The sequence below is a fragment of the Streptomyces sp. NPDC012466 genome (assembly GCF_042955215.1).
Lineage (GTDB): Bacteria > Actinomycetota > Actinomycetes > Streptomycetales > Streptomycetaceae > Streptomyces.
In genome coordinates this window covers 40,341-95,816 of record NZ_JBIBEQ010000004.1, presented here as the reverse complement: position 1 = coordinate 95,816, position 55,476 = coordinate 40,341, and the positions used below count along the sequence as shown (strand labels likewise).

Genomic DNA, 55,476 nt, shown 5'->3' with positions numbered 1-55,476 from the left:
CGAACTGCTCAGCGGCCCGGACGTCCCCCTGCTGAAGGAGTGCGGCAACCCGGAGTGCACGCGCATCTACATCGATCGCTCCCGCGGCATGCGGCGACAGTGGTGCGGCATGGAGTCGTGCGGCAACAAGATCAAGGCAGCGGCGTATCGCGCGCGGAAGAAGACCTCACCCGCCACGCCCTCGAACTGATCCGTCGCTCGGGCTCGCGCGTCGGCCGCTGCCCGGCGAGCCTGCTCCCCTGGTCGCCGAGGGACGCATCCAGCGCCACAAGCGGGAACGGTCCGTCATGTACACCCTTGTAGGGCCCTGAACGCCGGAAGTGAGACCGCCCACCACCCCGGGTCCGGGATTCCCGCCCTGCCGAGCGGCCCCTCAGAGAAGGCTCGACACCGGCGGGCCGTAGCCCGAAAGCACCGCGCCCTGCGCCCCGTTCCACACCTGCGCGCCGGCGGGCCGGTCCTGGCCGGCGGAGTTGTTCGCGCTGTGGGGCAGTCGCTCGACAGGGGCGGCAGCGACAACCCCATGGGCGGCACCTCGGGACCTGACGTCCTGCCCACGTGTGTGCGCCAGAGAAGTCATGTCGACCCTCGCCCTTCGCTCGGAAATGAGGGTCGGGCGCGGGTCTACAGCCCCAGGTCGAGCGCGAGGCACGAGTAGTACTTCCACGAGCCCTCGGGGTTGTAGGTGCGCACCCCGCCGGCCGGTGCGGGCTCCACCTCTTCGGCCATGTCCTCGAAGCGAATGCGCTCGGGGAGCTTGCCGAACCGCGCGTGCCGTGCGGCTGCGGCGGTGTCCGTCGAGAGTTTCTCGTCCATGACCGGTCTCCACTTCGGAATCGCGCTGCTGCCTTGGACGACCATCAGCATGCCCCCTCTCGCGTCACCTGTCAAACCGGTGACGCATATCTGAAGGACCGGCACGTCAGACGGTGACGGTCTTGTACTCGGTGTAGGACCCCAGGCCCACCGCGCCGTACTCGCGACCGATGCCGCTGGCCTTGAAGCCGCCGAACGGGCCGTCGAAGGCGATGGAGGCCCCGTTGACCGTGACGGTGCCGGTACGGACGCGGCGGGCGACCGCGAGGGCGTGGGCTTCGTCCGCGGACCAGACGCCGCCGGACAGGCCGTATTCGGAGTCGTTGGCGATGCGAACGGCGTCGTCCTCGTCGTCGTAGGCGATGACGACCAGGACCGGGCCGAAGATCTCCTCCTGCGCGATGCGCATGGAGTTGTCGACGTCGGCGAAGACGGTGGGCGTGACGTAGTTGCCCTTCTCCAGACCGTCGGGGATCTGTGGGCCGCCGGTGACCAGACGGGCACCCTCCTCGATGCCGAACCGGATGTAGCCGCGCACCCGCTCCTGCTGGTCCGGGCGGATCATCGGGCCGATGAAGGTGTCCGGGTCGCCCGGGTCGCCCACCTTCAGCGACTCGACCAGCTCTTTCAGCGCGGTCACGACCTCCTCGTACCGGCCGCGCGGGGCGAGTACGCGGGTCTGGGCGATGCAGGACTCGCCGTTGTTGAGCAGGGAACCGAACTTCAGGCCCGCGACCGCCTTCTCGATGTCTGCGTCCGGCAGGATGATGGCGGCCGACTTGCCGCCCAGCTCCAGGCTGACGCGCTTGAGTTGCTCACCCGCGATCGAGGCGATGCGACGGCCGGCCCGCGTCGAGCCGGTGAAGGCGATCTTGTCGACCTCCGGGTGCGAGACGAGGTACTCACTGGTCTCCCGGTCCGCCGGCAGGACGCTGATCACACCCTCGGGCAGACCCGTTCGCTCCAGCAGCTCGGCGAGGAAGCCCATGCTCAGCGAGTTCTCCGGGGAGACCTTGAGAACCACGGAGTTGCCGGTGAGCAGGGCCGGGATGATCTTCGCGGTGGCCGAGGAGAACGGCGAGTTCCACGGGATCACCGCGGCCACGACGCCGACCGCCTCACGGCGCACCACGCCGCGCACCGGGGACGCCGGGTCGGAGGGCACCAGGGTCTCCTCCCAGCCGAACTCCTCCGCCGCCTTCAGGTAGGCATCCGCCTGGCGGGTCAGACCCGACTGACCCGCCCGGGTGAACCACCCGGCCGAGCCGTTCTCCAGCGAGATCAGGTGCGCGACCTTCTCCGCGTTCTCCTCGCGCAGCGCGTTGAACCGCCGCAGGACGGCGATCCGCTCCCCCGGCGGGGCCGTACGCCACACCCCCTCTTCGAACGTGGCCCGCGCCGCCGCGACCGCGCGATCCACGTCGGCCGGCCGCGCTTGGGCCGCCCGCCCGATCACCGACCGGTCGTGCGGTGAGGTGATGTCGAGGAGCTCCGGGTCGGCGGGCTCCACCCAGGAGCCTCCGATGTAGAGCCGTTCATAGATGATCATGCTCTGCCTCTCCTCCGGAAGAGTCCGGACACCGCCACTACCTGTCACTTCAATGTAGCACTTCTGAAGCTTAGTACCACATCAGTGTGCTCATCAGGCGGAGGGCGCCCCGGCGGGACGCACGGGTGCGGTTCCGAAGGGGGCGGAAAACGACGCGTGGCCGGGAAGGGTGTTCACCCTTCCCGGCCACGTCGGCGCTCCGGACTAGCCGCGCCTGGGCAACCGCCAGTTCGGGCGCGGGAAGTGGCAGGTGTAGCCCTCCGGGTACCGCTGGAGGTAGTCCTGGTGCTCCGGCTCGGCCTCCCAGAACGCGCCGGCCGGCACGACCTCGGTCACCACGGGGCCCGGCCACAGCCCGGACGCCTCGACATCGGCGATGGTGTCCTGCGCGACGCGCCGCTGCTCGTCGTCGAGGTAGAAGATGGCGGAGCGGTAGCTCAGGCCGATGTCGTTGCCCTGCCGGTCCCTCGTGGTCGGGTCGTGGATCTGGAAGAAGTACTCCAGGATCGCGCGATAGTCGGTGGCGGTCGGATCGAACACGATCTCGATCGACTCCGCATGCTTTCCGTGGTCACGGTAGGTGGGGTGGGGCTTGCCGTCGTCACCGCTGTAGCCGACCCGGGTGCGGATCACGCCGGGAAGCGACCTGATCAGCTCCTGCATGCCCCAGAAGCAGCCGCCGGCCAGCAGCGCCCTCTCCTCGACATCGCTCATGGCGCTCACCTTTCTTGTCCGTATTCGTCCACGCGGAACCAGCCTCGCACATCACCGGCCCCCGTAATCACCATCTTGACAGGTGACGAACGGACCTGACAATGTCGTCACCTGCCAGGACGGTGACGCCGGGAGCGTCGGCGCCGCGCGGAATCCCACCTCGTCGCCGATGTGATCGAGCGGGCCGCCCGCGCCACGGTCCGCTGACGTTCCCGGAGAGCCCGCTCACCGTCCGGAAAACGACCGCCGGCCGGTGCCCATGAGGACGCCGGCCGGACCGAGGCTCGCTGTTCGGCGGATCAGGCAGCCGGTGCGGTCTCCTCTACGGTGGCGGAGGGGGCGCCGGCCGTGCCCTTCGAGCCCTGGAACGGCTTCAGGAAGAGAGCGATACGGGGCAGCGCCGTCGAGACGATCGTCTGGTCCAGTGCCGCGAGGAGGACCGCCAGGATCAGCGCGCTCATCGCCGCGACGACACCGTCTATTCCGGACGCCCCGAATGAGGGGGACTGCTGGGTGCTCGACACCGACGGGACCTCCCGGGAGGACGGAGTTCGGTATACAGGACACTCGAATCTAACTGTCACATCAATGTAGCTGTTAGGATCAAATTCTTCACGTGAACGAGGCGATAGGTTCCGCAGGTTCCACAGGGCACGGCTAAACTCGGTGCGGTGAGAGCCGACGCAGCACGCAATCTCGAAGCCGTCCTGACCACCGGAGCGCGCATGCTCGCCGCCGACCCGGGCGCGAGCATCGCGAGCATCGCCGCCGAGGCGGGTGTGGACCGGCGCACCGTCTACCGGCGCTTCGCCTCGCGCGAGGATCTCCTCGCCGCGATCTATGAGTCCCGCCTCGCGGCCATCGAGCACGCCATCGAGGACGCCCGGCTGCGCGAGGCCCCCGTAGCCGTCGCCCTGCACCGCTACGTCGAGAACATCATCGCCGTCAACCGCACCTGGCCCGTCGACCTCGCCCGCATGCTCGCCGACGACACCGTCCGCGACCGCCGGGACGCCTCCGTACGCGAAGTCGCCGCCTTCCTGGAACGCGCCACGGAGGAGGGGCTGTTGCGCTCGGACCTCCCGCAGGGGTGGGCGAACGCGCTGCTGCCCCAGCTCATGCACCTGGTGTCCCGGCAGATGCCGGAACTGAGCCCCGCGCAGGCGGCTGACGTCGTGGTCGACACCTTGCTGCGGGGCCTCGGAACGCCCTGACGGCCGCGCCCGGCCCGCGCGGGCCCGGCCCTCGAAACGGTCGGTCCGCCCGGACGCGTGCGACTCGGCTCCTGCGGAGGCTACCGCCTCCATCGAGGTCGCCTGTCGCTACTCGGGCCGGCGGCTCTGGAGGTGATGGAACCGGCCTGTCGCATCGCCCGGCTAGGGCCCGGCCACCCCGTCGCGGTCTGCCGCCACCTCGCCCCGTGGGGCGCCGCCGGGGCTGTCGGCGAGAGCGATGCGGGCGGTGATGCGCTTGCCCACCGGCTCGCGCTGTATCGCGAAGTCCTCGACCACGGCCTTCACGATCTCCAAGCCGTGCTGGCCGATCCTGCTGGGGTCGGCGGCCCGGGCCGTGGGGACCGTCGGGTCGCTGTCCCACACGATGACATCCACGCTGCGGGCGGTGACGCGCAGTTCCAGCAGGACGGGCCCGGGAGCGTACTTCCGCGTGTTGGTGACCAGCTCGCTGACGACCAGCTGGGTGAGATCCCTCGCTCGGGCGGAGACGGGCAGGTGATGGTCGTCACTCGCCTGGTCGAGGAAGGCGACGGCGTGATGGCGGGCGTCCGCGATGCAGCTGTCGTCTCCCCCCAGCGCGTACGCGGCACGCATGAGGTACTCCTGCGGCGCCCTGCAGCCGTCACCGTCGACATCAGATCCCACTGGCCTCGCCCTCACTCCCCGTTCACGCGCGCCGGTACCCCGTTTCGCCACCCCGCATGCCGCAAAGGTGTTGTTCGGCACAGCCGCTCAGGTGCATCGGGCCGGGGCGGTGGGGCAGAATCATCCGCGCACGTTCTGACCGGGCAAGCCTAAGCACATTTGAGGAGACGGTGACCCACATCGAGGAAGCGGACCGGCCGGGCCGGCTCCACGCCGAACACCGCATGGCGGGAGACATCCGTGTCGTGACGCTGCGGGGCGAGATCGACCACGACGTCCAGGACGTGCTCAGCGCAGCCCTGCTCATCGACGACGGGGCAGCGCCCCCGCGGATCGTCGCGGATCTCAGCGGCGTGACGTTCATGGACTCCAGCGGCATCAACGTCTTCGTCACCGCCCACCAGCAGGTGAGCGGCGCGAACGGGTGGATGCGCATCGCCGGGGCCCAGCACTCCGTCCTGCGCGTGCTGCAGCTGGTCGGCGTCGACACCCTCATCCCCTGCCACGACACCACTGAACAGGCCCTGAGCGCCTGAACCGCGCACCGCTGCCATCGGGGGGAGACGTACGCAGGCCGCCGGGCCGGGATCGCCGCCCGGCTCCCTCGATGAGCTGCCGGGCGGCGGTCGAGCCATGGGGGTAGCCGACGCCCTGCTGTTCGGCCCACCGGCAGGCCCGTGCGACGACGGCTGGACCTCTCCGCGAGGTCCGGGCGTCGACAGAAGAACGCGCATCTCCCTCCGGTCCGACAGGCGTCGTCGAACGGGTCAGTCGCGTTCCACTCGGTCGTCATGCCAACCAGTACTCCGCCAGAAGCCGAGCAGGGCCGTCGCCAGGGCCTCGGGGGCCTCTTCGGCCATGTGATGGCCGGAGTCGATCGGGCCCCCTTCGAGTCGGTCGCCCACCCAGTCACGCCAGACTCCCAGCACGTCGCCGTAGAGATCGATCATGTCGTCGCGGGTGGCCCACAGCACCTGTACGGGACGGGTGATGCGCCGCCCGGCCCGCTGGTCGGCGTCGTCGTGCGCGCGGTCGACACCGAGACCGGCGCGGTAGTCCTCGCACATGGCGTGCACGGTGGCCGGATCGTGGATCGCACGCCGGAAGTCCTCGTACGCTTCGGCGCCCATCTGCTCGCTCGTGGCGCGGTACCAGGCGTCGGGGTCGGCGTTGATGATGCGTTCGGCGGGCTTGTCGGTCTGCCCGAGGAAGAACCAGTGCCACCAGCTCGCAGCGAACGCCGCGTCGCAGCGCCGCAGGGCCTCCCCGATCGGAACGGCGTCCAGCACACTGACGGTGGACACGGCCTGCGGGTGGTCCAGAGCCAGACGAGTGGCCACGTACGCGCCCCGGTCGTGCCCCACCACGGCGAACCGTTCGTGCCCGAGGCGGCGCATGACCGCCAGGCAATCGCCGGCCATGGCGCGCTTGGAGTACGGACGGTGCTCCGCGTCGGAGGCGGGTTTGTCGGACTCGCCGTAGCCGCGCAGATCGGGGCAGACCACGGTGAAACCTGCCGTGGCCAGCAACGGAGCGACGCGGTGCCAGGTCGCATGCGTGCGGGGATGACCATGGAGCAACAGCACCGCTGGGCCACTGCCCCCGTGACGCACCCTCAGGTGGACGCCGTCCCCCTCACACCGCGTCAGCTCAAAGCCGTCGAACACCTGGCGCCTCCCGGTCCTGGACGTCGCAGTCCTGGTGCCCCTGGGCACACCGTCCATGCGAGAGCCGTCCCTCCCGGCCGCCTGCTGAGCTCCGCGCGCTCCTGTCGGTGATCCGGATCACATGAGGTGGACCTCAACTGCGCTTGAGGGAGCAGGCTGTCGGACATCACGGGGCGTGCCGCACAGGAGCGGCCCCACAGTCCTCAGGAGTACGGTCATGGCCACGCTGCTGCACATCGACACCTCCCTCAATGGCGAGAACTCCCACTCCCGCAAGGTGACCGCCGCGTTCCGCCGGGCATGGGAGGACGAGAACCCTCACAGCGCGGTGATCTACCGAGATCTCGACGCCGACCCGATCCCCCACCTGCGGGCCGACGCCTACTACGCCGGTTACACCGCCCCCGCCGACCGATCCCCCGAAGAGCGGGCCGCCTTCGCGCTGCGTGCCCGGCTGATCGAGGAAGCCGAGGCGGCGGACGTGATCCTGCTGAGCGCGCCGATGTACAACTACTCGATCCCGTCCACGCTCAAGGCCTGGATCGACCACGTATTCGCCGTCGGCCGCACCTCGATGACCGAACACCCCTCACTCGCCGGCAAGCCCACGATCGTCGTGACCAGCCGCGGCGGCTCCTACCAGGAGGGCACCCCGCAGCACGGCAACGACTACGTGCAGAGCTATCTGCAACAGGCCCTCGGCACCGGCCTCGGTCTGGACGTCACCTTCATCGTCCCCGAATTGACGTTGGCCCCCACCGTTCCCGCCATGGCCGACCTCATCCCCCTCTTCGAGACCTCCCGCGCCGCGTCCCTGGCGGCCGCCGAATCCCACGCCCGGGAACTGGCCATGCGTCTGGCCGCCTAGCGGCTCGCCTCACGGTGCGGCGGCCATGCCCGGCAACGCACACCGTGACAGGGCGCTGACGGCCGGTGGGGCACAGCACTCAGGATGTCGCTGTGCCCCACACCTCCTCGTCCCGCACGCAAGGAAGGGCTATGGAACGGTCTTCCCTGCGGAGTCGGTCAAGGCAGGATCTCGATGTACCCGTCGGTTCCGTGGACGCGGATCCGCTGGCCGTCCTGGATCAAACGGGTGGCCTGCTCCACGCCCACGACGGCCGGCAAGCCGTACTCCCGGGCGATCACCGCGCCGTGGGTCATCAGGCCGCCCACCTCCGTCACCAAGCCCGCGATGCCGACGAACAGGGGTGACCAACTGGGGTCCGTGTAGGCCGTGACCAGGATGTCACCCGGCTCGAGATCGGCTTGCGCCATGTCCAGGATGACGCGGGCCCGCCCTTCGATGGTCCCGCCGGAAACCGGCAGGCCGGCCAGGGCACCGTCCGGCACGTCGTCGCGTCGGTAGGCGCCGTTGACGGTCTCGCCCTCCGAGGTGAGGACGCGGGGCGGTGTGAGCGCGTGGTACGACCGGAACGCCTCCTTGCGCTGCTGGACGAGCTGGTCGTCCACCCGCTTCGAACGCACGACGTCGTGCAGTTCCTGGAACGTGAGGTAGAAGATGTCCTCCTCGTCGCGGAGCACGCCGGCCTGCACGAGGCGCTCGGCCTCCGCCATCAAGGCCTGCTTGTAGACGAAATAGCGGCTGATGATGCCGTACTTGGGGTACTCCCGGTATCCGATGAAGGTCCGGACCCGGTCGATCATCTTCTTGGTCTCGTCCGCTTTGTTCTCCCCGTCGGGCAGGGCCCGCAGGCGGGTCAGCACGTCCTGTTCCTTCTTCAGCGCCTTCTGCCGGCCTTCCTCGAAACGCCGCTCGGCCGCGCCCGGATCGAAGTTCCTGACGTTGTCGAGGATCGCCGGCACGAGCGTGCTGGGGCGTTCGCGCCAGCGGGGCCTCGTGATGTCGATCTCTCCGACGCAGCGCATGCCGTACCGGTCGAGGTAGGCCTCGATGGCGTCGCGTGCTTCGGGCCCGCCCGCGAACTTCGCCAGCTCGTCGAGGAAGCCGTCGTCCTCGACGGTCTGCAGGAACGCCACCACCTCCGGATGGGGACGGATGACGTCCGCGACGTCGAGCAGCTCCAGTCCCATCTCCGAGGTGATGTTGTCGGGAGCGGACAGCGTGAGAGTGTCAGCCGCGTTCTTCTCGCCCAGCCACTCGTGCAGTTTGTCGTTGAGCCACCACGTCGACTCCATCCCCGCCATGATCGCCTGGAAACTCAGGGGATCGGTGAGGACCCGCTTGTGCTCCTCGAAGGCCTCCAGCAGGAAGTCGAACAGCGCCGGTCCGCTCTTCGCGGCGATGTCGCGCCGCAGGGCGGCGACGGACTTCTCGCTGCGCTCGATCAGCCGGGTGACGACGTCCGGATCGGTCTCGATCGGGGCGGGAGTGCCGCCGGCCGGGCGGCCGCCGGGCTCCGGGTCCGGGAGTGAGGGGACGAAGTCGTCCCGGTCGAGGACCGTCTCCAGGGCGTCCCTGGTCAACGGATCGGACCTCCCCACCAGATCCATGAGGTTGGCGCGGCTCGCGGGCGAGGACAGCGCGCGGGTGGCGTCGACGAAGAGCCTCCCGCCGGCGTCGCGCATCGGCGCCATGGCCGTCATCTTCCACAGGGAGAGCCCCAAGGGCTTCATGGGGTCGGTCATCATCTGCTGATGGCCGACGGAGACGTAGACGTGATTCTCCTGGTCCTCGGCCTCCGGGATGGGGAACAGCGTCGTGATCGGCCGGCTCTGCACGATCTGGAAGCCGCCGTCGGCCAGGCACCATTCGATGTCCTGCGGGCTGCCGAAGTGCGCCTCGATCCGGCGCCCGAGCTGTACCAGCCGCACGACCTGTGCATCCGTCAGCGCCGGCTGCTCCTGCTGCCGCGCGTCGACCGCTCTCGTCTGCGTGCCGCCGTCCGGCAGCGCGTGCACGGCACGCTCCTTGGCGGCGATCGTCCTGGTGACGACCTGGCCGTCTCGCACCGAGAAGACATCCGGGTTCACCAGGCCGGAGACCAGGGCCTCGCCCAGCCCGAAGCCGGCGTCGACCGTGGCGACCTTCCGGTTGCCCGTGACCGGGTCGGCCGTGAACAGGATGCCGGCCGCCTCGGAGAAGACCATCCTCTGCACGACCACGGCCATGTGGACCGTGCGGTGATCGATGCCGTTGCGCTGGCGGTAGGTCACGGCCCGCTCGGTGAACAGCGAGGCCCAGCAGCGGCTGACGTGCCGGAGGACGGCCTCCGGTCCCACGACGTTCAGATAGGTGTCCTGCTGGCCGGCGAAGGACGCCGTCGGCAGGTCCTCCGCCGTCGCGCTGGACCGGACGGCGTAGGCGGCCTGTTCGCCGAGTTGGGCGAGCGCGCCGGTGATCGCCGCCACGAGCTCGCCCGGGACGGTGATCCCTTCGATGGTCCTTCGGATCTGCGCGCTGAGGCTTCGGATCGCCTCCCGGTCGTCCGGGTTCAGGCGCGCTAGCTGATCGAGTCGGTCCGCGATCGACGGCGCTTCCGCCACGATCCGCCGGAAGGCGTCCGTCGTCACACAGAACCCGCCCGGCACGCTGACGCCTTCGATCCGCGACAGCGTGCCCAGGTGTGCGCCCTTGCCGCCGACGACCGCGACCTGTGTCTCGTCGACCTCTCGGAGGTCCCGCACGAGCTGCTCGGTCATCGCGACACCTCCGAGGCGGCCGTGCTCCGTCGTCCTGCACCTGCAGTTCGGATCAGCAGCGCCTCCAGCGCCGCCGAACCGCTGGTCGAGCAGGTCCTCATATCCAACACACGCACCTCGTGTCCCCGTTTCCGCAGGTTGTGGCCTTGGCCGATGATTCTGCGCCCTGACCGGGGCCTTGCCGCAAGCCCCCCGATGCGCTATACCTTGGGAGAGGCAAGGAGATCTCTCTCCTTGCCTTCGGCGTTTTCCGGGGGCCGTCCGGCCAGAGACAGCGCGGGCGCGTCCTCTGCGGCAGCCGCCTGGCCGCGGCGATCCGTACCGCCGCTTCCGCGGCCCGGCTCCATCAGGCGCCCTGCCCTCCTCGGGTCGCACTGACGCCGCGTCACATCGTGGTGAGGTACGCGGGAGCAGCCCATGCGATGTCGTCGACCGCGAGCCACGGTGCACCGGCGACGGCCGTGGGTGTCGCCCCGGCGAAGGACCTGACATCGCGGTGGAGATGCGACTGGTCGGCGTAACCGGCCTCCGCGGCCACCTGTGCGGCGCTGAGCCCCGCGGCCAGACGGTGGGCCGCATCGTCGAAGCGGACGAGCTGAGCGGCACGCTTGGGGTTGAGGCCGATCTGGGAGCGGAACCGGGACCACAGCCGTTTGCGGCTCCATCCGGTCTCGGCGGCCAGCCGCTCGATCCGAATCCGCCCCCGGTGTGCGACGAGCTGTCCCCAGGCGAATGCCACCTCCGGGTCGACCCGGCGCCCCGCTTCGCACCGGCGGGCGAGCACGGCCTCTGCGATCGCGAATCGGTCCTGCCACGAGCCGGCGAGGCGCAGCCGCTCCTGAGTGCGCTCGGCCTCGGGGCCCCACAGGTCGCGCAGCGGAACGACCGTACGGCCCAGTTCCCCGGACCCGCCCAGTACGGCATGCGCGACCAGCGGCGACATGCGCAGTTGCAAGCACTCGATTCCATGGCCGCGGCCGTGGACGCCGTTGGGTGCGAGCCCGACGACGACACTGCCCTCGTGCCGCCCGCCGTCTTCGTCCTCGGCGGCGAGCGGACGGTCGCCGAGGTCTATCGCCACCGTGACGGCCGGGTACGGAACCACGTTCAGGTCGACGAGGTCACCGGTGCGGGCGCGGAATCCGGCCATGCTGATTCCGCGCAGCACAGGGGGCCGCGTCGGGGTGGCGATGTCCCATACCGCAGCAGCGTCAGAAGCCGGCTCGGCGGATCGCATGCGGCCAGGGTACGCGCGGACAGCGCGCGACATTCGTCCAAGACGCCGTCCCGCGGCCGCGGCGACGCTGGCGGCCAAGGCACTGTCCCGGAGCCGAAAGGATCGCTTGTGATGTCCTCGCCGATCGACCCCTTCACCCCGGCCGTCGAACTGGCCGCGGCCATTCGCCACAAGGAGGTGAGCCCGGTCGAGGTGGCCGACTGCTACGTGCGTCGGATGGACGAGCTCGACCCCCGGCTGAACGCCTTCTGCCACCGGGCCGACGACGACGTCCGCAAAGCCGCGGCCGATGCCGCCGATGCCGTGGCACGAGCCGCCTCGCCCGACGATCTCCCGCCGTTCCACGGTGTCCCGCTGCCGGTCAAGGATCTGGTCGACGTCGCGGGTTGGCCCACCACGCACGGCTCCGCCGGTGCCGACCGGACACCGGCCCCGGCGTCGGACCCGGTCGTGCGGCGTTTCGTGGACGCGGGGTTCGTACTGCTCGGCAAGACCACCACCTCCGAGTTCGGCGCGCTGCCCTTCACCGAGAGCGAGGCGCTGGGTGTTTCGCGCAACCCGTGGGACCCGCGGCGCACGCCTGGCGGTTCCTCCAGCGGTGCGGGCGTGGCCGTCGCCGCCGGGATGGCGCCCCTCGCGCACGCCCAGGACGGCGGCGGGTCGATACGGATCCCCGCCTCGTGCAATGGTCTGGTCGGTCTGAAACCGACCCGCGGCCTGGTCCCCCATGCGACCGTCAAGGTGGAGGGTCTCGCCACCAGCGGTGTGCTCACCCGCTGTGTGGCGGACACCGCGGCCGTCCTCGACGTGCTCGCGAGTCACGATCCGGCCGCGTGGTGGTCGCCCCCGGCCCGGCGCGAGTCCTTCACCGACGCGCTGGCGGCGGAAGCGCCCGCCGGACTGCGCGTCGGGGTGCTCACCGACTCGCCCGTCGCGGGCATCGCGGTGGACCCGGCCTGCACGACAGCCGTGGACCTCACCCTCCGCGCCCTCGAAGCGGCAGGCCACCGCATCGTCGACACCCGTCTTCCGCTGCCCTCGACGGACGAGCTGGTCGGGGCGTTCACCACGCTGTGGAACGTCGGCGGCGCGGGGATCCCGCTGGCGGATCCGGCCCGTGTCGAGCCACACAACCGCGCTCTGCGTGACGCGGCACGCTCGGTCGACTCCTGGACCTATGCGGAAGCGGTGCTGAGGACTCAGCAGTTGTCGCGGCGCGTCGTCGAAGGCTTCCTCGCCGGCTTCGACCTCCTGGTCAGTCCCACGATGGCGTGCCTGCCGCCGTCGATCGGCGCCTGGCGGGCGGGCACCGAGGAGGATCCGTCGGCTGCCGTGAGGAACAGCTACCCGATGGGGGTGTTCACGTCGCTGTTCAACGTGACGGGCCAACCGGCGATCTCCGTCCCCGTCCACCACGACCCCGCCACCGGCCTCCCCGTCGGCGTCCAGATCGTCGCCGCGCCCTGGCGCGAGGAACTCCTGCTCCAAGTGGCGCATGTGATCGAGCGGGCACTCCCCTGGGCCGGCCGTCGCCCCTCCATCGGCTGACCGGACACGACAGCACCCGCCCTGCCGGTCGGGCAGGGCGGGCGCCGACAGAGTCCGGTCCGCCGACGACGCCGCGAACGGCCGTATCGGGCATGGACGTTGGCCGTTCGGCGGAGGCTGATCTCCTCGTCCCGGTAGCCTCACGGCATGGACCAACTGCCCGCGAGTGTGGACCACGACATCCTGGCGCACCGGAGCATCGCCGCGATCGCGACGATCCGCGAGACGTGGGGCTGCACGGTTCACCAGGCACTCGACGCCTACGTGCAGCGCTACGAGGAACTCCGTCGCGACCGCCCGGGCGACTTCAAGCCGGGCTCGGAAGAAGAACACCGATCGCGGTCGGCACGCGGGGTGGGCGACGCCAAGAACCCGTAGGTGAGGGCCGGGTGCCCTGCTCAGGCGTTGGCGTGGCGACGCCAGGCCGTCCTCCGCGGAGCGGCATGGTGCACCGGCTCATCCGGGCTGTGAGCCTGCCGACGCCACAGCCAGAGCGACGTCATGGCCAGCAGGGCGGCGAAGACCACCAGCAACACCACCGAGACCCACATCTGGCGACTTCCTGGGCTGTCCCACCCCGCCGAAGCAGCCGTGGCGGCCCACAAGACGGCACCCCCGGCGTAAAAGGTGCGCATCCTGCGCAGCTGCCGCAGGGCTCGTACGGATTCAGCGTGATCATTTTCCGAGGCCATGCCGACGCAGGTACCCCCGATCCACGCCCCCTATCAGCCTCGGGCACGTCCCTTCGCGCAGGGAGGACCCTCGCTTCCGTATTCTTGGCGCCCATGACGGATGAGGGAGAGCCGCGGCTCTTTGTGAACCGCTGGGGCGACACCTCGGGCCAGGCGGTTGACGGGTCCCGCCGGGCGGACGCGTGCTCGTGCTTCGACCAGTCCCGGCCGCGCCCGGGGGCCCGGGTCGGTTTCCATCCCGAACGGCAGGACACCTCCGCGCCGGGCTGGCGGCGCCTGCTGGAGCTCGTGGATGAGGCCGCCGCCGACGGACGCGAGGAATTCCGCCCTCTGACCGAACTCACTCCCGAAGAGCGGCGACAGGTCATCACCCTGCCGCCGGGCATCGCCAAGCTCACCGCGGTCAGGCACCTCGTGCTCTACGGCAGCAACCTCGTCCGGATTCCGCCCGAGATCGGGGCCATGAGCAGCCTGGAGGAGTTCACCCCTTACACCTCCTACCGGCTGCACTGGTTCCCCTACGAGATCACTCGATGCCGGAGGCTGACCCGGAGCACGGTGAGCACGCGCGCGCTGTTCGGCAACTACAAGCTGCGGCCGCCCTTCCCACGGCTGGTGTCGTCGCCGGGCTCCGAGACAGCGCTCGACCTGAGGAATGCGGATCCCCGGCGCTGGGGCGCCACGGCCATCGACAGCTGCAGTGTCTGTGACCGCCCGATCGCGGCCGGTGGACTCCACCAGGTGTGGATCTCGCGGCGCGTGGCCACCGATGTGCTTCCTCTCCTGGTCAACGCCTGTTCGACGCGGTGTGTGACCGCTCTGCCCGATGGCGCCGAGGATCACCTCCCCACCCCGCACCGAGGTGGCCGAGTCGACCAGCCGGCATCTGACGAGGACTGACCGGCCTCGATCTTCACTGTGCGTCGTGATCAGGGTGACTCGGGCAACGCCGTGTGGTCCCGGTGGCGTTCGAGGAGGTAGGGCTCGTCGAGACGTACGTCGTCGGCGCGGTCCCGTACGTCGGTGAGGAGCCAGTCCAGCAGTTCGGGGGTGGCGTGGTACTCATCGTAGAAGCCCATGTGCAGGTCGGTGATCTCGAACTCGACCAGTACGGCGTCGATGAGGTCGGCCAGTCGCGCGTCGGCGGCCGGGGTGCGGGTGGCGGTCCACAGGTCCAGCCAGGGGCGCAGGTTGCCGGTGGCGACGGTGATGAGGCTGAGGACCCTTTTGACGGGGACGGGGCCGGGGTGGGTGTGCAGCGTGGCCTGCCACCATGCGGACCAGACGTCGCGGAGGGCCCTGCTCAGGGGCGCGTCCCAGGTGGTCCAGTCCGCTGCGAGCAGGCGCGAGGCGATGAGGTCTTCGTCGACATGGAGCTGGCCGGTGACGGCGGAACGGATGATGCGTGGCGTGAGACGGCGGTAGAGACGCGGGAAGTCGTCCCAGTGGCTTGGCACTTCGGCTGCGACGGCGGACACCAGATCCTCGGCCATGAGGTCGAGCGGTCCGCCGAGTTCGGTCAGGTCCTGGGCGCCGTAGCAGTACGTGCACCCGGTGACGGAGAAGGGCTCTTCGGAGGCGAAGGCGCGGTCCAGGGCGTCAAGCGCTGTCATGAGCTGCTGCCGGTGGCGAGACATGGCGACCTGCTGGGGGACTCCGTCCGGGCGACCGGCGAAGATCCCAGATTATCAGCCGGGCCCCCGTGGCCCCTGTGGCGGTGCTGCGGGGACGCGCCGGCGCCGGGGGTCGGGTGTCAGGATGTGTCCTCGTCGGTCAGTTCGAAGTCGGCGCGGGCTGACTCGACTCCATTGATCTGCAAGGAGATCGCGTGCCGTCCGGGGTAGTAGCGGCGGGTCGTGATCGGCCGGAAGGAGTGCTCGCGGCCTACTTGGACGCGTTCCCCGGGTGCGAGGGTGCGGGTGGTCAGCTTGAACGTCTTGCCCGTCCGGCCGCCGTTGGCCTTGCGGTGGTGCACGATGTAGTCGATCGTGAGCCGCGCCTGGGCGTCGCCGGTGTTGTGGATCGATACGGTGAAGCGGACACTGCCGCCGAACGGGACGGTTCGGTGGTCCAGATGGGGTCCGTCCACCTCCAGCGTCGCGGGGGCGAAGCCGAGCAGTTCCAGCGCTTCGGGGTGGCCGCGTTTGACGAGGGTGCGCAGTCCGTGGCGCACCAGGCGTTCCGTGGCCGCGTCGGGATCGTCCAGCCAGCGGCGGGCGGTGGTGATGACGAGGTCGGGGTGGTCGCGGCTGAGGTCGTTGAGGTGGTTGGCGACCGAGCGGCGCACGTAGTCGCTCTCGTCCCGGTGGAGGGCGTCCAGGATGGGGACGGTTGCTCCGGGCCGAGCCAGGATGTCCGGCACCCGCACCGACCAGGGCAGGTAGGGACGGGTTCCTTCGGAGGCGAGCCTGCGCACGTCGGCGTCGGCCGAGCCCGTCCAGCCGCTGATGATGCCGAGGGCCCGGTCGAGGTCGTGCCGCAGCAGTGTCCTGATGGCGAACTCCGAGGTGAGACGCCCGGTGAGGTCTGCGAGCAGCGTCATCGCATCGTCGAAGGCGGAGTCGCTGCCGTCCTGGACCGCGCGGGTGGTGAGAGCGCTGGTGACCGGCCAGATCAGCCATCCCGTGAAGTGCGGGGCGTTGTCCCGGGCGGAACGAATGGTGCGGGCCAGCGCCGCGTAGTCGCCGGGCAGGTCGGTCAGCAGAGCGTCTCGCAGCAGGTCGGCTCGTTCCCTGAGGGACAACGGGGCGATCTGTTGCGGGGCGGCGCGCAGTGACGTGAGGCCGGCGTCCGGAGCGGCGCTCTGAACGGCGTGGATGAGGCTCTGGACGGTGTCGTGGCCGATGAGTTCGTCGGCGGATGGCATGCGGTCTCTTCCATACGGTGAGGGTGGTGAGAGTGGTGAGCCGGCCCGATTCCCGGCGGGGGGTGACATCCGCCCGTCGACCCGGTCGCGGCGGTCAGGGGCTGTCCCCGCAGTGGTAGAAGCGGCATGTCACGCCGGGGCCCGGTATGCGCGGCTCGTCAGGGCCGGGACCGTACAGCGCGCGACCGCCGGGGAACTGCCCGAGTTCGGTGGGCAGGGCGGCTCCCGAGTCCAGCTCGTCCGGCGTCCACCCCGTGACGTCCAGCAGCAGTCCGTCCAGCGGCCCGCCGACGAGGTGAGCGTACGTCCGCCCTGGCCGGGGGCCCGGGTCGGGGTCGTCGTGGTCATGGCCGTAGACCCGGCCGCGCAGCAGCTGCTCATCTCCGTTCATGAGTCCAGCCTTCCAGCCACCACTGACAACGCGGGCTCGCCATGGGCGCCACGAGTGGTCCGGCCGGGGTGCGACCGCGTGCCGCTCGCCGGGATCGTGGTCCCCCGTACGGGAAGGCTCATGATGAAGGCATGACCGACCGTGATCAATTCCTGGGATGGGTCGAGACCGTGCTGTACGAGGCGGAGCTCGCGCTGCACAACGGTGACGCGGCTCCCCGCCGGGCGCTCTGGTCGCGCAACGAACCCGTGAGTGTCCTGGGGGCGTGGCGAAGCGCCTACGGGCAACAGGAGCTCGACCAGCTCTTCACCGCCCTCGGGAGGAGCTTCTCCGATTGCACGTCGTATGTGTTCGAACTGCGGGCGTTCGACGTTCGCGGAGACATGGCCTACACGGCCGGCCTGGAGCACACCTCCGCCCGCGTCGACGGAGAACCGCGCACCTACACGCTGCGGGCCACGCAGGTGTACCGCCGTGAGGAGGGCGAGTGGAAGGTGGCCCATCGGCATGGCGACACCGTGACCGGGTGACCGCAGTGGCAGCCCGCCTCGGGTTCCGTACCGCGGCGGCGCCCCGCACCGCGGGCTCCGCTACTCCGAGTACGCCGGTTCCCTTGCGGCGCTGGACACAGCGGGAAGAAGCCCACTCCGGCCTCGATCGCCGCCTCCTGCCCCGCCTTCGACGCCTCGTACGGCACGGGCTGCTTCTACGAACCGGCCTTCACGCCCGAGCCGTACGCCACCCGCGTGAACCCACGTCCCGGTGGCCTGAGTTGGCGCAACCCTCTCCGCTCGACAGGAGAGAGAGTGGAGCCGTCTGCCTCTGGTGGGCATCGCACCCCTGAGCCCGCCGACGGCGGGCACCGGTTGCCGGGCTGCTCACAGCCCCGGATGCACCGGGGTTACGGGCAGTGCGGCCGGGGGCACCGTACCGGTGGCCGCGCGAAGGTCGAGGAGTTGCCGCGTGTGTCTGGGCACGTGGTCCTCCGCGAGACCGTCGATGAGGCCGGCCAAGGGGACCGGCTGGTCCAGCACCAGTTCGGCGTCGGAGACCAGGAGCGACGGCACCGGAACCGAGGCGGTCTGCTCGCTGAGCCGGTCGGCGATGTCACACAGGACGGTGGCCTGGTCGCGGACGTGGTCGATCAGGTCCGCCCGGTCGGCGTGCTCGGCGATGATCCAGTTCAGGTTCCACGGGTCGAGGCTGATCCGGTTGTCGAAGGTGGGTCGTGAGCCGGCGACCACGCCCAGGGCGACCGCCGCGATCGAGGCGTCGACGCTGAGGAGGTGGGCCAGTACCTGGTCGGCGTTCCACCCGCCGTCGGCCGCCTCGCCGAGGTCGGGGCGGGCCGCGACGTCGAGGAGTCTGTCGTACGCTCCGCGCAGTGCTGCCGTGTCCATGGTGTGCCGTCCTTCAGTCGGTCAGTCGGGGTGGGCCGGATTCGCATCGCGCTCCGCCGCTTCGGCGACGCGCTTGATGTGGGCGAGCCGCCGGTCCCATTCCGCGGCGAGCGACGCCATCCACCGTGCCGTCGTGTCGAGCGCATCGGGCCGCACCGCGTAGCGCACCTCGCGTCCGACGCGGCCGCCGGACACCAGTCCCGCGGCGTCGAGGACGGCGAGGTGCTTGACCACCGCCTGCCGCGAGACGGGGAGTTGCCCGGCGAGCGTCGTGGCGGTGGCCTCGCCCTGGGCGGCGAGAAGGTCGAGCAGCCGGCGTCGCGTCGGATCGGCCAGCGCACCGATGACGCTGTCGACGACCTCGGCGGCGCCGGGGCTTTCCTCCGTCACGTGGCGGGCTGCTCGGCACGCGTCTTGAGCGCGTCGAGCTCCATGGGCCAGCCTTGGCTGTGGTCCTTGCGGTTCTGGCTGCGCAGTTCCTCTGATCCGGCCAGTGCCGCGAAGCCGCTCTCGACGACGCGGAGCCGCGTCCGGTCGCCTTCCTGGGTCAGCGTGAACTCCACCAGGGTGCTGTTGTTCTCGCGGAGCTCTTCACCGGGGAACGCGCTGGTCCAGCGGTAGGCCAGATACGTCGGCGGCTCGACCTTCTCCACGCGCACCGGGAAGTCGCCGTGCTCGGCGTTCTTCGCCACCATCGACTCGCCCTCCCTCGCCACGGTGCCGGGCAGGCTCGCTTTGTCGGCGACCCAGAACCCCGGCTGGGCCACCAGCGACCAGACCCGCTCCAGGGGCGCTGCGATCAGGGTTTCGCGTTCGATCCGGTCCTCGGTCATGAGGGGCTCCTTCACTGATTACATCTTCTGCAACCTCAGAGTTGCACATGCCTCACCCTTGCGCAACCTGGGAGTTGCGCTTTGATGGCAGGGAGACTCGGGTCGCGTCCCGGCCGGCCGTTCCAGGCGGTCAGCGTCTGTGCTGGTCAGCGGCCGTTCCAGCGTTCCGGCATCCCGGAGTGGCCGCCTGCTGTGGCGACCGGGACGCAGTACGGAACAGGCTTCGGTCGTCCGAGCAACTCGCCGGACACCCCACTTCGCACCATGGAGATCTCGATGCGTTCGCGCTTTGCCGCCCACTCCGCCCGCCTCGCCCTGGCCGCGGTCGCGGCGGTGTCTCTCACCGCCACCGCCACCACGACCGCTACCGCCGACAGCCGTGGCGACGCCGTGCGGGCCTGCGGAACCAAGGACCTGACCTTCAAGCTGAGCTCGAAGACGCAGGCGGGCGGCTACTTCCTCGTCACCGCCAAGGCCAAGTCCGGCGTCACCTGCTATCTGAGGGGTGTCTTCCCCTCCGCGTCCTTCGGCTCCTCCCCCGACACCGAGGTGTCGCCGGCCGAGCACGGTGTCAGCGAGAACATCACCCTGTCCGGCTCCCGCGCCGCCTACGCCGGCATCAACCCCAAGAGCACGAACGGCGACCACGGCAAGCAGTTCGACCGGATCCACCTGTCCGTGGCCGGCGACGAGACCAACGCCGTCACCCTCACCCTCCCCGAGACCGCCACCGTCGACCGGCCGGTCGCCACCAACTGGCACACCGACCCCGCCGACGCGGTTCCGTTCCCCAACTGAGGCTCCACGCCGGACGGACGTGCCGTGCCCGGTGACAGCAGCGTCGCTCACCGGCGGGACCATACGCCCCGTCGAAGTGACGAGCCCGTGGCAGCCGCCCCGGCCGCACGGCATACCGTCGGCCGGGGCGGCACGGACGCCAGGTCACATCCCACGGCCCACAGCACCTCCCCGTCCGTGTCACCCCGGACCGGACGGCCGTCTTGCCGTATCCGCAAGTTTGCGTGCCGGGCCTCGGGGCGTCTGGTGAGACTGGGCGCCACCGACACGAGGAGGCCTGATGACCACCACCGATGCGGTCGCGTTCTGGGACGGTGTCTACGCGGCCCGGCCGGCAGCCGACGGCCCGCGGCCCAACGCTCGCCTCACCGAGATCGTGACGGGCCTGCCGCCCGGCGACGCGCTCGACCTCGGATGCGGTGAGGGAGGCGACGCACTGTGGCTCGCCGGCCAAGGGTGGCGCGTCACCGCCGTCGACATCTCGGCCGTGGCGGTCGAGCGGCTCGCGGCCCTCGCCCGTTCGCACGGCCTGGGCGACCGCGTCATCGCGGAACGGCACGACGTGCACGCGTCCTTCCCGTCCGGCGCGTTCGATATGGTCTGCGCCCACTATCTGCACACCCCCTTCGGTCTGGACCGGTCGAACGCCTTGCGCTCAGCCGCCCACACACTGCGCCCGGGCGGACGACTGCTGGTGGTCGACCACGGATCGACCGCGCCGTGGTCGTGGAACCAGGATCCCGGCATCCGGTACCCGAGCCCGGACGAAGTCGCCGCGGGAATCGGTCTGGACCCTCGGACATGGACGGTCGAGCGGGCCGACGCACCCCGCCGGATCGCGACCGGACCGGACGGGCGCACCGCCGAGGTCATCGACCACGTCCTCCTCATCCGCCGCGCGGTCTGACGCGGCGGGCGGGCCGGAGCGTCGACCGGCCCGGCAGGTCCAAGGACCGGGGTACTGACGTACCGTCACGTGGGGGCGATCCGATTGCCCCTTCCTCCTCGGTCGCGGATCCTGCTGGGATGCGCTTCTCCGTCAACATCCCCAATTTCGGCGACTTCGCCGATCCCCGGAACGTCGCGACCGTGGCTGCGGCCGCCGAACAGGCCGGTTGGGACGGGCTGTTCATCTGGGACCACGTGCTGCACCGGCAGCACCAGGGGCGTCCCTTCGGAGACCCCTGGATGGCCCTCACGGCGGCCGCGCTGGCGACGTCCCGCATCCGGCTGGGCACCCTGCTCACACCGGTCCCCCGTTACCGTCCGCAGCAACTCGCCCGCCAGGTGGCCACCCTGGACCATCTCAGCGGTGGCCGGGTGATCTTCACCGCCGGCCTGGGCGGCCCCGTCGAGGACGAGTACCGCAGTTTCGGCGACGCCGCCGAGCCGCGCATTCTCGCCGAACGGCTGGACGAGGGACTGGAGTTGCTGAGGCGCTTCTGGACAGGCGAGCCGGTGGACCACCACGGCCGGCACTTCGCGGCCCGGGACGTGACACTGCTGCCCGCCACCGTGCAGCGGCCCGGTCCGCCGGTGTGGATCGGCGGGTTCTGGCCGCGTCGCCCTCCGATGCGGCGGGCAGCGCGATGGGACGGTGCGGTGCCCCTCTTCGAGACGGCTCGGCATGGCCATGTCCCCGACGTGGCGGACGTACGGGAGCTCGTCGCCTATGTGCGCAAGCACCGTACGGGCGGGGCCGACCAACCCTTCGAGTTGGTGCTCGGCGGTGCCACCTCCCCCGGCACGGCCGAGGACGTGATCGGTCCGCTGCGCGACGCGGGCGCCACCTGGTGGGACGAACGCCAGGTCCAGACAGGTCCCGATCTGGACCGCCTGCCCCCGGTGCTGCGCCGGATCGAGGCGGGCCCGCCGGTGTTCTAGGCGACCGTTCGGGAGCGCAGGGCCGTCAAGGAGCGGCCCTGCGAAGGGTGCTGAACACCTCCGGGGGCGTCCACCCGCGCACCATGGCGTGAATCGCCGACCGGAACGCCGCCTCCGACGTGGCGGCGTCGAGGGCCCCGGCCAGTTCGAGCGTCACCAGCCCGTGCATGGCCGCCCAGAGCGACAGGGCGATCGACGTCGCGTCGCCTTCGAGGACGGACTCCGTCAAGCCGCGGTCGATCGCCGCGAGGAGCGGACGGATCGGGTCACTTCCACCGACCTCGCCCGACGGGTCGAAGGACTGCACACCGCCGAACAACACCGTGTACAGGTGGCGGTGTCCGCAGCCCCAGCGACGGTAGGCGACGGCCAGCGCGTAGAGGTCGGCGAGGGGGTCCGCCGAGGTACGCACCGCCGACACCTCCTGGAACAGACCGGCGACGGCTCTGTCGCGCACCGCGCCGATCAGCCCGTCCTTACCGCCGAACAGGGAGTACACCGCCGTCGTCGACGCCTCCGCGGCGGCTGCCACCGCACGGACCGTGACCGACTCACGCGGACGCGTCGCGAGCATCTCGGTGGCGCACTGCACGAGCCGTTCCCTGACGGCTTCGTCGTTCGTTCTCGGCCTACCCACGACCGGCAGCCTACCTCCTCTGATAACGTCGTTTTGAAACAGCGTTCTGAAACTGTTGCCGGAGGAGTCCCGTCATGCCCGCATCCGTCATACGTCTCGCCCGCGTCACCGGGCGCTTATCGCTGGCCCTGGCCGCCGTCGCGGCGCTGGTCGTCGTGTTTCTCACGCTGATCGCCCTCACGGACGGGGCGGGTTCGGGGCTCGCCGCATGGTCGACGACCGTCGGTGCCGGGTTCGCCCTCGCGCTGTGGCGGGCTCGGCGTCGCGCCTGGCCGGCACGGCTCGTGCCGTTTCTCCCGGTGGTCGTCGCGGCGGCGTTGACGGTGACGGTCTGCATCCCGACCGTGCCCACGGACCGGCGACACCCGCCCGCCCTGCCGTTCGTGGTCACGCAGCATTGGAACCTGAGCACGGGCAGCCGGGTCGCGGTGTACCACTACCCGCCGGCGGACCGCGGTGCCCGGCAGCCCGTCCCGTTCGTGTACCTCAACGGAGGACCGGTCCGCGGCATCTCGGTGCTCGACCACCGATTCCTGCAACTCCTGGCACGCCGGGGCTACGACGTCTACGCCTACGAACCCGCCGGCGCCGGACGAAGCGACCTCCTCCCCATGGACCGGTACACGATCTCCAGGTCGGTCCGCGACCTCGGCGCCTTCGTCGACCGCCTGGACAAGGGCAAGGTCGACATCCTCGGATTCTCCGCGGGTGGGGTGGTGCTCACCCGGGCCCTCGCCGATCCGGGTGTCGCCGCACGCCTGCACCGGGCGATCGTCGCCGAGCCCGGCCCCATGGACGGCCCCACCGCACGCATTACCGGCCACAAGGGCCGAACCTCGGCACGGGACCTCGCGCCGGCCATGACCGGACCACGATCGACACATGTCCCCCGGTACGCCGTGGCGTTCGGCCTCATGCGACTCGGGCTCCTCTCCCCCGGCACCGGGCTGATCGGACAGACCGAGGGCGACAACGCCTTCACCGCCGCAGACCTCGGCACCGACACCGCGTCCGCCTACTGCGCGCGCGACGCGCACCGCATCCCCACCGAGGACATCGCCCGGAACTTCTCCTTCAGCCCCGCCGCCAGCCTCCGTGTCCAGCAGACGATCAGTGACTCGCCCTCGATCGCACCGCGACTGGGGCGGTCCCGGACTCCGGCGATGCTGATGATCGCCGAGTGCTCCTCCCAGGTCCGGCAATGGGCGACCGCCGTCCTTGCCCACGACCCCGCCCTCGGGCGCACGCAGTACATGCCCGGAGTCGGGCACCACATGTGGAACGGTCTGGACGACAACAACGACCGTGCCGCCGCCGTCGTCACCGCGTTCCTTCAGGACAAGCCGGCGCCCCTGCCGAACTATCCGGCCCGCGGGGACATCCCCGCTTTCCTGCGTGACCACAAGTGAACGCCCCCGCAGGTGAAGGCGTCGCGGCCCGTCAGTCCGACGTCTCCGCGAGGAGGGTGCGGCCGGCCGCGAAGAGCCGGGCGCAGCGTCGGGCCATGGCTTCGGGGGTCTGGTCGGGGTGCTTGACCCACCAGCGGACCAGTGCGGTGCACAGGCCGCGCCAGGCGTGCGCGAGGGCGTCGGCGTCCAGCGGGTCGTCGGACCCGGTGGTGTGGAGGAGGTCGGCGGTGCCGGTCACGGCGAGGTCGTCGATGACGCCGCGGTAGTACGCCGCGCGCCGGGCGGCGTCACTGTCGGGCGGCAGCGTGGCGTCGTAGAGGACGAACCACGCCTCCCGCTGCCCGTCCAGGGCGGTGAACAGGGCGTGCAGGACGCGCAGGGCGGCGGGAGGCGCGGCGGGGGCGTCGGTCATGGCGGTGCGGATGGCGTGCAGGAGCCGCTCGCCCACGGGGTTCAGGCAGGCGAGGTAGAGATCCTGCTTGCTGCCGAAGTAGTGGTGCAGCAGCGGCTTGGTGACGCCGACCCGGGTGGCGATGGCGGCCATGGTGGTGGCCTCGTAGCCGTGGCGGCCGAACTCCTCGGTGGCCGCGGCCAGGACCTGTCGTTCGCGCGCGGCCCTGGGGACTCCCTTGGTACCGGCCTTGGAAGGGGGCGTTGGCATGGAACTGATATTACCCTAGGGTAATTTTCCGTTGGGTAAATTCCTGCGGCCCGCTGGGAGCACACTCATGCCTGCCTCACCCTCCGGCCCCGGCACCTCCCGCGCCCGTTCCTGGTGGGGCTGGGGCTACGCGGACGCCCACCTCGGCGACGCCGAATGCACCGCCCTGGGCGCCCTGCTGCCGGGCACGGCGGCCCGCCCGTTGCCGATGCCCCGGGTCGCCGACCTGACGATCGCCCCACCCGGCGTGGCACCTCCGCCCACCCTGGAGCACCTTGTCACCACCGATCCCGAAGTACGCGCCGCCCACTCCATGGGCAAGGCCTACCGTGACGTCGTCCGGGCCCTGCGGGGCCGACCGGGCCGGATCCCCGACCTGGTCGCCCGTCCGACCGGCGACCGGGAGGTGACCGACCTGCTGGACTGGGCCGGCGGGCACGGTGTGGCCGTCATCCCCTTCGGCGGTGGCTCCTCGGTGGTCGGCGGCGTCGAATACCGCGGTGACACCCACCGTGCCGTGCTGTCGCTCGACCTGACGTCCATGGACCGGGTTCTGGAGATCGACACCGTCAGCCGCTCGGCCCGCATCCAGGCCGGGGCGCTCGGTCCCGTGCTGGAGGGGCAGTTGCGGTCCCACGGCCTCACCCTGCGCCATTTCCCGCAGAGCTTCGAGTTCTCCACGCTCGGCGGCTGGCTCGCCACCCGGGCCGGGGGCCACTACGCCACCGTCCGCACCCACATCGACGACTTCGTGCAGTCCCTGCGGGTGATCACGCCTGCCGGATCGGGCACGTCCTTGCGGCTGCCCGCATCCGGTGCCGGGCCGTCTCCCGACCGTCTGTTCCTCGGCTCCGAGGGCGCGCTCGGCGTCATCACCGAGGCGTGGATGCGCCTTCAGGAGCGGCCGCGGTACAAAGCCTCGGCGTCGGTGGCGTTCGCCGACTTCCACCAGGCGCTGGAGGCGGTGCGTGCCATCGCCCAGTCCGGCCTCTCCCCCGCCAACTGCCGTCTGCTCGATCCCGGCGAGGCGCTACTGTCCGGTGCTTCGCACGACGGATCCTCCGTCCTGGTCCTGGGCTTCGAATCCGCCACCGGCCCCGTCGACGCCCCCCTCACCAGCGCCCTGGACCTGGCCCGCGCTCACGGTGGCCGCGGCGGGGTCCCCACGTCGGACCGCGACGGACCGGCCGACACGGCCGTGAGTGCCTGGCGCTCGGCGTTCCTGCGCATGCCCTATCTGCGCGACGGTCTGGCCCGCATGGGTGCCGTCGTCGAGACTTTCGAGACCGCCGCCACCTGGGACCGGATTCCCGCCCTGATCGACGCCGTCCGCACCGAGGTCGGGTCAGCCGCCCTGAAGGCCACCGGGCACCCGGCCAACGTCAACTGCCGTCTGACACACGTCTATCCCGACGGCGCGGCCCCCTACTTCACCGTGGCCGTAGCCGGCCGCCCGGGCGAGGAGGTCGGCATCTGGGACGACATCAAGGCTGCCGCGAGTGAGGTCCTGCACCGCCACCGGGCCACCATCACCCACCATCACGCCGTCGGCCGCGACCACCGGGCCGGCTACGACCTCCAGCGCCCGGAACCCTTCGCGCTGGCCCTGCGTGCCGCGAAGGACGCCCTGGACCCCCGTCACATCCTCAACCCGGGCGTTCTGATCGATTGACCGACGTCGGATCTCCGGAGTCGGCCAAGGGCTGCCCCGCAAGATCACGTCAGCGATGGCCGCCTGCTCCCCTGAGCGGGCCGACCTGCACCGGTGTGCGGAGTTGGGGGGTGGGGACACGGCACAACACCTCCAGTCCCGAGCCGGCTGCCGGGGCCTGTCCGACCCACCCCCCATGGCCGCGAGTCCCTCACGATCTCCGTCCGGCCCCTCACATCGCACCGTATCCCGAGCCACTGACAACGCGGCCGGTCCGTGGGAGAAGGCGACGGAGCACCTGCCCGGCGGCCGGCCCGGGTATCCCGACGTACCACTCGACCAGCGGGTACGGGACGGCTCTCGACTAAGCGAGCCAGAGGGAGCTGCGCCGATGACGCGTCGGCGGGATGTCCGCCGATTCCGCCGCGTCGAGGGCGAGTTGGCCTTCGGCCGAATTCACCAGCTTCAACAGAGCCTCCACTTGGGTGCGCAGACGCTGCCGCGCCCGGCGTTCCTGCGCTGCGGACCACTCGGCGACGGAGCGGTCCCGCTGGTGCCGAGCGAACGAGTAGACCTCCACCGTGCGCCGGATCCTGCGAGGTCGGGGCCTTCCGGACTCTCGTGCCGCGTCGGTGAAACTGCGTGCGCTGTACCGGAGGTCGTAGAGAACCACGGAATGCCAGGACGTTCCTGACGAGCGGTCGTCTGCGCTCCGGCTCGGTGAAGGGGGAAGATGGCGGGCGGTGCGAGCCACGGGACTCCGTTCGCAGCAACCACCAGGTATCTCCTGGCGGGCTACCTGAAGCCGGTCGGCCCGGTGGAGCGTGCGTTTCCCATGCGCGAAACCCTATCCCGCCGCTTCCGCGTGCGCAGGCTCGTTGTGTGCCCGCGCCTCCAGCCCGGACATCGGCCGTGCCAGAATGGCGGCATGGTTCTGATCCGAAAGGGCTATGCCGCGTAGGCGTCCCCAGGCCGTCCGCGCCGAGCGGTGGCGGCCGTGCAAGCACATGCCGGTGCGCCGGATCCCGTCCGTATCGGCTCGGACTCGCGCCGCGGTGCGGCGTGTTGAGGCCGAGCATCTGTGGCGGATGCCGATGCCCATGCTCTCCGCCGGTTCGAGTGGGCTTTCCGGCAGCCGGGTCGATATCTGACCGGCCCTTACGAGAGTCCCGGCATCGAGATCGAGGACGGTCGAGACGACCTGGAAGTGGCCCTGCGACATCTGCCGAGTGGAGCCCGGGCGGATCTGGGTCGTCTGGTGGAGCGGATCGACGTGGAGTTCGAGCGCCGTACGCTCCCGGATCCGGGGTGGGCGTGCGAGTGGACGGCGGGACGCTGGTGGTGGTGGCGCATCCGGGAACGGTGACGACGTAGCTCGGGAGGCCCGGTGACGGTCCACGCTTTCCGGTAGACGCTGGTCGCCTCCGGGCCAGAGCCAGCGCTCCGGGCAGGGACACCGCACGTACGGCGGCGTGAGCGGTGAAGGTGGCGATCTTGGGAAGACGGTGGGGGTGATCTTGCTGTTGGTCCCAAGAGGGGGGATGTCGTGACAGTGCCTGTGCGCCGTACACCGTTCGGGAAGCGCCGGTATGGGTTCGATCTTCGATCGACCGCCCTGTTCTTCCTGTTCCTCGCCGTGGTCGTGTGCGTCCTCGGGCTCGCCGCCCGCGTGGTGGCGGGTGCCGTCGAGCGGCGTCCTGCCTGGATGTTCGTGCTGGTCGCCGTGGGTGTCGCGGGTTGCCTGGGCCTGCGGCGCCGGGTGCACGTGGCGAGGGCGGCCCGCCGGGCCGCGGCAGCGCTGGACGAGGCCGCGAGGGAGGCTGCCGATGTGCTGGAGGCCCCCCCGGTGCCCCGTCCGCGGGAGGTCGTCGAGGTCGCCGTCGACTACGACGCCCTGACGCCCGAGGAGTTCGAGGAGGCGATAGCCGCACTCTGCGCACGCGACGGCTGCTCCGGCGTCGAAGTCGTGGGCGGCGCAGGGGACTTGGGCGCTGATGTCATGGCCGCGACACCCGACGGGCGTCGGGTCGTCATCCAGTGCAAGCACTACGACCCCTCCCATCGCGTCGGCTCCCAGGACCTCCAGCGTTTCGGCGGCACGTGCTTCACCGTGCACGAGGCCGACATCGCCGTGCTCGTCTGCACGAGCGACTTCACAGCACCGGCGGTCGAGTACGCCGACCAGTGCGGGATCGTGTGCGTCGACCGGGAAGGCCTGGAGGCGTGGACGGAGGGCACCGGCCCCCGGCCCTGGGAGACTGCCCGGGGTGGCGAGGCGGCCGGGTGGGAGGCAGCCGGTGCCGAGTACTGAGGCGTGCGGGGCGATGTGAAAGGCTTGCGGCGTGATACCTGTACTGGCCCCCCGGTTTCTGAGCTGGGACGATGTGGACCCCGCCCGTCATCATCCCTTCGACGCGGGGTCGGTGGCGCGGGTGGTCCACTCGCTCGGGCCGGCCCGGTGTGTGCCGATCCGGCCGGATGTCGCCTTCGCCGACCCGGCGATGACTGCCTGGAGTCAGGACGAGGCCGACCTGTGGGCCGATGCCATGTCACATGCCCTGGTGCAGCATTACGGCCGCTGGACCACGGGCTGGCGCTGGTCGCACGACGAAGGGGACTTCGACGGAGGGCCCGTCGGGAACTGGTGCTGCCCGCGGGACTCGATCACCACCCCCGAGGAGACGCTCCCCCGTGTGGTCGCGGCACTGTGCGAATGGCGCGCATGGCTCGAAAGCCTCGCCGGATGGATCGAGGCGTACCCGCTGGATCTGGACACCGTCGAGGACAACCGGATCGTGTGGGAGCGGGCCGCCCGCAACCTGATCCTCCAGGTGACCGACCGCACCGGGTGCGGCAGCGGCTGGCACAGCCACTGCCGCCAGGTACTCGGCTGGTTCCTCGACCGGTGGTCCGTCGCATCCGACGTCGCCGAGGAACTGGTCGACCGTGCCATCGGCGGGCGGTTCGAGAGCTGGACCGGCCCGGACGACGCGCTGGTCGACGATGTCGCCGAGCGGCTCGCGCACTCCCTGCGGCCGGAGGACAAGGCACCGTCTCCCGAGCCGCCGCCGGACCACCTCGACCAGTGGCTCGCGGTGCGCGGGAGCGTGCCGTGGCAGCAGGTCCCGGACAGTGGCGCGGACGGACCGGTGATGCCGTACCGCGACGGCGCGGCCGAGGACATCCGGGGTTTCGACGCCGCCGTGGACCCGGCCCGGGGCCGTGGCCTGCTCGCCGCCCTGGAGGAGCTGCGAGCCGAGGCCGCACGTGACGCCGGCCTCGACTTCGAGCTGTTGCAGCGCTGGCAGCAGCACGTCCTGGGCACCTCGGAGCCCCCGCCCTTGCGCAGCCTGCCCGCCTTCGCGAAGGGCGGCCGGGAGCGCTACGGCATCGGCCCGGACACCCGAGCGCGCCTGAACGCCTGCCTGGCCGAGAGCGCATTCGACGCCGAACGGCCCCTCCCCCTGACCGCTCGCGCCGCACGCGCCTACCTCGACGTCTGCTTCTTCCACCCCTTCGACGACGGCAACGCCCGCTCCGCCTTCCTCACCCTGATCTTCGTCCTCGCCCGTGAGGGCATAGCCCTCGACGACGTCATCCTGCTGCGCCGCGTCAGCTTCCGGGCCGACGATCCCCAGGACGCGCTCACCCTCGCCCGGTACATCGACGTCCACCTCACCGAGACGCGGCGCCGTGCCTCCGCCCCCGCGTGAGCGCACCTCACATGGGTGGCCTTACCCGTTCGTGGTGATCCGGCGGTAATCCGCGCTCGGCGGGGTAATGGGATGGCGATCAGCCACCTGTTGAGAAGGAGCCGCGGATGACCGACGACGCCTACTTGTTCCTGCTTGACGACGTGTCCGCGCCGCTCGGTGTGGCACCGGCCGCCGTCGGTGAACTCGCCTGCATGGAGACTCCCGCGGTTCGCGCCTGGCTCGACGCCCAGGGCAGCACGCCGACCTCGCCGCACCTGCGTCTGCTCCCGCCGGAGGAGACGGCGGCCGTGCCCGAGGGAGCGGAACGACTGCCCGTCCCGCTGAGCGACGAGGAGCTGAACCGCCTCCGTCACCAGATGGCACCGGAACCGCAGGCCCGGCTGGAGGAGGAACTGCTCGCCTACCGTGACAGTACGGACGGGCGGGACGGTCTGATCGGACGCGCACTGGCTGCCGGCGTGGCACCGCACCGCATCGTCGAACTGACCGGCGTGGATCCCGCCACGGTGACCGCCGCCGCGAGCCGTTGACGACTCGGCGCCCCCCTCCGCGCCGTCGAGCGATCGGCCCCGTCGGGCAGGAAGCACCCGGCGGGGCCGATCGGCGTGTGCGGTCGTGAAGGGCGGTCGCCTACGCGGCGAAAGGCTCTGCGGGGCTTCAGCCGAACGATCTTCCCCGCAGGCGATGGGTGAGGCCCGGGGACACTGTCCCCTTCACGACCACGCTCATCCCAACACAGCCGGCCCCGTCGGCATTCCCGACGGCCTCGGGCTGCTCGCGCTCGTCTCCCCCGCGCTCACCTGGATGGCGGCGACTCGGCACGGGCCTGCCCGGCCCGAACGCCGAGGCCGCTCCTGTCCGGCGCTTTCGTGCGGTGGACGCGATGCGGGACGGTTCGATCCGATCGAGCCCCACCACCGGGGCCGGATCAGCCGCCGCGGGTGAAGACCTTGTTCCGGGTGGAGCCACCGGCGCAGAGCTTCTTCTCATCGGCCGTCATCTCGCGGGACTTGACCACGACCGCGCTGTGCTTGCCGTCGGTGCCGTTGGGCGCCGGCCCGGTGACGGTGTCGGGCACGAACCAGTAGTAGTGGCCCCACTTGGGGTCGTCGTAGTGGGTCTGCCACGTGCCGGTTATCTGCCGCATCACCTGGGCGCGGGAGATCCAGCCCACCTCTCCCGGCTTCACGGTCACGGTGAAGGAACTCGTCTCCGTGTGCGAGCTCTGCCAGGTGTAGTTGTAGGTGGCGGTCACGCCGGCCGTGATGATGCCCTCGATTCCGCCGCCCACGGTGACCGATCCTCCCACCGAGTGGGAGGAGCCCACGGTGTCGGCCCAGGACATTGTCTGGGAGGCGGGCGAGTCGGTGCAGTTGAAGAGCAGTTCGGAGACCTGGCGGGGTTCTCCGAGGTAGGCCTTGCCGAGCTGTGGGGAGTTGAAGCTGCACTTGCCCTCTCCGGAAGCGCAGTCGGCCATGATCTGCTCGGCGGTGGGCTGTTCCTCGGCCGCGGCGGGCACGGCCGCCGCGATCACCCCGAGTGCGGTCGCCGTCAGCGCGAGGATGCGGCTGCCGTACCGCAGGGTGTGGTTCGTCGTCATCGTTGGTGCCTCTCACCGGTACGTGGGGGAAAGTGGCCACAAGTACCCTTGTCAGGACGGGACTTGTGGTCACCGGGTGATGTCCATGAGGCTCACGCAATCGACAGCGCAGCTACACCAAGAACCGGCAAAGTTGTGATTGATTCCAGAATTGATGAATAGCCAACTTAGCGGCGAACGGAGTCCTGGTGGACGCGACCCACAGGTGAGTGGGGCGAAACCGCCGGCACCGCGATCAGTCGCGGCACCGGCGGCGAAGGGAGACGAAGGCGCGGGGAGGCACCGCACTCAACGGCGGTCAGCCGCCCGTCAGTTGAGTGGGTCTAGTGTGAGGTAGGCCTGGCGCGGATTGCCGTCGTGCACCAGCGATTCGTGGTGGCCCACATCATCGAAGGCGAAGGCGTACGCCTTTCCGTCCGCCATCTGGGCGTGGATCTTGCGCGCGTAGTGATTGGTGACGTTGTCCTTGTAGAAGTCGACGGAACTCGCGTCGGGCTGATTGGCGTTGACCAGCAGGGTGGAGCGGTTGAAGCCGGCGCACAGGGTGCGTGAGATCGGGCCGCGGATCTGGTCGTTCGGGGCGTCGAGGTTCCGGTGACAGCCGAAGACCGAGGAGGCGTCCGGCTTCTGGAAGCTGGTGATCACGGCCCCGGCACTGTTGGTGAAGTTCATGACGCCGCCGGAGACCCGGCCGTAGTACTTGATGCCGGGCTGGTCGGCGAACGGGGTCACCGTCAGGGTCGAGGTGGAGTACTTCTGCCAGACGCGGTTGATGTAGTCGTCCATGACGGTGGCCGGCACCGCGCCGGTCTCCAGTCCGTACAGGGGCGACAGGGCGCGCAGCACTGTTCCGTCGGGGCGGGTCTGGATCAGGTTGGCCCAGCCTCCGGGCTGCCCCCTGAGGGCGTTGAAGAAGCCGTTGTATCCGCCGGGCTTGAGCCGCCCGGTGCTTACGGTGCTCCCGTCGGCTCGCTGCACTCCCACCGCGTACGGGGCGGAGAACATGTCGACCTGGGTGCTGTTGATCCACAGGCCCGAGTCGTTGAGGGTGTACTCCGACCAGTTGAACAGGATGTTCCGGTTGGGGTCGGCCGGGTTCTGCACGGCGGGTTGGACCAGGCCCCCGGTGGTGAGCTTGAAGACCAGTTTCTGACCGTAGGAGAAGTACACGCGGCCGGAGAATTTCGGCATGCGGATCGTCGCCGACTGTCCTGCCGCCGGGCCCGGGATCGAGGCGTCGGGGGCGGGAGTCGGGGGGTTGCCGCCCGCCGGCCAGGGGTGGAAGGTGCCGCCCGCGTCGGCCCAGCCCTGTCGTCCGGTCGAGAGTTCCGTGCCGAGGTTGTAGATGTACAGCTGATCGCCACGGGCCGAGTTGTTGGTGATCTTCAGGGGGATCGTCGCCGGGACGGCGGCGTGGGCCGGCGCACCCGCTCCGGTCGCCAGCAGTGAGCCGGCGAGGACCGTGGCGAGGGACAGCCCCGCAGCCGTGACCCGGCGTCTGAGAGTTCGGAACACGCTCTGCCTCCGTTCGACAATTGGCCGATTCGGTGAATTCTGAGAGCGCTCTCAGAGTTCCGCTTTGGTCCGTACCTGTCAATCCCTGCGGAAGCACTCGGTCAGGTCGGGCCGCCGTCACGCAGAGAAGCGCGCAGGCAGGAGAGGACGACCACGAAGGGCCAGACCGACTGGATGGTCGTCACCGCCCGCTCGGCCACGCCGGCCACGCCGTGGAGATGCAGCTCGACCAGGAACCAGGCCGCCCCGGCCGCCATCACGGCGGTCGCCCCCAGGGAGGGAAAGGGGCGCAGGGCCCACGGCACGGCAGCACCGGCCCTGGCGGCCAGGACGGGCCACGCCGCAAGGACGGCGAAAGCCACGGCGGCCACGGAACCGTGACTCAGGGAGCCGCCGCTGCTCGGCGCCGGGAACACCGCCACCGCCAGCGCCGACACTCCCCCCGCCGCCAGCGCCATTCGTCCCGCGGTCGCGGCCGGACGCAGCCCCCAGGCCGTCAGCAGGTGGCAGAACCCCAGCGCGACGAACGCCGCCGTCATGACCCAGGAACCCGAGTTTCCGGGAGCAGCCAGGACGCTGATCGTCTGGGCGGCGGGGTCGTAAGGGGGTCCCTGCAGTGACGCCGCCACCAGCCAGCCCATGATCAGGAAGACCGGCGCACACCCCGACGACACCAGCGCCCACGTGGGAACGGATTGCATCAGAACACCGTAAATCGGTATATGCGCGCCATCGAGTTCCTCCGTGGAGTGCGCCTCGCGTGGCGTAGTCGCACCATCCGCCGGGCCGGGGGAAGCGCACGATGGAACGGTGCGGCCTGCGGCGAAAGGTGATCGGCATGGAGCTCACTCTCGTGGTGCTCATCATCATCGTGGGTCTGACGTTCGACTTCACCAACGGCTTCCACGACGCCGCGAACGCGATCGCCACCTCGATCTCCACCAGGGCCCTGACCCCGCGCGTGGCGCTGGCCATGGCCGCGGTGATGAACTTCTGCGGCGCCTTCCTCGGGACCGAGGTCGCGCAGACCGTCGGCAGCGGCATCATCGGAGCGCCCGAGGCGACCTCGGGGTTGCTGCTGGTGCTGTGCGCGCTCCTCGGCGCCATCGGGTGGAACGTCTTCACCTGGTGGCGGGGACTGCCCACCTCGTCCTCGCACGCCCTGATCGGCGGGCTGGTCGGCGCCGCGCTCGCCGCGTCCGCCACGGTGCACTGGTCGGGCATCGTGGACAAGGTCATCCTTCCGATGCTGCTGTCCCCGCTGGTGGGCGTGGTGCTCGGGTACCTGCTGCACACCGTCATCCTCTGGCTCTTCCGCCGTTCGACACCCCGGCGCGTCACGCGGCGGTTCCGTCTGGCGCAGACCGTCTCCGCCGCCGCCATGGGGCTGGGGCACGGCTTGCAGGACGCGCAGAAGACCATGGGGGTGATCGTGCTGGCGCTGGTCACGGCCGGCTGGCAGGAGGACTTCTCGGTGCCGGTCTGGGTGATCGCCGCCGTGGCGGTCGCCATGGCGGCCGGGACGTACACGGGCGGGCGCCGCATCATCACCACGCTGGGGCGGCGCATCGTGCACCTCGATCCACCGCGCGGGTTCGCCGCCGAGACCGCCGCCGCGGCCGTCCTCTACACGACCGCGTTCCTGGTGAAGGCGCCGATCTCCACCACCCAGACGATCACCGCCGCCATTCTCGGTGCCGGTTCCACCAAACGCTTCTCCGCCGTACGCTGGCAGGTGGCCCGTTCGATCGGTACCGCCTGGATCTTCACGTTTCCCGGCGCGGGGATCCCGGCCGCGGCGCTCTATTTCCTGCTGCACGCCGTCACGGGTCTGTGATCACAGCCGGAGGTCGTTCATGACCGCTCTTCCCGGCCGTCGGGCGTCCGTGGGGTCCCCCGCCGGGGTCCCGGACGGTTTTCCGGTGCCCGGGCGTTTCGCCCATCTGCACCCCGCCGACGGGGCCTGCCTGATGGAGGCCGCCGCCCTGCTGGCCTCCGGCCGTTTCACCGACAGTCCGGCCGGGACGCATCCCGCGCTCGCGGCCCTGGCCCGGGTGGTCAACGACAGTGTGAGTGACGGCGCCCGGCACGCCTTGTGGCCGCTGGCCGCCGACCTCGCCGACGCCCGCCCGGCGGACCGCGGCTACGGCCCGCTGCTCGTCGGCACGGTCGTGGACGCGGCGCGCCGGGTGTGTCCCGCGTCGCGGCGTCTGGCGCGGCATGGCCGTGCGTGCCGCCGCAGGACGAACAGGCTCGCCCACGCTCCCGCGGTCGGCCGGGCGGGCCGCGTTGCCGATCTGTTGTGGTGGCGCGGGCCGGGGCGTCGGCACCTCGAGCATGCCCTTCGAATGCTGTGCGCCGCGCCGGACGCCGATCAGCGGCTGTCCCTGCTCTTGCGGCGGGCCGTCGCCCAGGCGCGGGACCGCGCGGGCGGGCGGGCGCCGAGCCGGGAGGTTCGCTGCAACCGGTAGGCGCACCGGGGCCGTCCTACAGGGCACCATGATCCCCAAAAGCGTCACCGGCCTGCCCGCCGCACCGGTTCGTCAGCTGCTCGCCTTCGCCTGGACGCAGACGCGGGCCTGCGCGTTCGCCATCGCCCTGCTGTCCGGCGTGGCCGTGTCCGCACTGCTGCCCCACCTGCCCGTGGCGCGGTACGACCTGCTGGTCGTCTACGGGGTGCTGCTCACCCTGGTGTTCTGGGCGCGCGGCTGGGAGAGCGGGAGGGACGTCGCCGTCATCGCGGTCTGCCATGTGATCGGTCTGGCCTTCGAGCTGGTGAAGGTGTCACTCGGCTCCTGGAGCTATCCGGAGCCGGCCGTGCTGAAGTTCGCCGGCGTCCCGCTGTACGGCGGGTTTCTGTACGCGGCTGTGGGCAGCTACGTGTGCCGGGCCTGGCATCTGTTCGATCTGGGGCTGGAGCGCTATCGACCGCGTGCGACGGCCGTGGTCGCGGCGGCCGTCTACGTCAACTTCTTCAGCCACCACTGGCTGCCCGACGTGCGCTGGGTACTGGCCGGGCTGCTCGTGGCCGTGACCCTGGGGACGCGGGTGCGGTTCACGGTGCGCGGGGTGCGCCGACGGATGCCGCTGGCGCTGTCGTTCGTGCTGATCGGGTTCTTCCTGTGGGTGGCGGAGAACCTGGCGACCTTGGTCGGGGCGTGGCGCTACCCGTATCAGCAGCACGGCTGGGAGCCGGTGGGGGTGGAGAAGTTCGGGGCCTGGGCGTTGCTCATCAGCGTGACGTTCGTGCTGGCGGCGATGGGACGGTGTACGGATTCCGAGGCGGGGCGGGAAGCGCGGTGAGGGCTGCCGGAGGTCGTGAAGTCGTCGCGAAGGCCATGGCCTGAGTATCATCCTATGGACGTAAATCAGGTGATTTGCCTTCTCGGGTCGTCACCTACCGTGGCCATCCTCGCCGGAGTGATCAATGTCCCGCACCGGCACGACGGACGACGGCGACGAGCTGCTGACCCGGCTCGGGGCCCTGACGGCGCAGGCGCGTGCGCAGGCCGAGATGCAGCGGTCCCGGGTCGAACTGGCGATCGCGCTGCAGCGCGGCATGCTGCCGCGGGACCTGCCCCTCGCGCGCCGGCTGCACCTGGCCGTGCGGTACACACCCGCCTGCCAGGGCCTCAACGTGGGCGGTGACTGGTACGACGCCTTCACCCTGGGCGACGGCCGGATCGGTCTGTCCATCGGTGACGTCCAGGGCCACAACATCGAGGCCGCGGCCTTCATGGGGCAGGTGCGGGCCGGACTGCGGGCGCTCGCCTCGGTCACCAGCGATCCGGGCGAGGTGCTGGCGCGGACCAACGATCTGCTGCTGTCCTTGGGCTCCGACCTGTTCGCCACCTGCACGTTCATGCGGCTCGACCCGCGCGCCGGCGTGCTGGAGAGCGCGCGGGCCGGGCACCTGCCCTGCGTCTGGGCCACGCCGGACGGGAAGTCCGGCGTCACCGAGGACGAGGGCGGGCCGCCCCTCGGGGTACAGGCGGGGACCCGGTATCCGGTGACCCGGTACGAGCTCACGGCGGGTGGTGTGTTCGTGCTGCTCACGGACGGCGTCGTGGAGGGGCCCTCGATGCGGCTGGAGGAGGGACTCGACCAGGTGACGCGCCTCGCGGGCATCGCGGCGGTGGCGGGCATGGACGTGGACGCGCTCGCGGCAGCCGTGATCAAGGGTGCCGAGCGGGTGGGGCACGACGACGACGCGGCCGTCCTGGTGGTCGGCCTCGACGGGCCGGACGCTCAGCCATAGGGCCGCACGACACCCGCTCCCGCCTCGCAGAGGCGGCGGCCCCGGTGTCTCATGGCTGCTGTGGTGGGTAGCCAGGATCTGCGTACGCCGGTCGTCATCGCTCTGCAGACGCTGGCCGTCGCCGCCTGCTATTACGTGTCCGGCCGGCTGGGGCTGCTGCGGGAACTGGTCGTCGAGGGGGCGGTCGTCACCCCCATCTGGCCCCCCACCGGCGTCTCGGTCGCCTGCCTGCTCATCCTCGGGCTGCGCTGCTGGCCCGGAATCGCCCTGGGCGCCCTCTTCATCATCCTGTCCCTCACCTCCCTGACGCCCTCGGCACTCGCCGTCCTGGCGGGCAACACGGCCGCCCCCGTCGCCGGGTACCTGCTGCTGCGCCGGGCGGGTTTCCGCACCGACCTCGCGCGGCTGCGGGACGGTCTCGCGCTGGTGTTCCTGGGCGCCTTCGCCGCCATGCTGATCAGCTCGACCACCGGCGCCGGAATCCTGATCGCCACGGGCAGGATCGAGTGGCCGGGCTTCTGGGCGGTGTGGCTGGCCTGGTGGGTGGGCGACGCGATGGGCGTGCTGATCGTCACGCCCGTCCTGCTCCTGCTGTCCCGCGTGCGCCTGCCGCTGCCGCTGGCGCGCTGGAAGGAGGCCGCGGGGCTCGCGGTCATCGCCTGCTGCCTCGTGCCGCTGGCCGCGCGCAGCTCGGTCAGTCTGCTGTTCCTCGTCTATCCCCTGCTGATCTGGGCGGCTCTGCGGTTCCAGCTGGCCGGCAGCTTGCTGTGCGCCCTGTTCGCCTCGGTCATGACCACGGTGGCGGCGACCGACCGGGTCGGGCCCTTCGAACGGCTGAGCCGGGTCGAGGTGATGATGAAGCTGCAGGCCTTCAACGGGGCGATGGCGCTCACCGCCCTGATCCTGTCGGCCGTGATCACCGAGCAGATCTACACGCGGCGTTCCGTGGAGCGCGCCTGCCAGGAACTGGTCGAGGTCCTGGAGCACCTCACCGCGGGCGAGGTCGCGGACGGCCGGGCCCCCGTGGAGGACGGCGGGCCCGGGCGACGGCAGGAGGAGTGACGGGCTGGGCGTCGACGGCCGTTACCCGGACGTAGGGTGAGCGTCATGGCCGAGGTGGAGGTACTGCAACTCCTGGTGTCACCCGCGCACCGGCTGGCCGGGCGGCCGTCCGACGGGCCGTCCCCCGGCCCGTCCGACGAGCGCGTCACCCGGGTGGAGGTACGCCGTGAGCTGGGACTGGTCGGGGACCGCTACTACGCGCGGCCCGCCCATCGGAACGCGGCGGTGACCATCATGGCCTCGGAGAACCTCCCCGAGGACGCCGACCTGCGGCACACCCGCCGGAACATCCTGCTCAGGGGTGTCGACATCGACGCCTGCGTCGGGGCGACGATCTCGCTCGACTGCGGCACCGGGCCGGTGCTGTTCGCCGTGAAGCGTCCCGCCCGGCCCTGCGCGTGGATGGACGTGACCATCGGCCCCGGCGCACAGCGCGCCCTGCGCGGCCGGGGCGGTGTGCGGTGCACGCCCCTGAGCGACGGGGTGCTCACGCTCGGCCCGGCCACGTTCCGGGTCGTGGCCGGGGCCGACGCCGCGCCGTGAGGCGCCCCTGACCGCCCCGGGGCGGTCAGCCGCCCGTCGGTGTCCGGATGGCAGCGATGTCGAGTTGCAGACGCACCTTCTCGCTCACCATCGCACCGCCCTCGGCCAGCCTGCTGTTGTACGTCAGGCCCCAGTCCGAGCGGTTGATGGTGGTGGTGCCGTCGAAGCCGACCCGGTCATAGCCGAAGGGGTCGGTGACACTTCCGATATAGGTCATGTCGAGTACGACGGGCCGCGTGACGCCTTTGATGGTCAGCTCGCCCGACATGCTGAACAGGTCGGCGCCCGTCTGCTCCACCGCCGTGCTGGTGAAGCGCATCCGCGGATAGGTCACGGCGTCGAGGAAGTCACGGCCGACCAGGTGCGCGTCGCGTTGCTCCACCCCGGTGTCGACACTGGAGGTGAACAGCGTGATGTCGGCCCGTGACCGTGTGGGGTCGTGCGCGTCGAAGTACAGCCGGCTTTCGTACTCCAGGAAACAACCGCGCACGGTGGTCACCATGGCGTGCCGGACGGAGAAGCCGATCCTGCTGTGTGCGGGGTCGACGACCCATTCACCCGACAGATTCGTCAGGTTGGGGTCCGGCAGCACGGCGGTGGGGGATGCCGATGCGCCGACGGAGCGCTGTGGGGGGAGCGGTGCCGGCCGACGGGACGGCACAACGCGGTTGAACAAGTTCATGATTCATCTAGGTACTTGACTTTGGTTATAGCCGCAAGTCCCCTTCCGGTTTGCGGCTGTTGAGAACGAGCCCCTCCCCCCATTTGCCGCCGCTTTGCACAAAATCCACACATGGCTGTCGCGGCGCACCACCGAAACGACCATCCCGGAACTCCAGGGATTTTCATTTCGGGCATATCGGCGAATCGGTCTTACGTCACCTCTATCGCGAGGTCGTTGTCGACGGTGTAGTAGGGGCGCAGGCTGGATCCGTCCGCCTCGAGCGCCGGGTAGACGTACACGTGCTTGCGGTCCGCCACGTCGTCGAGCAGCCGGCCGACCCTGATCGGCGCTGCCTCGGAGGTGGGGCGGACGAAGACGTCCCAGATCCGGGCCGCTCCCCCGCCGTCGTCCGTCAGCTCCCCGGGGCCGGCCGTGAAGGAGAAGCCCCGGCCGTCGTCGTCGAGCCGCGGGTGGACGGTTCGTACGGTGTCGGTGCCTCGCAGACGCAGACGCACGGTGGCGTCCTCGTGGAGATCGGCACCGTGGAGGCGGGCCGTGACCGTCACGGCCCGGTCGATGACGTCGATCGTGCGGGTCTCCGCGTGGGCGGTGCGCCGCCACACCCTGAGCGCGAGGAAGCCGTCCTTCGTGGCGTACGGGATCCTGACCGCGACCGGCGAGGGGCGGTCGCGCAGGTGCCCGTCGACGAGGGCGCGCAGGTCCCGCAGGCCGGGACGCAGCCGCCGGCGTTCGGCTCCCGGCTCGGGCAGGAGGTACACGTCCCAGCGTCCTTCGTCGAGGGCCGGGTGCGGTTCCAGTACGGCGTGCCGATGGCCGTCGGCCCGGTCGGGTTCCAGGTCGAGGACGTGACGAGTCGTCTCGGGCCGCCCCTTCTTGGGCCGCAGCAGCAGAAGCAGCCGGGGGTGCGCGGCCGAGGTCGGCGGCACGCGGAAGGTGATCCGGCCGTCCGTGTCGATCGCGCAGTCGGCGCGCAGCTGCGTCTCGGGGGTGTCGGGCGCCGTGCTCGCCGCCGGGCTCTCCGACGCACCCGGCGTCGTGCCCTCACGCGGCGCAGCGCCTTGGCTCGGCGTCTGCGGCATCGCGCCCTCGTGCCGCGCGTCCGGCGTGCCTTGCGCCGGTGTACGCGGCGCAGCGCCTCGGCGCGGCGATTCCGGCATCGCGCCCTCGTGCGGCATGCCCGGCACGGTGTCCTCGTGCGGGCGGGTCGTCCGGTCTTCCGGCGTGTTCATCGGCGTCCCTTTCGTATCGAGCGCAGTACACCGGTGGCTGCCGCGTGGGCGGCGTCACGGGCGGCATGGCCCCGGCCGGCCAGGGCGCTCTGCGCGCGGTGGCCCCGCGGGGCGGCCGTGCGGCCGGTACTCCTGGCCGCGGCGGCGGTCTCCAGCAGACGTTCGGCCTGGGCGACGACGGGGCCGGGGGCGAAGCGGCGCGCGTTGTCCAGGGCGGCCCGGCTCATGCGGCGGCGGCGCTCGTCGTCGCCCACCAGTTCGAGCAGGGCCGCGGCGAGTGCGTCGCGGTCCCCGACCGGTACGAGTCGGCCGTCGGCTCCGTCCTGGATGATCTCGCCGGGGCCGTAGGGGCAGTCGGTGCTGACGACGGGCAGTCCGCAGCGCATGGCCTCGACGATGGTCATGCCGAACGGCTCGAAGTTGGACGCGGCCGCGCCGATCGAGCCCTTGGCCCACTCGGCCTCCATGGGGGTGGCGGCCCCCATCAGGAACACGTTGTTCCACAGCCGGAGCCGCTCGATGAGCTCGCGGAGCCTGGGCTGCTCCTCGCCCTTGCCGTAGATGCGCAGCTGCCAGTCCGGGTGCGCGGCGGCGACCCGGGCGAACGCCTCGATGAGGAGGTCGTAGCGCTTGACGGGGACCAGGCGGCCCGCGGCGATCACCACCTTCGCGGTGCTGTCGGCGGGCGGCAGGACGGGGTCGGGGACGCTGTTCGGGAGGGCCTCCACATGGACGCCGGGCAGCCACATCTTGCGGCGGTAGGCGGCGGCGTCCGCTTCCGTGACCGTGGTGATCACGTCGAGGCGGCGGTAGGCGCGGCGCAGGACGGTGCGCAGTCGCGGCGAGTGGTTGTCGAGCGTGAGGTGCTCCTGGCCGACGCGCAGGACGTGCTGGGGGGCCTGGCGGGCGATGTGCACGTTGAGCCCCGGGCGGGTGCCGATGACGACGTCCGTGTCGAGGGCTGCGAGGCACTCGCCGATGCGCTGGTCGGTCAGCTCGCTGTACTGGCGGTGGCGGTACTCGGCGGCCGGGAACACCTTGGCCGGCCTCTGATGCAACGGATGGTCCGCCTCCTTGCGCAGGTCGACCAGCGCCCGCAGCCGCACCCGGGGATCGAGGACGAGGTTCGGGTGTTCGCGGTGCCGTAACGCGGACACGATCTCCACGTCGTGCCGCTCCGCCAGGGCGCCGGCCAGGTTGAACGTGGTGGTGATCGTGCCTCCGATTCCGTAGGCGTTGTGAATCAGGAAAGAGATCTTCATGGTGGCGTAGACCGCGCCAACGCCCGCTTCGTTGTTCGTCGTTACCACTCTGTGGCCGTGTCCGGCGACCGGGCCGGTACGGTCGATTCCGGAATGATCTCGGACATAAGTGGTCTGGGCCATACCGCTTTGCCCTCGATGTGTGGATAGCTTGATGTGTTTGCCCGCGCATCGTCGCGTCTTCGGGTGCACCCTCATATCGATCTTCAGGAGACCCATGCGCCCCCGCACAGCCTCCCTGCCGCGCGTCACCTCCCTCCCGTCCGTCGCCCTCGTCGGCGGCGCGCTGGCCGTAGGGGTCGGCGGTCTGTATCTCGCCGGGCTGCTCCTCACGGGTGGGGAGATCGACTCCGGTACGACCGTGCGCGGGGTGGAGATCGGGGGGCTCAGCCGCGCGGAGGCGGTGCGGACATTGGAACGGGATCTGGGCGCGGCCGGCGCGCGGGACCTCCCCGTGACGGTCGGCGACCGCACGGGCACGGTCGACCCCGAGGACGCGGGCCTCTCCTACGACGTCCAGGAGACCGTCGACCGGGCGGCGCGCACCGGCGCCGATCCGTTCAGCGTGTTCGGCGGCCTCTTCCGCTCGGGCGGCCAGATCGAGCCAGCCGTCCGCCTTGACGAGGGCAAGGCCCGGGCGGCCCTCGGACAGCTGGCGAAGGACCTCGACCAGAAGGTCCGGGACGGCGGCGTCACCTTCGACGACGGTCGGGTGAAGACCGTCACGGCGCGAACGGGATACGCCCTGGACGTGAACGCCTCGGTCGAGCCGCTGCGCGACTCCTTCCTGGGCGGCACCCGCGCGCCCACTCCCCTGCCCACCCGTGAGACGCGGCCGAAGGTCACGGCCGACGAGGTGCGGCGGGCGGTGCGCACCTTCGCGGAGCCGGCCATGTCGGGCCCCGTGACGCTCACCGCGGCAGGCAGGCGGTTCGCGGTCGGCCAGGACGCACTGGGTGAGCATCTGACCATGCGACCGGACGCGGGCGGTGAACTGAGACCGGAGCTCGACGCGAAGGGGCTGCGCGCCGAGCCCTCCGTGGCGGGACCGCTGGACGACATCACCACGACCGCCGAGAACGCGAAGCTGCGACCGGAGGGCGACAAGGCCGTGGTGACCGAGGACGCCACGGTGGGCCGGTCGGTCACCGACAAGGCGCTGGGCAAGGCCGTGCTACCGCTGCTCGGCAAGTCGGGCGCCGCCCGCAGCGGCGAGGTGGAGGTGCGCCGGACCCAGCCGGAGGTGACCCGCGAGAACGCCGCTGAGCTGGGGCTGACGGAGAAGATGTCCTCGTTCACCGTCCACTTCGAACCGGCCGAGTACCGCACGAAGAACATCGGCCGGGCTGTGGAACTCATCAACGGCTCCGTCGTCGGGCCCGACGAGACGTGGAGTTTCAACCGGACCGTCGGGGAGCGCACCGAGGCCAACGGCTTCATGGACGGCATCATCATCCTCGACGACAAGTTCGCCAAGGCGGCCGGGGGCGGCGTCTCCTCGGTGGCGACGACCGTGTACAACGCGCTGTTCTTCGCCGGGGTCAAGCCCGTGGAGCACGGAGCGCACTCCTTCTACATCGAGCGCTACCCGGAGGGCCGCGAGGCGACGGTCGCCTGGGGCAGCCTGGATCTGCGGTTCACCAACGACTCCGGCAAGGCCCTCTACATCCAGGCCGAGTCCACGGACACCTCCGTGACCGTCTCCTTCCTCGGCACCCGCAAGTACGACGAGATCAAGTCGGTGACGGGCCCGCGGACCGAGGTGAAGAAGCCGCGGAAGAAGGTCAGCGACGACAAGGAATGCGTGCCCCAGACACCGCTCGAGGGGTTCGACGTCACCGTGGAGAGGGTCTTCTACGACGACGGCCGCGAAGTGAAGCGGGAGCCGTACCGCACGCACTACGCACCGCGTGACGAGATCGTCTGCGAGTGATCCACCCTTCGTCCCTCGCCCTCCGCAACTCTCCCTCGTGAACCAGGCGTTGACCCCGACCGGGAGCGCCAGCACAATGAGCGCGCATTGATTGAGAGCGCTCTCAAGGGAGATCCATGACAGGCAGACAAGGCCCGGCGCTCAGCCGGCGTTCGCTCATCGGTGCCGGACTCGGCATCAGTGCCGCGGGGCTCTCCGCCGCCGGCCCGGGGCAGGCCTTCGCGGCCGGCTCTCCCCGAGCGCGCCCCGCATCCGGCCCGGCCCGGGGGCACGCCTTTCTCGCCGCCGCCATGGACGCCTACCCCGACCACGGGGGCATCCGCCTGACGCAGAGCTACGCCGACCAGGCCGGCCTGTTCAGCACCGCGTTCACCTACGACAACGCCCTCGCCGTCCTGGCCCACCTCGCGGCCCGGACCGAAGCCGGCCTGACCAGGGCCGAGGCGCTGGGCGACGCGCTGCTCTACGCCCAGGACCACGACCCGGCCCACGACGACGGCAGGCTCCGGCAGGCCTACAACGTCGGGCCGTACACCTTCTACGACGGCTCGCTCCAGCCCGACGGCTTCGTGCGGGCGGACGGCACCGCCAACGTCGGTACGCAGTTCGGCTTCACCGGCACGGCCGTCGGCGACATGGCCTGGGCGGGCATCGCGCTCGGCGCCCTGGCCCGTCGTACCGGAGCGCGCCGCTTCCTCGCCGGTGCCGTGCGGATCGGCGAGTGGATCGAGCGGACCGGCCGGACCGACGAGCCCCTCGGCGGCTACAAGTTCGGCGTCGACGGGGCGGATCAGAAGCTGCCGTTCACCTCGACCGAGCACAACACCGATCTGATCTGTCTCTTCGGCCGGCTCGCCAGGCTCACCGGCGACCGGGTGTGGCGGGAGCGGCGTGCGCGGGCCGAGGCCTTCGTGCAGCGGATGTGGGAGCCGTCCGGGGGCTTCTTCTACACCGGCACCAACGACGGCGTGACGGTCAACAAGTCGCCGATCCCCGAGGACACCCAGACCTGGACGTACCTCGCACTGGGCTCGCGCACCCGCGGCCACTCCGGCTCGCTGGACTGGGCCGCGGCCGAGCTGGCCGTACGTGACCACTCCGGGCGCCCGAACAGTACCGTGCCCGCCGGGCAGTCGTACGAGGGGGTCACCTTCAGTTCGGCGAGTCTGCTCGCGAACGAGGACGCGCCGATCGCACAGGGCCAGCCCAGGCCCGACCGAAACGGCGTCTGGTTCGAAGGGACGGCTCATCTCGCCCTCGCCCTGCGTGAGCGCGGGGCCCGGGGTGACGAGGCACGTGCCCGGCGTCTGCTCGCCTCGACCGAGCGGGCGCAGGAACTGCTGGGCGGTGGTCAGACCGTGGGAGGCAAGGCGCTTCCCGGGCAGTCCGGCGTGGTGTCCGCGAGCAGTCCGCTGGATACCGGTTTCGGCTTCGGCTACTACCCCTACCGGCACACCGGGGCGACCGCCTGGTACCTGATGGCGGCGGCCCGGTTCAATCCGCTGCGGGCGTGACGGACGGCCCGGTCCGCTGTCGCGTACAGCGGACCGGGCGGGTTCTCAGGCCAGGCGGTGGACGGCCTGGGTCGTCAGTTCGTAGCGGGCGCCGACGATCGCCAGCTTGCCGGTGCCAACCCTTGCGGCGAGTTCGGGCTCCGCGGCCAGCCGGGAACGCACGAGCCGGACGTTGGCGCTCACGGTCGCGTCGATCCGGGCGTCGCCTGCCTGACCGTGGTCTATGGCCGGGCGTATCTGGTCGACGAGGTACTGCATGTGGGCGGGCAGGTGCTCCCCGGACTGCTCCGCCTCGACAGCGGCTCGCACCGCGCCGCACGACTGGTGACCGAGGACGACGACCAGCGGGATGCCGAGTTCCAGGACGCCGTAGGCGACGCTGCCGAGCACGGCCTCGTCCAGGACCTCACCGGCCGTGCGCACGGTCATCAGGTCCCCCAGGCCCTGGTCGAAGACCAGTTCCGGGGGCACACGCGAGTCGATGCAGCCGAGCACGACCGCGAAGGGGTGCTGGCCGGTGGCCAACTCCCGTCGCATCGCGGGGTTCTCGTGCGGGTGACGTTCCCGGAAGGCGCGCCAGCGGCGGTTGCCCGCGGCCAGTTCGTTCAAGGCTTCGTCGGGGGTGCCGGGCCGCGTGGGTGTTTCCCGGCTCGGGGCGGCGGCGGTGGCCGGCCCGGCGGCGCCGAGGCCCGCGCCGAGGGCTGCGGCCCCGGTCAGGGCGGTGCGCAGGAGGGTGCGGCGGCCGGTGCCGCCGGTGGTGGGCCGTGGACCGGCGAGGGGGTGCGGTGCACGGCCGGCGCCTCTGTGGGCAGGGGAATCTGTGTTCACAGCCCGAACGTATGCCCGGGTCGCGGCACGGTCGCGGTCCTTGCCGTTTCATGGTGAGAGTTGGGTAAGTGATGTTCTTACCTTGAACGCTTTTTGACGATCCCTCAGGCAACCAGCGGAACGCCCGGGCCTCCCGGCCCGGGCGTTCTCCTCATGCGGGGGTCATCAGACCAGGTCGAACCGGTCCAGGTTCATGACCTTGACCCACGCGGCGACGAAGTCGTTCACGAACTTCTCCTTCGCGTCGTCGCTCGCGTAGACCTCGGCGAGCGCGCGCAGCTCGGAGTTCGAGCCGAAGACCAGGTCGGCGCGCGAGCCGGCCCACTTGACCTCGCCCGTGGCGGCGTCGCGGCCCTCGAACGTGGTCTGGTCCTCGGAGGTCGACTTCCAGGTGATGCCCAGGTCGAGCAGGTTGACGAAGAAGTCGTTCGTCAGCGAGCCGGGCGTCGTGGTGAGGGCACCGAGCTGGGTCTGCTGGTGGTTGGCGCCCAGCACCCGCAGGCCGCCGACCAGGACGGTCATCTCGGGGGCGCTCAGGGTGAGCAGGTTCGCCTTGTCGAGCAGCAGGTACTCGGCCGGCAGGCGGTTGCCCTTGCCGAGGTAGTTGCGGAACCCGTCGGCGGTCGGCTCGAGCGCCTCGAACGACTCGGCGTCGGTGTGCTCCTGCGTCGCGTCCACACGGCCCGCGGCGAAGGGGACCTCCACCTGGAAACCGGCTTCCTTGGCGGCCTTCTCGACGGCGGCGGAGCCACCGAGGACGATCAGGTCGGCCAGGGAGACCTTCTTGGCGCCGGAGCCGGCGTTGAACTCCTGCTGGACGCCCTCCAGGACACGCAGGACCTGGGCCAGCTCGTCGGGCTCGTTGACCTCCCAGCCGCGCTGCGGCTCAAGACGGATCCGGGCGCCGTTGGCACCGCCGCGCTTGTCGCTGCCGCGGAAGGTGGAGGCGGAGGCCCACGCGGTGGACACCAGCTGGGAGACGCTCAGACCCGACTCCAGGAGCCTGGTCTTGAGGACCTTGATGTCCTCGGCGTCGATCTGCTCGCCCTCGGCCTCGGGCAGCGGGTCCTGCCAGAGCAGGGTCTCCTGCGGGACCTCCGGGCCGAGGTACAGCGACTTCGGGCCCATGTCACGGTGGGTCAGCTTGAACCAGGCGCGGGCGAAGGCGTCCGCGAACTGGTCGGGGTTCTCGTAGAACCGGCGGGAGATGGGCTCGTAGATCGGGTCGAAGCGCAGCGCCAGGTCGGTGGTGAGCATCTTCGGACGGTGCTTCTTCGACGGGTCGTGCGCGTCGGGCACGATCTCCGGGGCGTCCTTGGCCACCCACTGGTTGGCGCCGGCCGGGCTCTGCTCCAGCTCGTACTCGAACTCGAAGAGGTTCTTGAAGAAGCCGTTGCTCCACTGGGTGGGCGTGCTGGTCCAGGTGACTTCGAGGCCGGAGGTGATGGCGTCGCCGCCCTTGCCGGTGCCGTACGTGCTGCGCCAGCCCAGACCCTGCTCCTCCATGGAGGCGGCCTCGGGGTCGGCGCCGACATGGTCGGCGGGGCCCGCTCCGTGGGTCTTGCCGAAAGTGTGGCCGCCGGCGATCAGGGCGACGGTCTCCTCGTCGTTCATCGCCATGCGGCGGAACGTCTCACGGATGTCGCGGGCCGCGGCGATCGGGTCCGGGTTGCCGTTCGGGCCCTCGGGGTTGACGTAGATGAGGCCCATCTGGACGGCGCCGAGCGGGTTCTCCAGCTCGCGGTCACCGGTGTAGCGCTTGTCGTCGAGCCAGGTGGTCTCGGGGCCCCAGTAGACGTCCTCCTCGGACTCCCACACGTCCTCGCGGCCGCCGGCGAAGCCGAAGGTCTCGAAGCCCATCTGCTCCAGGGCGACGTTGCCGGTGAGGATCATGAGGTCGGCCCAGGAGATGCTCTGGCCGTACTTCTTCTTCACGGGCCACAGCAGACGGCGGGCCTTGTCGAGGTTGCCGTTGTCCGGCCAGCTGTTGAGCGGGGCGAAGCGCTGCTGACCCGCACCGGCGCCGCCGCGGCCGTCGCTGATCCGGTAGGTGCCGGCGCTGTGCCAGGCCATACGGACCATCAGGGGCCCGTAGTTGTCGAAGTCGGCCGGCCACCAGTCCTGCGAGGTGGTGAGCACCTCGGCGATGTCGCGTTTCACGGCCGCGAGGTCGAGGGCCTGGAACGCCTCTGCGTAGTCGAAGCCCTCACCGAGGGGGTTGGCCACCTCGGGGTTCTTGGCGAGGATCTTCAGGTTGAGGCGCTCGGGCCACCACTGGCGGTTTCCGCCACCCTGGGTCGGGTGCAGAGCGCGGCCGTGGGCCACGGGGCAACCGCCTCCCGCCTCCTCCGACTTCGGGTCGGTGACGATCGCGTCGTGGTTCTCAGTCATGGAAATCCTTCCGGACGGGGTGGATCACGGTGCTCGGGTGGATCACGTGCTCAGGAACTGCGGGCGGTGGAGCAGGTGGGGCACAGGCCCCAGTAGATGACCTCGGCCTCGTCGACGGCGAAGCCGCGGTCGTCGGACGCGGTCAGACAGGGGGCGTGGCCGACCGCGCAGTCGACGTCGGCGACGGCTCCGCACGACCGGCACACGAGGTGGTGGTGGTTGTCGCCGACGCGCCCCTCGTAGAGGGCCGGGCTGCCGGGTGGGTCGAGGCGGCGTATGAGTCCCGCCGCGGTGAGTGCGTGCAGCCCCTCGTAGACGGCCTGGACGGAGATGTGGCCCACGCGGCCGCGCACCTCGGAGGCGATGGCCTCTGCGCCGAGGTGGTCACCGTCCCGCACGGCCTCGAGCAGCGCGACGCGGGCGGCCGTCACCCTCAGGCCGGCACCGCGGAGTTCCTCGGCGGTGGTCGGGTTCCCGGATGCGGTCATGCGGCCAACCTAGCCCCATAAACACGATTGGTTCAAGAAAACGAACGGTTCAATTTTGGTGTCGTGCGTGTGAGGCTTTGTGGGACGGCTTACTGGGCCCCTGTGAGGTCGGTCACAGCAGCCATGATCGCGCTCCGACGGGCGCCGGGCGTCGCGCATCGCCGTGCCGGTCCGGGGATCAGGCGTCCGACGAGGTCAGGCGTTCCAGCTGGCTGGCGGCCGTGGCGGCCTTACGGCCGGCCTCGCGGACCCGGCGGTCGGCTGTGCGCGCCCGTTCCCGGGCCGTTCGCTCGGCGAAGCGGGCCTGCTGGTGTTCGTTCCTGGCGCGTTCCAGCTCGGCGGTCAGCTCCTCCACGCGCCGCTGGAGATCCTCCATCCGCTGGTGCGCCTGCGCCGCCTCCCGGCCCGCGGCCGCCGCCTCGTCCCGCTGCCGGCCCAGCTCGCGCTCGGCGGCTTCGGCGTCCTCGCGGGCCTGGGCGAGCCGGCGCCGTTGCTGCTCACGGGCCTTCTTGTCACCGGCCTTCTTGTCACCGGCCTTGTTGCCCGGGCGGGAGGGAGGCGGGGCGGGTGCGGGGCGCTTCGGCCGGGCGCCCTCGGCGACGGCGGGGAAGCCGACGGCCGCGCTCAGCGGCTTGGCCAGACGGCCGCTCGCCCAGGCCTGCGCGGCCTCCGGGTCGGCCAGGACGGCGTGCAGGGTGTTCTCGACCTCGCGCTGCACGCTCTCGCCGATCGGATGTCCGGCCTCCTCGGCGAGCTGCCGGGCCTGCACGGACAGGGCGCGGATGAGCGCGTGCTGCCGCCGGCTCAGCTCGCGCAGCTGCGCGCCGTCCAGGTCCTGGTGGGCCTGGCGCAGCCCCTCCCCCAGGCGCAGCAGGGGCTCGACCTCCCCGGGGCTGCTGCGGACCAAGAGGTTGCTCACCCAGGCGGCGAGGCTGGGCTTGCGCAACGTACGGATCCGCTCGGCGAGTTCCCGGTCACCGGCGGTCCGGGCGGAGGCCATGGCGGAGGCACGGGCGGCGGTGAACTCCTCCGGGCGCAGGGCGTACAGCTCGTCGGCGACGGAGTCGTAGTCCATGAACGCCCCTTTCGCGCGGAAGATCCGCTTTCGATCCTCTCAGGCCCTGCCCCGAGGGGCGCGCGGAGAGGCCCGCGGAACGCATCGGAGGCACCCCCTTCAAGATCAGGAAATCGACGGTTTAACATATGAGCGCCGCCTAGCTCGAAAGATGGACTCGTGACTGTCAACGACGACTCGTTCACCAACTGGAAGAACCGCGAGGAGATCGCGGAGTCGATGATCCCGATCATCGGGAAGCTGCACCGGGAGCGGGACGTGACGGTCCTGCTGCACAGCCGCTCCCTGGTGAACAAGTCGGTGGTCAGCATCCTCAAGACCCACCGGTTCGCCCGTCAGATCGCCGGCGCGGAGCTCTCGGTCACCGAGACGCTGCCGTTCCTGAAGACGCTCGCCGAGCTGGACCTCGGGCCGTCCCAGATCGACATCGGCATGCTCGCCGCGACGTACCGCGAGGACGACCGCGGTCTGTCGGTCGCGGAGTTCACCGCCGAGGCCGTCGCCGGTGCCACGGGCGCCAACAAGATCGAGCGCCGCGAGGGCCGGGACGTCGTCCTCTACGGTTTCGGCCGCATCGGCCGGCTCGTCGCCCGGCTCCTCATCGAGAAGTCCGGTTCGGGCAACGGTCTGCGGCTGCGGGCCATCGTCGTGCGCGGCGGTGGGGAGCAGGACATCGTCAAGCGCGCCTCGCTGCTGCGCCGTGACTCCATCCACGGCCAGTTCCAGGGCACGATCACCGTCGACGAGGCGAACAGCACGATCGTCGCCAACGGCAACGCGATCAAGGTCATCTACGCGAACGACCCGTCCGAGGTCGACTACACGGCGTACGGCATCAAGGACGCCATCCTCATCGACAACACCGGCAAGTGGCGCGACCGCGAGGGCCTGTCCCAGCACCTGCGCCCCGGTATCGACAAGGTCGTGCTGACCGCGCCCGGCAAGGGCGACGTCCCCAACATCGTGCACGGCGTCAACCACGACACGATCAAGCCGGACGAGCAGATCCTGTCCTGCGCGTCCTGCACCACGAACGCGATCGTGCCGCCGCTGAAGGCGATGGACGACGAGTTCGGGGTCCAGCGCGGCCACGTGGAGACCGTTCACTCGTTCACCAACGACCAGAACCTGCTGGACAACTACCACAAGGCCGACCGCCGAGGCCGGTCCGCGCCGCTCAACATGGTGATCACCGAGACCGGTGCCGCCTCCGCCGTCGCCAAGGCGCTGCCCGACCTCAAGGCGCCGATCACCGGCAGCTCGATCCGCGTCCCGGTCCCGGACGTCTCGATCGCGATCCTCAGCCTGCGGCTCGGCCGTGAGACCACCCGCGAGGAGGTCCTCGACCACCTCCGCGACGTCTCCCTGACCTCGCCGCTCAAGCGCCAGATCGACTTCACCACGGCTCCCGACGCGGTCTCCAGCGACTTCATCGGCTCGCGCCACGCCTCGATCGTCGACGCCGGCGCCACCAAGGTCGACGGCGACAACGCGATCCTCTACCTGTGGTACGACAACGAGTTCGGCTACTCGTGCCAGGTCATCCGCGTCGTGCAGCACGTCTCCGGCGTGGAGTACCCGACGTACCCGGCCCCGGCGGTCTGACCCCGGAAGACGAAAGCGCGGGGCGTGCGGGCCCCGCGCTTTCGTGTGTCACCGGCGGGTCAGCTCGATCCTGTACTCCCGTGACCGCGAACCGTCTTCGCTCGTCACGGAGACGATGTGGGCCCTCTGGCCCCCGGACGCGTCCTCTTCGACCGTCACCTTCGCGTAGGGGTCACGCGGCGTGGCGGTGATCTCGGCCGGGCCGGGACGGTCGACCGCCACCCGGTAGCTCGTCCGGTCCGGGTCGAAGCCGCGGACAGCCGTGCCGTCCACCTCGATCGACGCCGCCGCCGCGTCGGCGGAAGCACCCGGCGCCTTGGCGTGCACCTCGATCTCCCCGAGGGTGATGTAGCCGCCCGGGCGGGCCGTCATGACCACGCGCACACCCGTCGCCGGGCCGGTCGCACGTACCGGGACGTCGACCACGGGTGCGCCCTCGGTGCCGACGGCCACCTGGTCGCTCGCGTCGGACCAGGTGCCGTCGGTGCCGCGCACCTGCACCTTGAGGGACTCCGCGAAGCTGACGTTGGTGCCGTCGCGGTGGAAGTGGGTGACGACCCGGGTCAGGTCGCGTGCCTCCGGCAGGGTGAAGGTGATGGTGTCGGAGGGGTTCTTCGTGCCGGACCGCCAGTTCGACCATGCCTTCTCGGACGTGGTGCCGTTGCGCAGGCCCTCGGCGGAGTACCCGCTCTCGGTGTAGGTCGCGCCGACCGTCACGCCCTCGTCGCGCGCGGCGTCGGTCTCCCGGGGTGCGGTGACCTGGACGCGTACGCTCGCCGCGGCCGTGGCCCCGCCGGGGACCCGGGCGGTGCCGCGCAGGGTCACCACGCCGGTGTCGTCGAACGCGCCCTCGGCGGCGGGGTCCCAGGTGACCGGGAGGTCGGCGGTTCCGCCGTGCCGTCCTACGCCGGTGACCGTGGCGGGCAGGTCCGGCCGCCCTCCGGTCCAGGTCTTGGCGCGGGCCGGGAGGGTGGAGGCGATGGTGTCCACGGTGACCACCGCCTCGGCCGGCACGGTGCGGCCGAGAGCGTCGGTGGCCCTGCCCTTCACCCGTACCGTTCCGGGGGTGCGCCAGCGTGACGCGGAGGGCAGCGTCCACTCGACCGGCAGCGCGCCCCTGGCGCCGTCACGGAAGACGGGCCGCACGGTCCCCGGCAGTTCGGGGGCGCGCCCGGGGACGGTGAACGCCGTGGCCGGCTGCGTACGGAGCACCGTCTCGTCGGTCACGCCCCAGCGCTGGTTGGCGCTGGAGGTCGGCAGGAGGGCCGAGACCCGGGCGCCGTCAGCCGTCGACTGGCCGACGACGTCGAGAAGACGGCCCGTCGCGGCGTTGACGAAGGTCCAACTGCCGTCCCCGGTGGTGGACATGATCCAGCGTGCGGCCGGGGTGTCCTCCCCCTCTTCGAGTACGGCCTCGTTGTCGCGTACGGCGAGGCGCCTGCCGTCGGCGGCGTTGACGAGGGCGTAGCGTTCGCGGTTGCCGTTGCCGCGCGTCAGCCGCTGCACGGACCAGAGCTGGGACGTGGCGGCCGGGTCGGCCGTGCGCACGACGACGCCGTCGCCCTCGGCGGACGGTGCCAGGGACTTGCCGCTCTGGGCGCCCCGGAGACGGTAGACGTGGCCGGGCTGGACGAGCGCGGCGTCCTTCGCGGTTCCGGACACACCGTCGACGAGGAGGGTGGTCACGGACTTGGCGGGGACGGTCACGGTGGCGGAGCCGTCCTGGACCTGCACGGGCGTGCCGCGGACGAGTGCGCCGTCGTTGCTGGTCACCACGGGGGTCACGGTGGCGCCGCGGGCGACCCGCCGGAACTTCGACAGGTCCAGGCTCACCGCGCGCGGGGTCGTGCCGTTGTTGACGTGCACCACTGTCGCTCCGCGGCCGGACTTGCGTACGGCGGCGACGCTGGAGGGATCGTCGGACCTGACGAAGTGGTCGCCGGGGCGGATGTGGTGGGTGAAGTTGCGCAGGGTGTGGAACTTGGTGTTGGCCTTGATCGGGCAGGTCCGCAGGGTGTCCTGGGCGGTGCAGTTGAACGGGATGTGGATGCTGCCCCAGTTCTTGCCGGCCTGCGCCTGGGGGATGGAGTCCTCGATCGGCTGCCACAACACCCAGGCGGACGGCTCCAGTTCACGGATGTCCTCGACGACCCGGGTGGCGATGCCGAGCCCCGGTTCCATGCCGGTGAAGTCGGTGCCGGTCCCCCAGGTGCCTTCGACCTCGCTCATCCAGAACGGCCGGTCCGCGGCCTTGGCGCTGTCGCGGGCGCTGGTGCGCATGCCGGTGCCGTAGGTGTGCACGTTGAGTTGGTCGACGGCGGCCCGGGCGGAGCTGTCGTAGGCGTTCCAGTTGCGGACGAAGGTGCTGGGGTTGGTCTCGTCCATCGCGGAGATCTTGGCGCGGGTCCTTGCCTTCTCCAGCGCGCGTTGCAGGGCCAGGACGACCTTCTGCTGGAGTTCGGGGCCGGCATGCGCGCCCTCCTGTCGGCCGCCGGTGGGCTGGCCGTCCGGGCCGATCTGGGTGCCCCAGTAATTGGTGTTGGGCTCGTTGAGCGGGGCGATGGTGTCGAAGTCGATGCGGTGCTTCTTCTCCAGGTGCTCGGTCACCTTGACCAGGTAGGTGGCGAAGTCGTCGACGCGGTCGGCCCGTATCTGGTCGGTGTTGGCGTCGAAGCCGCCGGAGACGTAGCCGCTGACGGTCTGGAACCAGGGCGGGGAGTTGCTGAACGCCTCCCAGCGGGTCACCTTGTTCTTGACGCGGTCCACCCACCAGCGCTGGCCGGCGTCGGCGGACCAGTCCCAGTGCTCGGGGTCGTCGGGGTTCCACCAGTCGGTGTCCTGCCTGGTGGTGCCCTCGGGTGCCTTCCAGAAGCCGTCCATCGTCGCGCCGGTCTTCATGTAGTCCTTGCGGACGTCGGGGGCGTTGCCGCCGCCGATGTTGTAGCGCGCGATGTTGAGGCGGAGGCCGTCCTCGCCGAACAGCATGTCGGCGAGCTTCTGCCGAATGGGTTCGGGGTAGCGGCCGGTGATGTTGGCGAACCAGACGAGGCTCGTCCCCCACCCCTCGAACTCCTGCTGCCGGTAGGACGGGTCGATCCGGACCGTGACCGCGCTCGCCGGCGGGTCCGCGGCAGCGGCGGCGGCGGTAGGCACGGTCACGAGGCCCGCGCCGAGAGCCAAGGGGGTGGTGACCGCCAGTGCCGTCCGGGTGAGGCGATGTCTGCTGGACATGGATTCCCTTCGGGAGCGAACAGAACCGCGCAGAACCAATCGAGCTTCCCGAATGTTTTAGGACGGCAATCAACACGTCAAGAGGAGGGGACGCGTGGGGAACCCGCGAGCGGACGATGCCGGGCGGTCCCGGCGAGCGTTCGCGGGCCCGGCTGAGACAAACGTGGCGGGGGGGGGGGGGGGGGGGGGGGGGGGGCCCCCCCCCGGGGGGGGGGGGGGGGGGGCGGGGGGCGGGCTGGGTGCCCCGGAGGGTTCGGGGCTGTCGCCGCCGGTGCCCTCGCCCG

At 70.8% G+C, this 55,476-nt stretch carries 53 protein-coding genes and 1 pseudogene (1 of these 54 cut by a window edge); 27 read left to right on the top strand and 27 right to left on the bottom strand.

Annotated features, from left to right (window positions below; genetic code table 11):
* A protein-coding gene (locus ACFY9E_RS16330) for an ABATE domain-containing protein (protein ID WP_390983950.1) crosses the window boundary here: on the top strand, nt 1-190 show its 3' portion. The gene continues 374 nt to the left of window position 1, outside the view; 190 of the gene's 564 nt are visible here — the last part of the coding sequence; its start codon lies off the left edge, out of view; it ends in the stop codon at nt 188-190.
* Between the two features lie 434 nt (nt 191-624).
* Here the strand turns inward: ACFY9E_RS16330 and ACFY9E_RS16325 are convergent, their stop codons facing one another.
* The 4 genes from ACFY9E_RS16325 to ACFY9E_RS16310 all read right to left on the bottom strand — a co-directional run bounded on the left by ACFY9E_RS16325 (nt 625) and on the right by ACFY9E_RS16310 (nt 3,540).
* On the bottom strand, nt 625-816 hold the full coding sequence (locus ACFY9E_RS16325; RefSeq protein ID WP_390983948.1) for a hypothetical protein: 192 nt from the start codon (nt 814-816) through the stop codon (nt 625-627).
* 106 nt (nt 817-922) lie between these two features.
* Nucleotides 923-2,365: an aldehyde dehydrogenase family protein gene (locus ACFY9E_RS16320; RefSeq protein WP_390983945.1), complete on the bottom strand. Its 1,443-nt coding sequence runs from the start codon at nt 2,363-2,365 to the stop codon at nt 923-925.
* A 204-nt stretch (nt 2,366-2,569) separates the two neighbouring features.
* A complete protein-coding gene (gene msrA, locus ACFY9E_RS16315; protein WP_390983942.1) occupies nt 2,570-3,079 on the bottom strand; it encodes a peptide-methionine (S)-S-oxide reductase MsrA in 510 nt (169 codons plus the stop codon).
* Between the two features lie 299 nt (nt 3,080-3,378).
* Complete coding sequence (locus ACFY9E_RS16310; protein ID WP_390983940.1) at nt 3,379-3,540, bottom strand: hypothetical protein; 162 nt, start codon at nt 3,538-3,540, stop codon at nt 3,379-3,381.
* Between the two features lie 264 nt (nt 3,541-3,804).
* Here ACFY9E_RS16310 and ACFY9E_RS16305 point away from each other — a divergent pair, with 264 nt between their 5' ends.
* Entirely contained in the window at nt 3,805-4,293 is a 489-nt protein-coding gene (locus ACFY9E_RS16305; protein WP_390985089.1) for a TetR family transcriptional regulator, read from the top strand.
* A gap of 162 nt (nt 4,294-4,455) precedes the next feature.
* Here ACFY9E_RS16305 and ACFY9E_RS16300 read toward each other — a convergent pair whose 3' ends face one another.
* Nucleotides 4,456-4,908: an ATP-binding protein gene (locus tag ACFY9E_RS16300; RefSeq protein WP_390983937.1), complete on the bottom strand. Its 453-nt coding sequence runs from the start codon at nt 4,906-4,908 to the stop codon at nt 4,456-4,458.
* 221 nt (nt 4,909-5,129) lie between these two features.
* On the opposite strand from ACFY9E_RS16300, the gene ACFY9E_RS16295 reads away from it, so the two are divergent.
* A complete protein-coding gene (locus ACFY9E_RS16295; protein WP_390983934.1) occupies nt 5,130-5,495 on the top strand; it encodes an anti-sigma factor antagonist in 366 nt (121 codons plus the stop codon).
* A gap of 231 nt (nt 5,496-5,726) precedes the next feature.
* On the opposite strand, the gene ACFY9E_RS16290 is transcribed toward ACFY9E_RS16295, so the two are convergent.
* Nucleotides 5,727-6,626 carry an alpha/beta fold hydrolase gene (locus ACFY9E_RS16290; protein ID WP_390983931.1) on the bottom strand — a complete coding sequence of 300 codons (900 nt, stop codon included), beginning with the start codon at nt 6,624-6,626 and terminating at the stop codon, nt 5,727-5,729.
* 217 nt (nt 6,627-6,843) lie between these two features.
* Between ACFY9E_RS16290 and ACFY9E_RS16285 the strand changes: the two genes are divergently transcribed.
* A complete protein-coding gene (locus ACFY9E_RS16285; RefSeq protein WP_390983929.1) occupies nt 6,844-7,494 on the top strand; it encodes an NAD(P)H-dependent oxidoreductase in 651 nt (216 codons plus the stop codon).
* 158 nt (nt 7,495-7,652) lie between these two features.
* Here ACFY9E_RS16285 and rph read toward each other — a convergent pair whose 3' ends face one another.
* Together rph and ACFY9E_RS16275 are read right to left on the bottom strand one after the other, a co-directional pair.
* Nucleotides 7,653-10,250, bottom strand: coding sequence for a rifamycin-inactivating phosphotransferase (rph, locus tag ACFY9E_RS16280; RefSeq protein ID WP_390983927.1), 2,598 nt, complete (start codon nt 10,248-10,250; stop codon nt 7,653-7,655).
* Between the two features lie 385 nt (nt 10,251-10,635).
* On the bottom strand, nt 10,636-11,487 hold the full coding sequence (locus tag ACFY9E_RS16275) for a helix-turn-helix domain-containing protein (RefSeq protein ID WP_390983924.1): 852 nt from the start codon (nt 11,485-11,487) through the stop codon (nt 10,636-10,638).
* A gap of 111 nt (nt 11,488-11,598) precedes the next feature.
* On the opposite strand from ACFY9E_RS16275, the gene ACFY9E_RS16270 reads away from it, so the two are divergent.
* The 4 genes from ACFY9E_RS16270 (at nt 11,599) to ACFY9E_RS16255 (ending at nt 14,627) form a co-directional block, all read left to right on the top strand.
* Nucleotides 11,599-13,035, top strand: a complete 1,437-nt coding sequence (locus ACFY9E_RS16270; RefSeq protein WP_390983922.1) for an amidase family protein — start codon at nt 11,599-11,601, stop codon at nt 13,033-13,035.
* A 147-nt stretch (nt 13,036-13,182) separates the two neighbouring features.
* A complete protein-coding gene (locus tag ACFY9E_RS16265; RefSeq protein ID WP_390983919.1) occupies nt 13,183-13,413 on the top strand; it encodes a hypothetical protein in 231 nt (76 codons plus the stop codon).
* A 123-nt stretch (nt 13,414-13,536) separates the two neighbouring features.
* Nucleotides 13,537-13,659, top strand: coding sequence for a hypothetical protein (locus ACFY9E_RS16260; protein WP_390983917.1), 123 nt, complete (start codon nt 13,537-13,539; stop codon nt 13,657-13,659).
* A gap of 161 nt (nt 13,660-13,820) precedes the next feature.
* Complete coding sequence (locus ACFY9E_RS16255) at nt 13,821-14,627, top strand: leucine-rich repeat domain-containing protein (RefSeq protein ID WP_390983915.1); 807 nt, start codon at nt 13,821-13,823, stop codon at nt 14,625-14,627.
* Between the two features lie 29 nt (nt 14,628-14,656).
* Here the strand turns inward: ACFY9E_RS16255 and ACFY9E_RS16250 are convergent, their stop codons facing one another.
* The 3 genes from ACFY9E_RS16250 to ACFY9E_RS16240 form a co-directional block, all read right to left on the bottom strand.
* Nucleotides 14,657-15,364 (bottom strand): hypothetical protein, encoded by a 708-nt coding sequence (locus tag ACFY9E_RS16250; RefSeq protein ID WP_390983913.1) that lies wholly within the window; start codon nt 15,362-15,364, stop codon nt 14,657-14,659.
* 116 nt (nt 15,365-15,480) lie between these two features.
* Nucleotides 15,481-16,593: a DNA alkylation repair protein gene (locus ACFY9E_RS16245; protein ID WP_390983911.1), complete on the bottom strand. Its 1,113-nt coding sequence runs from the start codon at nt 16,591-16,593 to the stop codon at nt 15,481-15,483.
* Nucleotides 16,594-16,687: 94 nt separating this feature from the next.
* Complete coding sequence (locus ACFY9E_RS16240; RefSeq protein ID WP_390983908.1) at nt 16,688-16,984, bottom strand: hypothetical protein; 297 nt, start codon at nt 16,982-16,984, stop codon at nt 16,688-16,690.
* A 131-nt stretch (nt 16,985-17,115) separates the two neighbouring features.
* Between ACFY9E_RS16240 and ACFY9E_RS16235 the strand changes: the two genes are divergently transcribed.
* Together ACFY9E_RS16235 and ACFY9E_RS16230 are read left to right on the top strand one after the other, a co-directional pair.
* Nucleotides 17,116-17,514, top strand: coding sequence for a DUF4440 domain-containing protein (locus ACFY9E_RS16235; RefSeq protein ID WP_390983906.1), 399 nt, complete (start codon nt 17,116-17,118; stop codon nt 17,512-17,514).
* A gap of 46 nt (nt 17,515-17,560) precedes the next feature.
* Nucleotides 17,561-17,824, top strand: a pseudogene (locus ACFY9E_RS16230) (hypothetical protein); the annotation flags it as partial.
* Between the two features lie 38 nt (nt 17,825-17,862).
* Here ACFY9E_RS16230 and ACFY9E_RS16225 read toward each other — a convergent pair.
* From ACFY9E_RS16225 to ACFY9E_RS16215, 3 genes are read right to left on the bottom strand one after another with little or no spacing between them, the layout of a single operon-like run.
* Entirely contained in the window at nt 17,863-18,384 is a 522-nt protein-coding gene (locus ACFY9E_RS16225) for a hypothetical protein (protein WP_390983903.1), read from the bottom strand.
* Nucleotides 18,385-18,405: 21 nt separating this feature from the next.
* Entirely contained in the window at nt 18,406-18,774 is a 369-nt protein-coding gene (locus ACFY9E_RS16220; protein ID WP_390983900.1) for a metalloregulator ArsR/SmtB family transcription factor, read from the bottom strand.
* Nucleotides 18,771-19,217 carry an SRPBCC domain-containing protein gene (locus ACFY9E_RS16215; RefSeq protein WP_390983898.1) on the bottom strand — a complete coding sequence of 149 codons (447 nt, stop codon included), beginning with the start codon at nt 19,215-19,217 and terminating at the stop codon, nt 18,771-18,773. Before ACFY9E_RS16215 ends, ACFY9E_RS16220 begins: the two co-directional genes overlap by 4 nt.
* Before the next feature lie 276 nt (nt 19,218-19,493).
* Here ACFY9E_RS16215 and ACFY9E_RS16210 point away from each other — a divergent pair, with 276 nt between their 5' ends.
* The 3 genes from ACFY9E_RS16210 to ACFY9E_RS16200 all read left to right on the top strand — a co-directional run bounded on the left by ACFY9E_RS16210 (nt 19,494) and on the right by ACFY9E_RS16200 (nt 21,899).
* On the top strand, nt 19,494-20,015 hold the full coding sequence (locus ACFY9E_RS16210; RefSeq protein WP_390983895.1) for a DUF4232 domain-containing protein: 522 nt from the start codon (nt 19,494-19,496) through the stop codon (nt 20,013-20,015).
* Between the two features lie 280 nt (nt 20,016-20,295).
* Entirely contained in the window at nt 20,296-20,922 is a 627-nt protein-coding gene (locus ACFY9E_RS16205) for a methyltransferase domain-containing protein (protein ID WP_390983892.1), read from the top strand.
* A gap of 119 nt (nt 20,923-21,041) precedes the next feature.
* A complete protein-coding gene (locus ACFY9E_RS16200) occupies nt 21,042-21,899 on the top strand; it encodes an LLM class flavin-dependent oxidoreductase (RefSeq protein ID WP_390983889.1) in 858 nt (285 codons plus the stop codon).
* Nucleotides 21,900-21,924: 25 nt separating this feature from the next.
* Here ACFY9E_RS16200 and ACFY9E_RS16195 read toward each other — a convergent pair whose 3' ends face one another.
* The gene (locus ACFY9E_RS16195) at nt 21,925-22,536 is read right to left on the bottom strand and encodes a WHG domain-containing protein (RefSeq protein ID WP_390983886.1); all 612 of its coding nucleotides are present in this window, start codon (nt 22,534-22,536) and stop codon (nt 21,925-21,927) included.
* 74 nt (nt 22,537-22,610) lie between these two features.
* Here ACFY9E_RS16195 and ACFY9E_RS16190 point away from each other — a divergent pair, with 74 nt between their 5' ends.
* Entirely contained in the window at nt 22,611-23,945 is a 1,335-nt protein-coding gene (locus ACFY9E_RS16190) for an alpha/beta fold hydrolase (protein ID WP_390983884.1), read from the top strand.
* 31 nt (nt 23,946-23,976) lie between these two features.
* On the opposite strand, the gene ACFY9E_RS16185 is transcribed toward ACFY9E_RS16190, so the two are convergent.
* The gene (locus tag ACFY9E_RS16185) at nt 23,977-24,606 is read right to left on the bottom strand and encodes a TetR family transcriptional regulator (RefSeq protein ID WP_390983881.1); all 630 of its coding nucleotides are present in this window, start codon (nt 24,604-24,606) and stop codon (nt 23,977-23,979) included.
* Nucleotides 24,607-24,673: 67 nt separating this feature from the next.
* Between ACFY9E_RS16185 and ACFY9E_RS16180 the strand changes: the two genes are divergently transcribed.
* The 4 genes from ACFY9E_RS16180 (at nt 24,674) to ACFY9E_RS16165 (ending at nt 30,503) form a co-directional block, all read left to right on the top strand.
* A complete protein-coding gene (locus ACFY9E_RS16180; protein WP_390983878.1) occupies nt 24,674-26,278 on the top strand; it encodes an FAD-linked oxidase C-terminal domain-containing protein in 1,605 nt (534 codons plus the stop codon).
* A 1,525-nt stretch (nt 26,279-27,803) separates the two neighbouring features.
* Entirely contained in the window at nt 27,804-28,568 is a 765-nt protein-coding gene (locus tag ACFY9E_RS16175; RefSeq protein WP_390983875.1) for a restriction endonuclease, read from the top strand.
* 31 nt (nt 28,569-28,599) lie between these two features.
* Nucleotides 28,600-29,970 carry a Fic family protein gene (locus tag ACFY9E_RS16170; protein ID WP_390983873.1) on the top strand — a complete coding sequence of 457 codons (1,371 nt, stop codon included), beginning with the start codon at nt 28,600-28,602 and terminating at the stop codon, nt 29,968-29,970.
* 107 nt (nt 29,971-30,077) lie between these two features.
* Complete coding sequence (locus tag ACFY9E_RS16165; RefSeq protein WP_390983871.1) at nt 30,078-30,503, top strand: DUF6003 family protein; 426 nt, start codon at nt 30,078-30,080, stop codon at nt 30,501-30,503.
* Between the two features lie 398 nt (nt 30,504-30,901).
* Here the strand turns inward: ACFY9E_RS16165 and ACFY9E_RS16160 are convergent, their stop codons facing one another.
* The 3 genes from ACFY9E_RS16160 to ACFY9E_RS16150 form a co-directional block, all read right to left on the bottom strand.
* Nucleotides 30,902-31,573 carry a hypothetical protein gene (locus tag ACFY9E_RS16160; RefSeq protein WP_390983868.1) on the bottom strand — a complete coding sequence of 224 codons (672 nt, stop codon included), beginning with the start codon at nt 31,571-31,573 and terminating at the stop codon, nt 30,902-30,904.
* 309 nt (nt 31,574-31,882) lie between these two features.
* Nucleotides 31,883-33,088: a beta-1,3-glucanase family protein gene (locus ACFY9E_RS16155; protein ID WP_390983866.1), complete on the bottom strand. Its 1,206-nt coding sequence runs from the start codon at nt 33,086-33,088 to the stop codon at nt 31,883-31,885.
* A gap of 101 nt (nt 33,089-33,189) precedes the next feature.
* Entirely contained in the window at nt 33,190-33,789 is a 600-nt protein-coding gene (locus ACFY9E_RS16150) for a DUF998 domain-containing protein (protein WP_390983863.1), read from the bottom strand.
* Between the two features lie 137 nt (nt 33,790-33,926).
* Here ACFY9E_RS16150 and ACFY9E_RS16145 point away from each other — a divergent pair, with 137 nt between their 5' ends.
* The 6 genes from ACFY9E_RS16145 (at nt 33,927) to ACFY9E_RS16120 (ending at nt 38,951) form a co-directional block, all read left to right on the top strand.
* A complete protein-coding gene (locus ACFY9E_RS16145; RefSeq protein WP_390983860.1) occupies nt 33,927-34,925 on the top strand; it encodes an inorganic phosphate transporter in 999 nt (332 codons plus the stop codon).
* 19 nt (nt 34,926-34,944) lie between these two features.
* Nucleotides 34,945-35,559 (top strand): hypothetical protein, encoded by a 615-nt coding sequence (locus ACFY9E_RS16140; protein WP_390983858.1) that lies wholly within the window; start codon nt 34,945-34,947, stop codon nt 35,557-35,559.
* A 28-nt stretch (nt 35,560-35,587) separates the two neighbouring features.
* A complete protein-coding gene (locus ACFY9E_RS16135) occupies nt 35,588-36,391 on the top strand; it encodes a DUF817 family protein (RefSeq protein ID WP_390983855.1) in 804 nt (267 codons plus the stop codon).
* Nucleotides 36,392-36,515: 124 nt separating this feature from the next.
* A complete protein-coding gene (locus ACFY9E_RS16130) occupies nt 36,516-37,346 on the top strand; it encodes a SpoIIE family protein phosphatase (protein ID WP_390983852.1) in 831 nt (276 codons plus the stop codon).
* Nucleotides 37,347-37,406: 60 nt separating this feature from the next.
* Nucleotides 37,407-38,408, top strand: a complete 1,002-nt coding sequence (locus ACFY9E_RS16125) for an MASE1 domain-containing protein (protein WP_390983849.1) — start codon at nt 37,407-37,409, stop codon at nt 38,406-38,408.
* A gap of 45 nt (nt 38,409-38,453) precedes the next feature.
* Nucleotides 38,454-38,951 carry a molybdenum cofactor biosysynthesis protein gene (locus tag ACFY9E_RS16120; RefSeq protein ID WP_390983846.1) on the top strand — a complete coding sequence of 166 codons (498 nt, stop codon included), beginning with the start codon at nt 38,454-38,456 and terminating at the stop codon, nt 38,949-38,951.
* Between the two features lie 25 nt (nt 38,952-38,976).
* Here the strand turns inward: ACFY9E_RS16120 and ACFY9E_RS16115 are convergent, their stop codons facing one another.
* From ACFY9E_RS16115 to ACFY9E_RS16105, 3 genes are all read right to left on the bottom strand, one after another.
* Nucleotides 38,977-39,633 (bottom strand): YceI family protein, encoded by a 657-nt coding sequence (locus ACFY9E_RS16115; protein ID WP_390983843.1) that lies wholly within the window; start codon nt 39,631-39,633, stop codon nt 38,977-38,979.
* A gap of 191 nt (nt 39,634-39,824) precedes the next feature.
* Nucleotides 39,825-40,865: a transferase gene (locus ACFY9E_RS16110; protein WP_390983840.1), complete on the bottom strand. Its 1,041-nt coding sequence runs from the start codon at nt 40,863-40,865 to the stop codon at nt 39,825-39,827.
* Complete coding sequence (locus tag ACFY9E_RS16105) at nt 40,862-42,127, bottom strand: glycosyltransferase (RefSeq protein ID WP_390983838.1); 1,266 nt, start codon at nt 42,125-42,127, stop codon at nt 40,862-40,864. Before ACFY9E_RS16105 ends, ACFY9E_RS16110 begins: the two co-directional genes overlap by 4 nt.
* A gap of 217 nt (nt 42,128-42,344) precedes the next feature.
* On the opposite strand from ACFY9E_RS16105, the gene ACFY9E_RS16100 reads away from it, so the two are divergent.
* Together ACFY9E_RS16100 and ACFY9E_RS16095 are read left to right on the top strand one after the other, a co-directional pair.
* Nucleotides 42,345-44,060, top strand: coding sequence for a VanW family protein (locus ACFY9E_RS16100; RefSeq protein WP_390983835.1), 1,716 nt, complete (start codon nt 42,345-42,347; stop codon nt 44,058-44,060).
* 116 nt (nt 44,061-44,176) lie between these two features.
* Nucleotides 44,177-45,574, top strand: coding sequence for a Tat pathway signal sequence domain protein (locus tag ACFY9E_RS16095; protein WP_390983833.1), 1,398 nt, complete (start codon nt 44,177-44,179; stop codon nt 45,572-45,574).
* Between the two features lie 45 nt (nt 45,575-45,619).
* On the opposite strand, the gene ACFY9E_RS16090 is transcribed toward ACFY9E_RS16095, so the two are convergent.
* The 4 genes from ACFY9E_RS16090 to ACFY9E_RS16075 all read right to left on the bottom strand — a co-directional run bounded on the left by ACFY9E_RS16090 (nt 45,620) and on the right by ACFY9E_RS16075 (nt 50,356).
* Nucleotides 45,620-46,402 carry a carbonic anhydrase gene (locus tag ACFY9E_RS16090; RefSeq protein ID WP_390983831.1) on the bottom strand — a complete coding sequence of 261 codons (783 nt, stop codon included), beginning with the start codon at nt 46,400-46,402 and terminating at the stop codon, nt 45,620-45,622.
* Nucleotides 46,403-46,567: 165 nt separating this feature from the next.
* Nucleotides 46,568-48,793 carry a catalase/peroxidase HPI gene (katG, locus tag ACFY9E_RS16085; protein WP_390983828.1) on the bottom strand — a complete coding sequence of 742 codons (2,226 nt, stop codon included), beginning with the start codon at nt 48,791-48,793 and terminating at the stop codon, nt 46,568-46,570.
* 50 nt (nt 48,794-48,843) lie between these two features.
* On the bottom strand, nt 48,844-49,281 hold the full coding sequence (locus ACFY9E_RS16080) for a transcriptional repressor (protein ID WP_390983826.1): 438 nt from the start codon (nt 49,279-49,281) through the stop codon (nt 48,844-48,846).
* Nucleotides 49,282-49,459: 178 nt separating this feature from the next.
* Nucleotides 49,460-50,356, bottom strand: a complete 897-nt coding sequence (locus ACFY9E_RS16075; protein ID WP_390983823.1) for a hypothetical protein — start codon at nt 50,354-50,356, stop codon at nt 49,460-49,462.
* 159 nt (nt 50,357-50,515) lie between these two features.
* Between ACFY9E_RS16075 and ACFY9E_RS16070 the strand changes: the two genes are divergently transcribed.
* Entirely contained in the window at nt 50,516-51,961 is a 1,446-nt protein-coding gene (locus ACFY9E_RS16070) for a glyceraldehyde-3-phosphate dehydrogenase (RefSeq protein ID WP_390983821.1), read from the top strand.
* Nucleotides 51,962-52,009: 48 nt separating this feature from the next.
* On the opposite strand, the gene ACFY9E_RS16065 is transcribed toward ACFY9E_RS16070, so the two are convergent.
* Nucleotides 52,010-55,192, bottom strand: a complete 3,183-nt coding sequence (locus ACFY9E_RS16065; RefSeq protein WP_390983819.1) for an RICIN domain-containing protein — start codon at nt 55,190-55,192, stop codon at nt 52,010-52,012.
* Nucleotides 55,193-55,476: the final 284 nt, after the last annotated feature.

Bases quoted from the DNA above. Each gene is read 5' to 3' on its own strand.
- katG (WP_390983828.1), bottom strand. From the start codon at position 48,793: ATGACTGAGAACCACGACGCGATCGTCACCGACCCGAAGTCGGAGGAG.
- ACFY9E_RS16210 (WP_390983895.1), top strand. From the start codon at position 19,494: ATGCGTTCGCGCTTTGCCGCCCACTCCGCCCGCCTCGCCCTGGCCGCG.
- ACFY9E_RS16180 (WP_390983878.1), top strand. From the start codon at position 24,674: ATGCCTGCCTCACCCTCCGGCCCCGGCACCTCCCGCGCCCGTTCCTGG.
- ACFY9E_RS16325 (WP_390983948.1), bottom strand. From the start codon at position 816: ATGGACGAGAAACTCTCGACGGACACCGCCGCAGCCGCACGGCACGCG.
- ACFY9E_RS16310 (WP_390983940.1), bottom strand. From the start codon at position 3,540: ATGAGCGCGCTGATCCTGGCGGTCCTCCTCGCGGCACTGGACCAGACG.
- ACFY9E_RS16300 (WP_390983937.1), bottom strand. From the start codon at position 4,908: ATGCGTGCCGCGTACGCGCTGGGGGGAGACGACAGCTGCATCGCGGAC.
- ACFY9E_RS16320 (WP_390983945.1), bottom strand. From the start codon at position 2,365: ATGATCATCTATGAACGGCTCTACATCGGAGGCTCCTGGGTGGAGCCC.
- ACFY9E_RS16265 (WP_390983919.1), top strand. From the start codon at position 13,183: ATGGACCAACTGCCCGCGAGTGTGGACCACGACATCCTGGCGCACCGG.
- ACFY9E_RS16240 (WP_390983908.1), bottom strand. From the start codon at position 16,984: ATGAACGGAGATGAGCAGCTGCTGCGCGGCCGGGTCTACGGCCATGAC.
- ACFY9E_RS16080 (WP_390983826.1), bottom strand. From the start codon at position 49,281: ATGACCGCATCCGGGAACCCGACCACCGCCGAGGAACTCCGCGGTGCC.
- ACFY9E_RS16115 (WP_390983843.1), bottom strand. From the start codon at position 39,633: ATGAACTTGTTCAACCGCGTTGTGCCGTCCCGTCGGCCGGCACCGCTC.
- ACFY9E_RS16065 (WP_390983819.1), bottom strand. From the start codon at position 55,192: ATGTCCAGCAGACATCGCCTCACCCGGACGGCACTGGCGGTCACCACC.
- ACFY9E_RS16245 (WP_390983911.1), bottom strand. From the start codon at position 16,593: ATGCCATCCGCCGACGAACTCATCGGCCACGACACCGTCCAGAGCCTC.
- ACFY9E_RS16215 (WP_390983898.1), bottom strand. From the start codon at position 19,217: ATGACCGAGGACCGGATCGAACGCGAAACCCTGATCGCAGCGCCCCTG.
- ACFY9E_RS16095 (WP_390983833.1), top strand. From the start codon at position 44,177: ATGACAGGCAGACAAGGCCCGGCGCTCAGCCGGCGTTCGCTCATCGGT.
- rph (WP_390983927.1), bottom strand. From the start codon at position 10,250: ATGACCGAGCAGCTCGTGCGGGACCTCCGAGAGGTCGACGAGACACAG.
- ACFY9E_RS16135 (WP_390983855.1), top strand. From the start codon at position 35,588: ATGATCCCCAAAAGCGTCACCGGCCTGCCCGCCGCACCGGTTCGTCAG.
- ACFY9E_RS16150 (WP_390983863.1), bottom strand. From the start codon at position 33,789: ATGCAATCCGTTCCCACGTGGGCGCTGGTGTCGTCGGGGTGTGCGCCG.
- ACFY9E_RS16285 (WP_390983929.1), top strand. From the start codon at position 6,844: ATGGCCACGCTGCTGCACATCGACACCTCCCTCAATGGCGAGAACTCC.
- ACFY9E_RS16250 (WP_390983913.1), bottom strand. From the start codon at position 15,364: ATGTCTCGCCACCGGCAGCAGCTCATGACAGCGCTTGACGCCCTGGAC.
- ACFY9E_RS16140 (WP_390983858.1), top strand. From the start codon at position 34,945: ATGACCGCTCTTCCCGGCCGTCGGGCGTCCGTGGGGTCCCCCGCCGGG.
- ACFY9E_RS16185 (WP_390983881.1), bottom strand. From the start codon at position 24,606: ATGCCAACGCCCCCTTCCAAGGCCGGTACCAAGGGAGTCCCCAGGGCC.
- ACFY9E_RS16260 (WP_390983917.1), top strand. From the start codon at position 13,537: ATGGCCAGCAGGGCGGCGAAGACCACCAGCAACACCACCGAGACCCAC.
- ACFY9E_RS16270 (WP_390983922.1), top strand. From the start codon at position 11,599: ATGTCCTCGCCGATCGACCCCTTCACCCCGGCCGTCGAACTGGCCGCG.
- ACFY9E_RS16225 (WP_390983903.1), bottom strand. From the start codon at position 18,384: ATGGACACGGCAGCACTGCGCGGAGCGTACGACAGACTCCTCGACGTC.
- ACFY9E_RS16145 (WP_390983860.1), top strand. From the start codon at position 33,927: ATGGAGCTCACTCTCGTGGTGCTCATCATCATCGTGGGTCTGACGTTC.
- ACFY9E_RS16105 (WP_390983838.1), bottom strand. From the start codon at position 42,127: ATGAAGATCTCTTTCCTGATTCACAACGCCTACGGAATCGGAGGCACG.
- ACFY9E_RS16100 (WP_390983835.1), top strand. From the start codon at position 42,345: ATGCGCCCCCGCACAGCCTCCCTGCCGCGCGTCACCTCCCTCCCGTCC.
- ACFY9E_RS16305 (WP_390985089.1), top strand. From the start codon at position 3,805: ATGCTCGCCGCCGACCCGGGCGCGAGCATCGCGAGCATCGCCGCCGAG.
- ACFY9E_RS16190 (WP_390983884.1), top strand. From the start codon at position 22,611: ATGCCCGCATCCGTCATACGTCTCGCCCGCGTCACCGGGCGCTTATCG.
- ACFY9E_RS16205 (WP_390983892.1), top strand. From the start codon at position 20,296: ATGACCACCACCGATGCGGTCGCGTTCTGGGACGGTGTCTACGCGGCC.
- ACFY9E_RS16255 (WP_390983915.1), top strand. From the start codon at position 13,821: ATGACGGATGAGGGAGAGCCGCGGCTCTTTGTGAACCGCTGGGGCGAC.
- ACFY9E_RS16110 (WP_390983840.1), bottom strand. From the start codon at position 40,865: ATGAACACGCCGGAAGACCGGACGACCCGCCCGCACGAGGACACCGTG.
- ACFY9E_RS16200 (WP_390983889.1), top strand. From the start codon at position 21,042: ATGCGCTTCTCCGTCAACATCCCCAATTTCGGCGACTTCGCCGATCCC.
- ACFY9E_RS16120 (WP_390983846.1), top strand. From the start codon at position 38,454: ATGGCCGAGGTGGAGGTACTGCAACTCCTGGTGTCACCCGCGCACCGG.
- ACFY9E_RS16235 (WP_390983906.1), top strand. From the start codon at position 17,116: ATGACCGACCGTGATCAATTCCTGGGATGGGTCGAGACCGTGCTGTAC.
- ACFY9E_RS16075 (WP_390983823.1), bottom strand. From the start codon at position 50,356: ATGGACTACGACTCCGTCGCCGACGAGCTGTACGCCCTGCGCCCGGAG.
- ACFY9E_RS16275 (WP_390983924.1), bottom strand. From the start codon at position 11,487: ATGCGATCCGCCGAGCCGGCTTCTGACGCTGCTGCGGTATGGGACATC.
- msrA (WP_390983942.1), bottom strand. From the start codon at position 3,079: ATGAGCGATGTCGAGGAGAGGGCGCTGCTGGCCGGCGGCTGCTTCTGG.
- ACFY9E_RS16160 (WP_390983868.1), bottom strand. From the start codon at position 31,573: ATGACGACGAACCACACCCTGCGGTACGGCAGCCGCATCCTCGCGCTG.
- ACFY9E_RS16165 (WP_390983871.1), top strand. From the start codon at position 30,078: ATGACCGACGACGCCTACTTGTTCCTGCTTGACGACGTGTCCGCGCCG.
- ACFY9E_RS16130 (WP_390983852.1), top strand. From the start codon at position 36,516: ATGTCCCGCACCGGCACGACGGACGACGGCGACGAGCTGCTGACCCGG.